This window comes from Cyanobium sp. Candia 9D4, assembly GCF_024346155.1.
GTDB lineage: Bacteria > Cyanobacteriota > Cyanobacteriia > PCC-6307 > Cyanobiaceae > Cyanobium > Cyanobium minutissimum.
The window spans coordinates 108,926-162,455 of record NZ_JAGQCK010000004.1; the positions used below are offsets into that span (position 1 = coordinate 108,926).

The 53,530-nt window shown below is 70.7% G+C and carries 59 protein-coding genes and 1 tRNA gene (2 of these 60 cut by a window edge); 29 read left to right on the plus strand and 31 right to left on the minus strand.

The window, feature by feature from the left end:
• The 4 genes from pyrF to KBZ08_RS10765 all read right to left on the minus strand — a co-directional run.
• Window positions 1–362, minus strand: partial view of an orotidine-5'-phosphate decarboxylase gene (gene pyrF, locus KBZ08_RS10750; protein WP_254972884.1) — the 5' portion only. Its footprint begins 391 nt before the window's first position; 362 of the gene's 753 nt are visible here — the first part of the coding sequence; its start codon is at window positions 360–362; its stop codon lies off the left edge, out of view.
• Window positions 362–1,582: a tyrosine--tRNA ligase gene (gene tyrS / locus KBZ08_RS10755; protein ID WP_254972996.1), complete on the minus strand. Its 1,221-nt coding sequence runs from the start codon at window positions 1,580–1,582 to the stop codon at window positions 362–364. The genes pyrF and tyrS overlap by 1 nt, the downstream gene beginning before the upstream one ends.
• 154 nt (window positions 1,583–1,736) lie before the next feature.
• Window positions 1,737–3,146, minus strand: coding sequence for a flavin monoamine oxidase family protein (locus KBZ08_RS10760; protein ID WP_254972886.1), 1,410 nt, complete (start codon window positions 3,144–3,146; stop codon window positions 1,737–1,739).
• Window positions 3,147–3,152: 6 nt separating this feature from the next.
• On the minus strand, window positions 3,153–3,476 hold the full coding sequence (locus KBZ08_RS10765; protein WP_106220321.1) for a DUF1825 family protein: 324 nt from the start codon (window positions 3,474–3,476) through the stop codon (window positions 3,153–3,155).
• Between the two features lie 177 nt (window positions 3,477–3,653).
• On the opposite strand from KBZ08_RS10765, the gene KBZ08_RS10770 reads away from it, so the two are divergent.
• The 5 genes from KBZ08_RS10770 (at window position 3,654) to KBZ08_RS10790 (ending at window position 7,594) form a co-directional block, all read left to right on the plus strand.
• Window positions 3,654–4,361: a response regulator transcription factor gene (locus KBZ08_RS10770; protein ID WP_106220322.1), complete on the plus strand. Its 708-nt coding sequence runs from the start codon at window positions 3,654–3,656 to the stop codon at window positions 4,359–4,361.
• Window positions 4,362–4,394: 33 nt separating this feature from the next.
• On the plus strand, window positions 4,395–5,081 hold the full coding sequence (locus KBZ08_RS10775) for a hypothetical protein (RefSeq protein WP_254972888.1): 687 nt from the start codon (window positions 4,395–4,397) through the stop codon (window positions 5,079–5,081).
• Window positions 5,078–5,683 carry a GIY-YIG nuclease family protein gene (locus KBZ08_RS10780; RefSeq protein ID WP_254972890.1) on the plus strand — a complete coding sequence of 202 codons (606 nt, stop codon included), beginning with the start codon at window positions 5,078–5,080 and terminating at the stop codon, window positions 5,681–5,683. The genes KBZ08_RS10775 and KBZ08_RS10780 overlap by 4 nt, the downstream gene beginning before the upstream one ends.
• Before the next feature lie 48 nt (window positions 5,684–5,731).
• Window positions 5,732–7,234 (plus strand): leucyl aminopeptidase, encoded by a 1,503-nt coding sequence (locus tag KBZ08_RS10785; protein WP_254972892.1) that lies wholly within the window; start codon window positions 5,732–5,734, stop codon window positions 7,232–7,234.
• Window positions 7,235–7,318: 84 nt separating this feature from the next.
• On the plus strand, window positions 7,319–7,594 hold the full coding sequence (locus tag KBZ08_RS10790; RefSeq protein ID WP_106220326.1) for a hypothetical protein: 276 nt from the start codon (window positions 7,319–7,321) through the stop codon (window positions 7,592–7,594).
• 8 nt (window positions 7,595–7,602) lie between these two features.
• Here KBZ08_RS10790 and KBZ08_RS10795 read toward each other — a convergent pair whose 3' ends face one another.
• The 9 genes from KBZ08_RS10795 to KBZ08_RS10835 all read right to left on the minus strand — a co-directional run bounded on the left by KBZ08_RS10795 (window position 7,603) and on the right by KBZ08_RS10835 (window position 16,336).
• Window positions 7,603–7,806 carry a hypothetical protein gene (locus tag KBZ08_RS10795; RefSeq protein ID WP_015110624.1) on the minus strand — a complete coding sequence of 68 codons (204 nt, stop codon included), beginning with the start codon at window positions 7,804–7,806 and terminating at the stop codon, window positions 7,603–7,605.
• 151 nt (window positions 7,807–7,957) lie between these two features.
• The gene (gene msrA / locus KBZ08_RS10800) at window positions 7,958–8,584 is read right to left on the minus strand and encodes a peptide-methionine (S)-S-oxide reductase MsrA (protein WP_254972893.1); all 627 of its coding nucleotides are present in this window, start codon (window positions 8,582–8,584) and stop codon (window positions 7,958–7,960) included.
• A complete protein-coding gene (gene lpxB, locus KBZ08_RS10805) occupies window positions 8,575–9,774 on the minus strand; it encodes a lipid-A-disaccharide synthase (protein WP_254972894.1) in 1,200 nt (399 codons plus the stop codon). The genes msrA and lpxB overlap by 10 nt, the downstream gene beginning before the upstream one ends.
• Window positions 9,774–10,580, minus strand: a complete 807-nt coding sequence (gene lpxA, locus KBZ08_RS10810) for an acyl-ACP--UDP-N-acetylglucosamine O-acyltransferase (protein ID WP_254972895.1) — start codon at window positions 10,578–10,580, stop codon at window positions 9,774–9,776. Before lpxA ends, lpxB begins: the two co-directional genes overlap by 1 nt.
• A gap of 19 nt (window positions 10,581–10,599) precedes the next feature.
• Entirely contained in the window at window positions 10,600–11,028 is a 429-nt protein-coding gene (gene fabZ / locus KBZ08_RS10815; protein ID WP_043327381.1) for a 3-hydroxyacyl-ACP dehydratase FabZ, read from the minus strand.
• A gap of 97 nt (window positions 11,029–11,125) precedes the next feature.
• On the minus strand, window positions 11,126–11,998 hold the full coding sequence (lpxC, locus tag KBZ08_RS10820; RefSeq protein ID WP_254972896.1) for a UDP-3-O-acyl-N-acetylglucosamine deacetylase: 873 nt from the start codon (window positions 11,996–11,998) through the stop codon (window positions 11,126–11,128).
• Entirely contained in the window at window positions 11,998–14,436 is a 2,439-nt protein-coding gene (locus KBZ08_RS10825) for a BamA/TamA family outer membrane protein (RefSeq protein ID WP_254972898.1), read from the minus strand. Before KBZ08_RS10825 ends, lpxC begins: the two co-directional genes overlap by 1 nt.
• Before the next feature lie 44 nt (window positions 14,437–14,480).
• Complete coding sequence (gene purC / locus KBZ08_RS10830) at window positions 14,481–15,239, minus strand: phosphoribosylaminoimidazolesuccinocarboxamide synthase (RefSeq protein WP_254972900.1); 759 nt, start codon at window positions 15,237–15,239, stop codon at window positions 14,481–14,483.
• Window positions 15,236–16,336: a hypothetical protein gene (locus KBZ08_RS10835; protein WP_254972902.1), complete on the minus strand. Its 1,101-nt coding sequence runs from the start codon at window positions 16,334–16,336 to the stop codon at window positions 15,236–15,238. Before KBZ08_RS10835 ends, purC begins: the two co-directional genes overlap by 4 nt.
• 214 nt (window positions 16,337–16,550) lie before the next feature.
• On the opposite strand from KBZ08_RS10835, the gene purD reads away from it, so the two are divergent.
• From purD to KBZ08_RS10855, 4 genes are read left to right on the plus strand one after another with little or no spacing between them, the layout of a single operon-like run.
• Window positions 16,551–17,897: a phosphoribosylamine--glycine ligase gene (gene purD / locus KBZ08_RS10840; RefSeq protein ID WP_254972903.1), complete on the plus strand. Its 1,347-nt coding sequence runs from the start codon at window positions 16,551–16,553 to the stop codon at window positions 17,895–17,897.
• Window positions 17,894–19,945 carry an ATP-binding protein gene (locus tag KBZ08_RS10845; RefSeq protein WP_106220335.1) on the plus strand — a complete coding sequence of 684 codons (2,052 nt, stop codon included), beginning with the start codon at window positions 17,894–17,896 and terminating at the stop codon, window positions 19,943–19,945. The genes purD and KBZ08_RS10845 overlap by 4 nt, the downstream gene beginning before the upstream one ends.
• A gap of 35 nt (window positions 19,946–19,980) precedes the next feature.
• Window positions 19,981–20,772, plus strand: coding sequence for a hypothetical protein (locus KBZ08_RS10850; RefSeq protein ID WP_254972904.1), 792 nt, complete (start codon window positions 19,981–19,983; stop codon window positions 20,770–20,772).
• 52 nt (window positions 20,773–20,824) lie between these two features.
• Window positions 20,825–21,577 carry a hypothetical protein gene (locus KBZ08_RS10855; RefSeq protein ID WP_254972906.1) on the plus strand — a complete coding sequence of 251 codons (753 nt, stop codon included), beginning with the start codon at window positions 20,825–20,827 and terminating at the stop codon, window positions 21,575–21,577.
• A 24-nt stretch (window positions 21,578–21,601) separates the two neighbouring features.
• Here the strand turns inward: KBZ08_RS10855 and kaiC are convergent, their stop codons facing one another.
• The 3 genes from kaiC to KBZ08_RS10870 all read right to left on the minus strand — a co-directional run bounded on the left by kaiC (window position 21,602) and on the right by KBZ08_RS10870 (window position 24,466).
• Window positions 21,602–23,146 carry a circadian clock protein KaiC gene (gene kaiC, locus KBZ08_RS10860; protein ID WP_106220338.1) on the minus strand — a complete coding sequence of 515 codons (1,545 nt, stop codon included), beginning with the start codon at window positions 23,144–23,146 and terminating at the stop codon, window positions 21,602–21,604.
• Window positions 23,147–23,251: 105 nt separating this feature from the next.
• Window positions 23,252–23,611 (minus strand): circadian clock protein KaiB, encoded by a 360-nt coding sequence (kaiB, locus tag KBZ08_RS10865; RefSeq protein WP_106220339.1) that lies wholly within the window; start codon window positions 23,609–23,611, stop codon window positions 23,252–23,254.
• Window positions 23,612–23,620: 9 nt separating this feature from the next.
• A complete protein-coding gene (locus KBZ08_RS10870) occupies window positions 23,621–24,466 on the minus strand; it encodes a circadian clock protein KaiA (RefSeq protein ID WP_106220340.1) in 846 nt (281 codons plus the stop codon).
• A gap of 149 nt (window positions 24,467–24,615) precedes the next feature.
• Here KBZ08_RS10870 and rplU point away from each other — a divergent pair, with 149 nt between their 5' ends.
• The gene (gene rplU, locus KBZ08_RS10875) at window positions 24,616–25,014 is read left to right on the plus strand and encodes a 50S ribosomal protein L21 (RefSeq protein ID WP_254972910.1); all 399 of its coding nucleotides are present in this window, start codon (window positions 24,616–24,618) and stop codon (window positions 25,012–25,014) included.
• Window positions 25,015–25,066: 52 nt separating this feature from the next.
• Window positions 25,067–25,333 (plus strand): 50S ribosomal protein L27, encoded by a 267-nt coding sequence (gene rpmA, locus KBZ08_RS10880; RefSeq protein ID WP_106220342.1) that lies wholly within the window; start codon window positions 25,067–25,069, stop codon window positions 25,331–25,333.
• On the opposite strand, the gene KBZ08_RS10885 is transcribed toward rpmA, so the two are convergent.
• Window positions 25,330–26,091, minus strand: coding sequence for a queuosine precursor transporter (locus KBZ08_RS10885; protein ID WP_106220343.1), 762 nt, complete (start codon window positions 26,089–26,091; stop codon window positions 25,330–25,332). The two genes, rpmA and KBZ08_RS10885, sit on opposite strands and share 4 nt — an antisense overlap.
• A gap of 12 nt (window positions 26,092–26,103) precedes the next feature.
• On the opposite strand from KBZ08_RS10885, the gene truB reads away from it, so the two are divergent.
• Together truB and KBZ08_RS10895 are read left to right on the plus strand one after the other, a co-directional pair.
• Complete coding sequence (truB, locus tag KBZ08_RS10890) at window positions 26,104–27,027, plus strand: tRNA pseudouridine(55) synthase TruB (RefSeq protein ID WP_254972913.1); 924 nt, start codon at window positions 26,104–26,106, stop codon at window positions 27,025–27,027.
• A gap of 18 nt (window positions 27,028–27,045) precedes the next feature.
• Window positions 27,046–27,822 (plus strand): YebC/PmpR family DNA-binding transcriptional regulator, encoded by a 777-nt coding sequence (locus KBZ08_RS10895; RefSeq protein ID WP_254972914.1) that lies wholly within the window; start codon window positions 27,046–27,048, stop codon window positions 27,820–27,822.
• 33 nt (window positions 27,823–27,855) lie between these two features.
• Here KBZ08_RS10895 and KBZ08_RS10900 read toward each other — a convergent pair whose 3' ends face one another.
• The gene (locus KBZ08_RS10900) at window positions 27,856–28,629 is read right to left on the minus strand and encodes a glucosamine-6-phosphate deaminase (protein WP_261359294.1); all 774 of its coding nucleotides are present in this window, start codon (window positions 28,627–28,629) and stop codon (window positions 27,856–27,858) included.
• The gene (locus KBZ08_RS10905; protein ID WP_254972916.1) at window positions 28,626–29,951 is read right to left on the minus strand and encodes a SpoIID/LytB domain-containing protein; all 1,326 of its coding nucleotides are present in this window, start codon (window positions 29,949–29,951) and stop codon (window positions 28,626–28,628) included. The genes KBZ08_RS10900 and KBZ08_RS10905 overlap by 4 nt, the downstream gene beginning before the upstream one ends.
• 87 nt (window positions 29,952–30,038) lie before the next feature.
• Between KBZ08_RS10905 and rnz the strand changes: the two genes are divergently transcribed.
• Both rnz and psbV read left to right on the plus strand, forming a co-directional pair.
• Complete coding sequence (gene rnz / locus KBZ08_RS10910) at window positions 30,039–30,986, plus strand: ribonuclease Z (RefSeq protein WP_254972918.1); 948 nt, start codon at window positions 30,039–30,041, stop codon at window positions 30,984–30,986.
• Between the two features lie 96 nt (window positions 30,987–31,082).
• The gene (psbV, locus tag KBZ08_RS10915) at window positions 31,083–31,640 is read left to right on the plus strand and encodes a photosystem II cytochrome c-550 (protein ID WP_106220348.1); all 558 of its coding nucleotides are present in this window, start codon (window positions 31,083–31,085) and stop codon (window positions 31,638–31,640) included.
• Between the two features lie 67 nt (window positions 31,641–31,707).
• On the opposite strand, the gene KBZ08_RS10920 is transcribed toward psbV, so the two are convergent.
• The 4 genes from KBZ08_RS10920 to serA form a co-directional block, all read right to left on the minus strand.
• Window positions 31,708–32,103, minus strand: a complete 396-nt coding sequence (locus KBZ08_RS10920) for a hypothetical protein (RefSeq protein WP_106220501.1) — start codon at window positions 32,101–32,103, stop codon at window positions 31,708–31,710.
• Between the two features lie 78 nt (window positions 32,104–32,181).
• On the minus strand, window positions 32,182–32,481 hold the full coding sequence (locus KBZ08_RS10925) for a ferredoxin (protein ID WP_015110648.1): 300 nt from the start codon (window positions 32,479–32,481) through the stop codon (window positions 32,182–32,184).
• A 142-nt stretch (window positions 32,482–32,623) separates the two neighbouring features.
• Entirely contained in the window at window positions 32,624–33,568 is a 945-nt protein-coding gene (locus KBZ08_RS10930) for a 50S ribosomal protein L11 methyltransferase (protein WP_254972920.1), read from the minus strand.
• Window positions 33,568–35,154, minus strand: coding sequence for a phosphoglycerate dehydrogenase (serA, locus tag KBZ08_RS10935; RefSeq protein WP_106220350.1), 1,587 nt, complete (start codon window positions 35,152–35,154; stop codon window positions 33,568–33,570). Before serA ends, KBZ08_RS10930 begins: the two co-directional genes overlap by 1 nt.
• An 87-nt stretch (window positions 35,155–35,241) precedes the next feature.
• Between serA and KBZ08_RS10940 the strand changes: the two genes are divergently transcribed.
• The 5 genes from KBZ08_RS10940 to KBZ08_RS10960 all read left to right on the plus strand — a co-directional run bounded on the left by KBZ08_RS10940 (window position 35,242) and on the right by KBZ08_RS10960 (window position 38,843).
• Window positions 35,242–35,745, plus strand: coding sequence for a hypothetical protein (locus KBZ08_RS10940; protein WP_254972922.1), 504 nt, complete (start codon window positions 35,242–35,244; stop codon window positions 35,743–35,745).
• A gap of 13 nt (window positions 35,746–35,758) precedes the next feature.
• Window positions 35,759–36,532 (plus strand): photosystem II S4 domain protein, encoded by a 774-nt coding sequence (locus KBZ08_RS10945; RefSeq protein ID WP_106220352.1) that lies wholly within the window; start codon window positions 35,759–35,761, stop codon window positions 36,530–36,532.
• Window positions 36,533–36,765: 233 nt separating this feature from the next.
• A tRNA-Val gene (locus tag KBZ08_RS10950) sits at window positions 36,766–36,837 on the plus strand.
• 107 nt (window positions 36,838–36,944) lie between these two features.
• Window positions 36,945–38,363 (plus strand): UDP-N-acetylmuramoyl-L-alanine--D-glutamate ligase, encoded by a 1,419-nt coding sequence (murD, locus tag KBZ08_RS10955; protein ID WP_254972923.1) that lies wholly within the window; start codon window positions 36,945–36,947, stop codon window positions 38,361–38,363.
• Between the two features lie 12 nt (window positions 38,364–38,375).
• Window positions 38,376–38,843: an EVE domain-containing protein gene (locus tag KBZ08_RS10960; protein WP_106220354.1), complete on the plus strand. Its 468-nt coding sequence runs from the start codon at window positions 38,376–38,378 to the stop codon at window positions 38,841–38,843.
• 29 nt (window positions 38,844–38,872) lie between these two features.
• On the opposite strand, the gene KBZ08_RS10965 is transcribed toward KBZ08_RS10960, so the two are convergent.
• The 3 genes from KBZ08_RS10965 to KBZ08_RS10975 form a co-directional block, all read right to left on the minus strand.
• Window positions 38,873–39,127: a DUF2811 domain-containing protein gene (locus KBZ08_RS10965; RefSeq protein WP_015110655.1), complete on the minus strand. Its 255-nt coding sequence runs from the start codon at window positions 39,125–39,127 to the stop codon at window positions 38,873–38,875.
• Between the two features lie 294 nt (window positions 39,128–39,421).
• A complete protein-coding gene (locus KBZ08_RS10970) occupies window positions 39,422–39,841 on the minus strand; it encodes a DUF1818 family protein (RefSeq protein WP_254972926.1) in 420 nt (139 codons plus the stop codon).
• A gap of 19 nt (window positions 39,842–39,860) precedes the next feature.
• Window positions 39,861–40,088, minus strand: a complete 228-nt coding sequence (locus KBZ08_RS10975; protein ID WP_015110657.1) for a DNA-directed RNA polymerase subunit omega — start codon at window positions 40,086–40,088, stop codon at window positions 39,861–39,863.
• Between the two features lie 113 nt (window positions 40,089–40,201).
• On the opposite strand from KBZ08_RS10975, the gene KBZ08_RS10980 reads away from it, so the two are divergent.
• From KBZ08_RS10980 to KBZ08_RS10990, 3 genes are all read left to right on the plus strand, one after another.
• Complete coding sequence (locus KBZ08_RS10980) at window positions 40,202–41,755, plus strand: Hsp70 family protein (RefSeq protein WP_106220502.1); 1,554 nt, start codon at window positions 40,202–40,204, stop codon at window positions 41,753–41,755.
• Between the two features lie 123 nt (window positions 41,756–41,878).
• Window positions 41,879–42,706, plus strand: coding sequence for a hypothetical protein (locus KBZ08_RS10985; RefSeq protein ID WP_106220356.1), 828 nt, complete (start codon window positions 41,879–41,881; stop codon window positions 42,704–42,706).
• Between the two features lie 40 nt (window positions 42,707–42,746).
• On the plus strand, window positions 42,747–42,965 hold the full coding sequence (locus tag KBZ08_RS10990; RefSeq protein WP_106220503.1) for a ferredoxin-thioredoxin reductase variable chain: 219 nt from the start codon (window positions 42,747–42,749) through the stop codon (window positions 42,963–42,965).
• A 7-nt stretch (window positions 42,966–42,972) separates the two neighbouring features.
• Here the strand turns inward: KBZ08_RS10990 and pyrR are convergent, their stop codons facing one another.
• Complete coding sequence (pyrR, locus tag KBZ08_RS10995) at window positions 42,973–43,536, minus strand: bifunctional pyr operon transcriptional regulator/uracil phosphoribosyltransferase PyrR (RefSeq protein WP_106220357.1); 564 nt, start codon at window positions 43,534–43,536, stop codon at window positions 42,973–42,975.
• A gap of 193 nt (window positions 43,537–43,729) precedes the next feature.
• On the opposite strand from pyrR, the gene gpmI reads away from it, so the two are divergent.
• Genes gpmI through msrB form a run of 3 tightly spaced genes read left to right on the plus strand, consistent with a single transcriptional unit; the run spans window position 43,730 to window position 46,070 of the window.
• The gene (gene gpmI / locus KBZ08_RS11000; RefSeq protein ID WP_254972928.1) at window positions 43,730–45,298 is read left to right on the plus strand and encodes a 2,3-bisphosphoglycerate-independent phosphoglycerate mutase; all 1,569 of its coding nucleotides are present in this window, start codon (window positions 43,730–43,732) and stop codon (window positions 45,296–45,298) included.
• Between the two features lie 32 nt (window positions 45,299–45,330).
• Entirely contained in the window at window positions 45,331–45,561 is a 231-nt protein-coding gene (gene secG, locus KBZ08_RS11005) for a preprotein translocase subunit SecG (protein ID WP_254972929.1), read from the plus strand.
• Window positions 45,562–45,566: 5 nt separating this feature from the next.
• On the plus strand, window positions 45,567–46,070 hold the full coding sequence (msrB, locus tag KBZ08_RS11010) for a peptide-methionine (R)-S-oxide reductase MsrB (protein WP_254972930.1): 504 nt from the start codon (window positions 45,567–45,569) through the stop codon (window positions 46,068–46,070).
• On the opposite strand, the gene KBZ08_RS11015 is transcribed toward msrB, so the two are convergent.
• The 3 genes from KBZ08_RS11015 to groES all read right to left on the minus strand — a co-directional run bounded on the left by KBZ08_RS11015 (window position 46,025) and on the right by groES (window position 49,975).
• Complete coding sequence (locus KBZ08_RS11015) at window positions 46,025–47,644, minus strand: B12-binding domain-containing radical SAM protein (protein WP_254972931.1); 1,620 nt, start codon at window positions 47,642–47,644, stop codon at window positions 46,025–46,027. The genes msrB and KBZ08_RS11015 overlap by 46 nt on opposite strands.
• A gap of 328 nt (window positions 47,645–47,972) precedes the next feature.
• Window positions 47,973–49,610: a chaperonin GroEL gene (gene groL / locus KBZ08_RS11020; RefSeq protein ID WP_015110666.1), complete on the minus strand. Its 1,638-nt coding sequence runs from the start codon at window positions 49,608–49,610 to the stop codon at window positions 47,973–47,975.
• Between the two features lie 53 nt (window positions 49,611–49,663).
• On the minus strand, window positions 49,664–49,975 hold the full coding sequence (gene groES, locus KBZ08_RS11025) for a co-chaperone GroES (RefSeq protein ID WP_015110667.1): 312 nt from the start codon (window positions 49,973–49,975) through the stop codon (window positions 49,664–49,666).
• A 248-nt stretch (window positions 49,976–50,223) separates the two neighbouring features.
• Between groES and atpD the strand changes: the two genes are divergently transcribed.
• The 3 genes from atpD to KBZ08_RS11040 are packed head-to-tail and all read left to right on the plus strand — an operon-like array spanning window position 50,224 to window position 53,246.
• A complete protein-coding gene (gene atpD, locus KBZ08_RS11030; protein ID WP_106220361.1) occupies window positions 50,224–51,690 on the plus strand; it encodes a F0F1 ATP synthase subunit beta in 1,467 nt (488 codons plus the stop codon).
• 13 nt (window positions 51,691–51,703) lie between these two features.
• A complete protein-coding gene (gene atpC / locus KBZ08_RS11035) occupies window positions 51,704–52,111 on the plus strand; it encodes an ATP synthase F1 subunit epsilon (RefSeq protein ID WP_106220362.1) in 408 nt (135 codons plus the stop codon).
• Window positions 52,112–52,142: 31 nt separating this feature from the next.
• Entirely contained in the window at window positions 52,143–53,246 is a 1,104-nt protein-coding gene (locus KBZ08_RS11040) for a rhomboid family intramembrane serine protease (protein ID WP_106220363.1), read from the plus strand.
• 18 nt (window positions 53,247–53,264) lie between these two features.
• Here KBZ08_RS11040 and KBZ08_RS11045 read toward each other — a convergent pair whose 3' ends face one another.
• On the minus strand, window positions 53,265–53,530 hold the final stretch of the coding sequence (locus tag KBZ08_RS11045; protein ID WP_254972933.1) for a transglycosylase domain-containing protein. It continues 2,077 nt past the right edge of the window; 266 of the gene's 2,343 nt are visible here — the last part of the coding sequence; its start codon lies beyond the right edge, outside the window; it ends in the stop codon at window positions 53,265–53,267.

Genomic DNA, 53,530 nt, shown 5'->3' on the forward strand with positions numbered 1-53,530 from the left:
GCCCCTTCCTCGGCCGCGGCCTGGGCGGCGGCGAGGGCCTCGCTGCCGGCGCAGGCATGCACGGTGATCAGTTCGGCCCCCAGCCGGGCGGCGCTGCGGCAGGCGCCGGCCATGGTGGCGGGGATGTCGTGGAACTTGAGATCCAGGAACACCCGCAGGCGCCGCTGCCGCAGCTCCCGCACCACGGCGGGTCCGGCGGCGGTGAACAGCTCCAGGCCCACCTTCACCCAGCGGAGCTCCGGAACCGCCGCCGCCAGGGCCAGGGCCGCGTCGGCGTCGGGGCGATCGAGGGCCAGGATGATTCGCTCGGCCGGGGCCAGGGTGGGCTCCGCGGTCGTGACGGTGTGTTCGGCGTCCGCCATCAGGCCACCAGCCGCCGGAAGGTCTTCTTACCGAGCTGCAGCACCTTGCCGGCCAGTTCCGCGGCGCTGGCGAACTCCTGGTTGGGGTCGCTGAGCTTCTCGCCGTCGAGCTTGACGCCGCCCCCCTGGATCTGCCGCCGCCCCTCGCTGCTGCTGGCGCAGACCTTCAGGGCACTGAGCAGATAGAACGCCTTGAGGGGGAAGGCCAGCCCGGCCAGGGAGGCCTCGGGGACGCTGTCCGCCTGGGGTCCGTCCCCCGTCCCCCCGGCGCCGGCGGTCACCAGAGCGGCCGCATCGGCCTGGGCCTGCAGCGCCGCCTCGCGCCCGTGGCGGCTGGCGGTGACCTCCAGGGCCATGGCCTTCTGGCGCTCCCGGGGGTTGGCGGGCAGGGCGGCGGTGTCGAGATCGGTGAGCAGGGTGAGGTAGTCCTCCACCACCGCGTCCGGCACCTTCTCGAGCTTGGAGTACATCGAGAGGGGGTCCTCCATCAGCCCTACCGTGTTGCCCAGGCTCTTGCTCATCTTCTGCACCCCGTCGAGGCCGGGCAGGATCGGCAGCAGCAGCCCGAACTGGGGTCGCTGGCCGAAATGGCGCTGCATGTCGCGCCCCATGGCCACGTTGAACTTCTGGTCGGTGCCGCCCAGTTCCAGGTCGGCCGCGACGGCCACCGAGTCGTAGCCCTGCAGCAGGGGATAGAGGAATTCGTGCAGGCTGATGGGGGTGCCCGAGCCGTAGCGGTTGGCGAAGTCCTCCTTGGCCAGCATCTGGCCCACGGTGCTGATGCCCAGCAGCTCGATCACCTGGGGCAGCGCCAGGCCGGCGAGCCACTCGGAGTTGCGCCGCACCTCCAGCCGGCCGGGGGTTTCGAAGTCGAGCAGGGAGCGCTCGGGGGGCTGGCCCTGGCCCAGCTGGGCCAGGTAGGTGGCGGCATTGGCCTCCACCGCCGCCGCGTTGAGCTGCACGCGGGTGCTGCTCTTGCCGGTCGGATCGCCGATGCGGGCCGTGAAGTCGCCGATGATCAGCACCGCCGTGTGGCCGGCGTTCTGGAAGGCCCGCAGCTTGCGGAACAGCAGGCTGTGGCCCAGGTGGATGTCGCTGCCGGTGGGATCGATGCCCAGCTTCACCCGCAGGGGCCGGCCCTGGCGTTCCGCCTCCGCCAGCCGGGCCTCGAGCCGCTGATCCGGGTCGGGCTCCCGGCCGGCGGGGAACAGGTCGGCCATGCCCCGGGCCAGGGCGTCCGCCAGGGGCGGCACCGGCAGCGGCGCTCCAGGCGGTTCCGCCTGATGTGCCGCCTGATCCCCGTGCTCCGCTTCCCCCATCGACGCCAGCCGCCTGCCTGGGGGGGATGGTAGGCAGCCGTGGTGCTCCGCTCGCTCAGCCCAGCAGGGCCACCACATCGGCGGCGGCCCGCTCGCCGCTGGTCACCGCACCCTCGAAGAAGCCCGGCCAGCGTTCCGCCACCTCCGTGCCGGCCCAGAACACCCGGCCGTGGGGCCGCAGCAGGGCATCGCCGCTGCGGGTCCACAGCCCGGGGGGCATCCAGCCGGCAAAGGCCCCGCCCACGTAGGGCTCCCGCGGCCAGTCCTTCTCCACGTAGTCCAGCGGTTCCAGCGCCACCGGGCCGAAGTAGGCGGCCAGATCCTCCAGCACTGCCGCCCGGCGCTGCTCCGCGTCCAGGGCTGACCAGCGCTCCTGCCGGCGGCCCGCCACGAAGGCGGCGATCACCCCCAGCCCGGTTTCAGGATCGGAGCTGTCGGCGCAGAGCTCCACCCAGGGGCGATCGCCGATGCCGATGCCCGCCAGTCCGGCCTGCCGCCACCAGGGGCTCCCGTAGGCGACCAGCACCTTGGTGCAGCGGCCCATGGCCATGCCCTCCTGGAGGGCGAGCCGATCGGCCGGCAGCCCGGGGGTGAAGCGGATCGCGGCGGCCATCGCCGGCGGCATGGCCACGATCACCGCCCGGGCCTGGTGGCTGGCCCTGTCGGTGGTCACCGTGATGGCGCCCTCCGCACCGGGGCCGGAGGGGTCCTCGGACTGATGGATCTCACGCACGGGTTCGCCGAGCAGCACCGCGTCCCCCAGGCCTTCGGCCAGCAAGGCCGGCAGCTGGCCGGCACCGCCGTGGATCAGCTCCTCCTCGGGGTGGTCGCCCTGGGGCGCCGTGCGCTGGCCCCAGGCCACATGCAGCAGCGACACCTGGTCCGGCTCCGCCGGCCCGAGAAAACCGACGGCCCGGCAGAAGTAGGCGAAGTACCAGGCGGCGAAGGGGGTGTGGGTGTGGGCCTCGATCCAGTCCTGGAAGCTCAGCCGGTCGAGGGCGGCGGCATCGGGATGGTGATGGGGATGGCCCTCCGGCAGGGACGCCACCAGCTCCTGGAAGCGCCCGAGGGCCTGCATCGCATCGTCCCAGTCGTGGGTGGGCACCGAGGGCGGCTGCCCCTCCGGAAACCCCTGGAAGAAGCCGCTGAAGGTGCAGCGATGGGACCCGAAGCAGAGGACGGTCTCACCGTCGTGGGGGGAAGGGAACCGGCGCAGGCCCTGCTCCTCGAGCAGGGAGCGGAAGCGGCCGTGGGTGGCGCCCAGCCACTGGCCGCCCAGGTCGATCCAGGCGGGAGGTCGGGCCCCGGAGGGCCCGTTGCCGGCCAGCGTCAGGGGCGCCCGCACCATGCGGCCTCCCACGGCCGGCGCCGCCTCGATCACCCGCACCGACAGGCCGGACCTGCGCAGATCCCTGGCGGCCACCAGCCCGGCCAACCCCGCTCCGACGACGATGACGTCCCGCACGCCGGATCAGCCCGCCGCGTCGAGCTGGCTCTTCATGCGCTCGAGGGTGAGGGTCATCTGGTCGAACATCTTCTCGGGAGTAAGGCCGAACTGGCCGAGCTGGGTGCGCAGCTGTTCAACGGTCAGCTTGGCCTGGAAATCCTCGGACAGTTCGAAGCGCTTCATGAACACCTGATAGCGCTCCATCATCTCCTCCATCCGCTCGATGTAGAGCTTCTTGCCCTCGCGGTCGAACTTGCCGTACTCACTGCCCAGCTGCATCAGCTGCTGGTAATCGCTGAACAGCCGCTTCGCCTCGTCCTGGACGATCTCGGAGTCGAAGAAAGCCATGGGGAGGGTGCTCCGGACGGCGGGAAAGGTCGATTCTGCAGAGCCCGGGCAGGCCTGGGGAGTGCGGATCCACGTATCGCTTCCCCCGGCCCGCCACGCCGGATACCGAATTCCGGCCCATCCCCTGGTGAAGATGACCAACCCCCCGTCTCTGGGGGTGTCCCCGCACCTGCGCCCGTGGACCTCACCCCCCTGCTGCCCCAGGTGCGTGACGACCTCAGCCGGGGACTGGCGCTGCTGAACGGGGTCCGGCTGGTGCTGTGCCTGGGCAGCCGGGCCCAGATCACCCTGCTCATGGGCACGCCCGCCCGGATTCTGGGGGCCGCCACCACGGCGTCCGAAGGGCTGGCCCAGGTGCGCCGCCATCGGCCCGCGCTGGTGTTGGTCAGCGACCGGCTGGAGGAGGGATGCGGCGTGGACCTGGTGGTGCAGATCAAGGAGCGCCACCCCGAGATCCGCACCCTGCTGGTGGTGTCCCAGGAGCACCGCCTCGCCCGGATCCGCAGGGCCCTGCAGGCGGGCTGCGACGGCATCGTGGCGGAGTCGCGCCTGCTCCATGGTTCCGGCCTGCAGGCCCTGCACACCGTGCTCGGCGGTGGCCTCTACCTCGACCGTTGCCTGGTGGGGGCGGCACTGGCGGACCAGGAGCCCGGCGGCGATGCCGCCGAGCCGCTCAGCCCCCGGGAGCGGCAGGTGCTCGAGCGGGTGGTGCGCGGTCTGACGAACCATGAGATCGCCGGGGAACTGATGGTCTCGGTCGACACCGTCAAGACCCACGTGCGCAACGTGCTGCTCAAGCTGCGGGTCCGGGGGCGCATCCAGGCGGTGGTCATCGGCCTGCAGCTGGGCCTGGTCGACTGGCCCCGACCCGGAGGCACCCGCTAGCTTCAGGCCCGACCTGCGAGCGCTCGGGCCTCCATGGCAGGACGCCACTGGCTGGATCCCCTGGCCCGCCACCTACTCGAGGCCACCGGCCAGCTGCCGCCGCTCCCGCCACGGCCCGAGGCCCCCCCGGTGGGGACCGGTGATGCCGGGTTGGGGGCCGAGGAGGCCGTCGAACGGGAGCTGCTCGCCCTCAAGCTGGCCCTTAACCCGGCCCTGCGGTTCCGGGATGGGGCCGAGGTGCGCCAGGCGGCCGCCCTGGGCTGGAGTCTCGAGGTCAATCTCGCCGAGGCCGGCGACTGGCTGCGGCTGCCCGGCTGCCCCCCTGGACTGGTGGACCGGCTGGTCCGCCTCCAGGGCGAGGGTCAGCAGTGGTCCGGCCCCGGGGATCTGGCGGCGGCCCTGCAGGTTCCCCCCGCCCTCGTGAGCACCTGGCTGCCGGTGCTGCGCTTCCGTCGCCGTCGCCATCCCCGGCCTGTGCCGCCGCCGCCGCTGGCGATCAACCAGGCGTCCGTGCGGCTGCTGGAGGAGCGGCTCGGCCTGGGGCCGGAGCGCTGCCGCTGGCTGCTGCAGGAGCGGGCCCGGGAGCCCTTCCGGGATCTGGCCGATCTCCAGCACCGCCTGGAGCTCTCCCCCGGGCAGGTGGAGGGCTGGATCGGCCGGTTCCGCTATGACGCCGCCCCGGGCCCGGTGCTGCCCCCGGCCCGGAGGCGGGCCCGATGAGCCGCCAGGGGGAACTGTTTCCGGCGGCCGCGGTGGCCGGCGCGTCGCCGCCCCCGTCCCTGCCGCTGTGGCGGGAGCAGCTGCTGGCCTGGCAGGCCCGTCTCGCCGACCACCAGGCGCCGCTGTTCGCCGCCGCCGCTGACGCCGCCCCCCCCCAGCAGGGCCAGCTGTTCCCCGGTACCGCCGACCCCGGCGATCCCCTCGAGCAGGCGCGGCGCTTCGATCCCCTCAGCCTCAGCCCCCAGAGCCTGTCCTTCTGGCGCTGGCCCCGGCTTCCCCAGCGGGGGGCGGCCCTCTACCTGGTGATGGATCGCCCGCCGCAGCTGGCGCTGCCCCTGCTGCTCTACGTCGGTGAGACGGGCCGGGCCGACCAGCGCTGGAAGGGCGACCACGACTGCAAGGACTACCTGGCGGCCTACGGCGAGGCCCTGGCCCGGGCGGACCTGGAGGCGCGGCCGAGCATCCGCTTCTGGTCGGACGTGCCGGCGGCGGTCGCCCCCCGCCGGGCCCTGGAGCAGGCCCTGATCCGCCGCTGGCTGCCCCCCTTCAACAAGGAGACCCGGGACCGCTGGGCCACCCCGTTCACGGCCGACCCCGCCTGAACGCCAGGGCGGTGCTGGCTACGATCACGGGCCGCCTGCGCTGGGTCCATGGAGTTTCGCTGTCTTGCCGTCGACCGGAACGCCCCCCGGCCCCTCACGGAGATCTGGACGGGGGACACCCTGGTGGTGGGACTGTTCGCCGGCGGCGCCGGCGCTGGTCGCGGCCCCGCTGAGGATCTGGTGGGGGAAGCCCTTGAGGGTTGGCTGCAGCGTCGCCGCTTCGAGGCCAAGACGGGCCAGACCCTCACCCTGGAGCGGCCCGGCGGCAGCCCGGCCACGCTGATCCTGGTGGGTCTGGGGGAACCGGCCGAGTTCGGGCTCGAGGCCCTGCGCCAGGCCGCAGCCGGTGCGGCCCGCACGGCCGCCGGCGCCGGCGCCGAAGAGCTCGGCCTCTGGTTCCCCCTGGAGGGGCTTGAGCCGGCGGCGGCGGCGGCGGCCATGGCGGAAGCGGTGCGGCTCGGCCTCTATGACGACCAGCGCTTCAAGAGCGAAACCGAGCCCCGCTCCCTGCCCCACCAGGTGACCCTGCTGGGGTTGGCGGAGAGTGCTGCGGCGGGCCTGGCCCATGTGGCGGCCACCTGCAGCGGTGTGGAACTGGCCCGGCGGCTGGTGGCGGCCCCGCCCAACAAGGCCACCCCCCAGTCGCTGGCCGATGAGGCCGCCGCCATCGCCGACGCCTTCGGTCTCGAGCTCAAGGTGCTGGAGCGGGCCGACTGCGAAGCCCTCGGCATGGGCGCCTTCCTGGGGGTGGCCCAGGGCTCCGACCTGCCCCCCAAATTCATCCATCTCACCTACCGGTCCGCCGAGCCGGTGACCCGGCGGGTGGTGCTGGTGGGCAAGGGGCTCACCTTCGATTCCGGCGGCTACAACCTCAAGACCGCCGGCTCCCAGATCGAGATGATGAAGTACGACATGGGCGGCAGCGCCGCCGTGCTGGGGGCGGCCCGCGCCATCGCTGAGATCCGCCCCGCCGGCCTGGAGGTGCACGTGATCGTGGCCAGCTGCGAAAACATGATCAGCGGCGGCGCCATCCACCCGGGCGACGTGCTCACCGCCTCCAACGGCAAGACGATCGAGATCAACAACACCGACGCGGAGGGGCGTCTCACCCTGGCCGATGCCCTCGTCTACGCCTGCGGCCTGGAGCCCGATGCCATCGTCGATCTCGCCACCCTCACCGGCGCCTGCGTGATCGCCCTGGGCGAGGAGATCGCCGGACTCTGGTCCCCCAGTGACGGCCTGGCCGAGGCCCTGATCACCGCCGGCACGGCCGGTGGCGAGGCCCTCTGGCGCATGCCCCTGCGCGGCTCCTACAGGAAGGGGCTCAAGAGCCACGTCGCCGACATGAAGAACACCGGGCCGCGGCCCGGGGGCTCGATCACCGCCGCCCTCTTCCTGCAGGACTTCGTCACCCGGGGGCTGCCCTGGGCCCACCTCGACATCGCCGGCACCGTCTGGAGCGACAAGGCGAGGGGGCTGGATCCGTCGGGGGCCACCGGCTTCGGGGTGCGCACCCTGGTGGCCTGGCTGGTGGCCGGCGCCGCGGCCTGAACGGCGAGGCCGCCGTCCCCGGCGGCTCTGGCGGCCGGAGTCTGCGGCCTAGGTTTGCTTCCAGACCAGACAACGCATCGCCCCATGGCCGTTCACAAGATCCGCTGGTACGTGAAGGCCCAGCTGGGTGTGCTCCTCCTTCCCGCCGGACTCTGTCTGTTCGGGGAGGGGGTGATCCGCAAGGGCATCCAGACCTGGTCGGCCCTGGCGGCGGCGGCCGACCAGGGCCAGTCCCTGCCGGAGGCCGGCCCCTGGGTCTGGTACGGGGCCCTCGGCCTGATCCTGATCAACGCCGGTGTGGGGCTGATGGTCGAGAGCGGCCTGCTGCGCGGCTATCCCCGCACCCCGCCCCGGGCCTGAGCCATCTCTCAGACCGCCACCGGTTCGGTGTCACCCCTGCCGGGGATGTGGGCGTGCAGTTCGGCGGGGGATTCGAGACGGTGGATCTGCCAGGTGGCCTTGTCGCCGCAGGTGGCCTGCAGCTTGTCGAGGTCGTCGGACGCCTGCCTGGGGCTCGCGTAGGGCCCGATGTGGCGCGTCTGCAGACCGTCCCGGATGGTCAGCAGATACATACAGAGGCCCTTCGGTGATGGGTCAAACGCTAAGGCATTTTCTCGGCCGGAACAGGGGGGAGGCGCCGTGCGGTTTCCCCGGCGTGTGATCGGCAGCACAACCGATGCAGCCCCGCCTGAGGAGCCAGGCGGAGGGGCAGCGGCGATGGGCTCAGCCGCCCTTCCAGCGCTGGCTGGTGCGGGCCCGCCGGCCCCAGACGGCGTCCAGGCGCCGGTCGCGGCCGCAGGACCAGCGGTAGTAGTTGTACCGGACGCCATTGCGCTTGGCGTAGTTCTGGTGGTAGCCCTCCGCCGGCCAGAACTTCGCCAGGGGCCGGATCGCCACCTTGATCGCCGCCGCCGGCTTGCCCAGTTCCCGGGCGGCCGCCACCAGGCTGTTGCGGGCCTCCACGGCCTGGTTGGCGCTGGTGGTGAAGATCACGGGCCGGTAGGAATCACCGCGGTCGCAGAACTGGCCGCCGCCGTCGAGGGGATCGATGTTGCGCCAGTAGGCCCGCAGCAGGGTGTCGTAGCGGATCTCGGTGTTGTCGAAGCGCACCCGGACCGCCTCCTGGTGGCCGGTTCCCCCGGCGGAGACCTGCCGGTAGGTGGGGTTGGCCCCCTTGCCGCCGCTGTAGCCGCTCTCCACGTCGAGGACCCCGGGGAGCACCTCCAGATCATGTTCCAGGCACCAGAAACAGCCGCCGGCCAGCACGGCCTCCTCGGTGGCCGCCAGGGCCGGGGCCACCGGCCCGCCGAGGGCCAGCAGCAGGCCAAGCAGCAGGGCGATCAGTCGCATGGGGGGTGTCCCGGGAAGGGTTCCAGAATCGCCGTCGCGGCCCGGCGGGTGACGCCCGGCTCACCGAGCTTCTGCCTGAGACGAACGTAGCCCTCCAGCACCCGTTCCCGCGCCCCGGAGGCCGGATCGAACAGGGGCAGCAGGGCCGCGACGATGGCCTCCGGTGTGAAGGCGTCCTGCAGCAGCTCCGGTACGAGCCGTTCGCCGAGCACCAGGTTCACCGGCGAGATGTGCTCCACGTTGAAGTGGATCACATGCTTGGCCAGGAAGGCCGTGGGCCGGCTGACCCGGTAGCCGGCCACCTGGGGCACGCCCCGCAGGGCCAGCTCCAGGTTGGCGGTGCCGGATTTGGTCAGGGCGGCATCGGCGGCGGCACACAGGAGCGGCCGCAGCCCGTCGGCCTCACCGGCGGGGATCACCCGCACGGCGGTGGCCCCGGCGGCCTCCATGGCGTGCTGCAAGGACGCCTCGAACCCCGGCAGGCCGGCGGGGAGCAGCACCTGCAGATCTGGATGGCGCCGCTGCAGCAGGGCGACCGCGGCGGCCATGGGCGGCAGGACGTAGCGCAGCTCCTGCCGCCGCGAGGCGGGCAGCAGCAGCAGCACCGGCGCCTCCGCCGGCAGGCCCAGCTGTTGGCGGGCCTCCTGGCGCGACGGCCGCTGCTGCAGGGTGTCGATCAGGGGGTGGCCCACCCAGGTGACCTGGGCGCCCCGATCGGCGTAGAAGCTGGCCTCCTCCGGGAAGATCGCCAGGATGCGGTCGGTGAAGCCGATCAGCCGGGTGGTGCCACCGTCGCCGAGGCGGAAGGCCCACTCCTGGGGGGCGATGTAATAGGTGATGGGCACATCGGGGTACAGCCGCCGCAGGCGCAGGCCCAGGTTCACGTTCGCCCCCATGTAGTCGATCAGCACCACGGCGTCGGGGGGGTGCTGCTTCAGCCAGCGCCGCACCCTTGCCTGCAGCTTGAGGGTGGGAATGACCAGGGGGATCGGTTCCCACAGGCCGATGGCCCCGAGCTTGGTGGTGTCCGCCAGCAGCCGTGCCCCGGCCCGTTCCATGCGGCTGCCGCCGAGGGCCACCACGTCCAGGGGCAGCGACCGGCGGGCGGCCTCCTCGTGCAGGGCCTGGACCAGCAGGGATCCCTGCAGATCACCGGAGACTTCCCCGGTGCTGACCAGCAGTCGCACCATCAGCGCTGGGCCGGCAGCGGTCCGCGCCGGCCCGGCCCCACCGAGGCCTCCAGGAAGGCGCACAGCTCGTCGGCCGCGGCCAGCAGTGGCCGCTCCCGGGCCTTGCGCAGGGCGGCGGCCAGCACCAGATCGCTGCGGTAGATGAGGGTCCAGAGATCCTGGAGCTGGCGGAACTGGGCGCCGTCGTCGAGCTGGGCCATGCCGCTGCGGCGCAGCCCGACCCGGTTCAGTCCCCGGATGCGGCCGGGGTGGCCCTCCACCGTCATGAACGGGGGGACGTCGCGGTCGATGCGGCTCATGCCGCCCACCATCGCCAGGCTGCCGATGTGGACGAACTGGTGGATGCCGAGCACGCCGCCGATCACGGCCCGCTCACCGATCACCACGTGGCCCGCCACCGCCACCCCGTTGGCGATGACGATGCGGTCGGAGAGCTGGCAGTTGTGGCCGATGTGGCTGTAGGCCATCAGCAGGTTGCCGTTGCCCAGCACGGTCCGCTCCCCTTCAGCCGTGGCGCGGTTGATGGTGACGCACTCCCGGATCGTGTTCTCATCGCCCATCACCACTTCGGTGGGGGCACCGCCGTACTTGAGGTCCTGGGGTTCGAGGCCGATGCAGGCCCCCGGGAAGATCCGGTTGCCCTTGCCCATCCGCACCCGCCCGTCGATCACCACATGGGGACCGATGCGGCTGCCCTCGCCGATCTCCACCTCCGGACCGATCACCGCATAGGGGCCGATCTCCACCCCGGGGGCCAGCAGGGCCCTCGGATCGACCAGGGCCGTGGGGTGGACGGATGTCGTCATGGCTGTGCTCGACATCGCGTCAGTCCACGAGCGAGAACATCAGCTCGCCGGAGCAGACGCGCTCGCCATCGACCGTGGCGGTGGCGTGCACCTTGCCGAAGCGCTTGCGCTTGAGGCTGAGCAGCTCGCAGGTGATCAGCAGCTGGTCGCCGGGCACGACGGGTCGGCGGAAGCGGACGCCGTCGATGCCGGCGAAGACGAACAGGCCCTTGGGCAGATCGGGCATCTGGGTGACGATCAGGCCCCCCACCTGGGCCATGGCCTCGACGATCAGCACGCCCGGCATCAGGGGGCGGCCGGGGAAATGGCCCTGGAACTGGGGCTCGTTGAAGGTGACGTTCTTCAGGGCCACCGCCCGCTGGCCGGGGACGTACTCCACCACCCGATCCACCAGGGCGAAGGGGTAGCGGTGGGGGAGCAGGTTGAGGATCTGTTCGCTGCTGAGCACCACGGCCCGGGTCGTGTCCGCAGCGGGGCCAGCGGGCGTGGCGGGGGATGGGGCCGGGGCGGCCTCGGGAGCGGCGGAGGGAAGAACGGTCAAGGATTCAGTGGGTCGGTACGGGTACGGGCAGGCGGGGCGCCTGGGACGCAAGGGCCGCGGCCATGGCGGTGTGCAGGCCATGGGAACCGCGGTAGGCAAAGACGTGGGCCCTCGGCAGGCCCACCAACGCCAGATCTCCCAGCAGGTCCAGCAGCTTATGGCGCACCGGTTCGTCGGCGAAGCGCAGGGGCGGGTTCACCCAGTCGTCCCCATCACAGACCAGGGCATTGTCGAGGGCACCACCCCGGATCAGGCCCGCGGCCAGCAGCTGCTCCACCTGCTCCCGGAAGCCGAAGGTGCGGGCCGGGGCAATCTCGGCCACAAAACTCTCCGGCGTGAGATCGAGGGCATAGAGCTGGCGGCCGATGGCCGCCTGGGGAAACTCGATCGCCGCCGCCAGACGCAGCCGGTCGTTGGGCAGGGCCGCCACGAACCCCAGCCCCTGGCCGAGGGTGAGGGGCAGCGGCGGCAACGGGGGCTCGAGGCGCTCGCCCCGGTCGCGGAGGCCCGCCTCGGCGATCGCCTCCACCCAGGGCAGGCCGGAGCCGTCGAGCAGGGGGATCTCCTCCCCTTCCACCCACAGTTCCGCCTGGCTCACCCCGGTGCCGGCCAGGGCCGCCAGCAGGTGCTCCACCGTCGCCAGGTGGCGCTCACCCACCTGCAGGCAGGTGCACAGGCGGGTGTCGCTGACCTGGGCGGGGCCGAGGCGCTGCATCGGGAGTTCCGGGGCGTCCAGCCAGCCCAGCCAGTAGCCGGGCCGCTCCGACGGGCCGAGCCGGACCCGGGAGACGGCGCCGCTGTGCAGCCCGACCCCGGAGCGCTCCACGCTGGAGCGCAGGGTCCAGGCCTGGCGATAGTCGCTGGGCCAGCTGGTCACTAGAACTTCCAGCCCACGCCGAGGTTGAAGCGCCACTCGCCGGTGAAGTCCTGGCTGGCCACCTCCAGGCGCAGCGGGCCGACGGGGGTGGTGACGATCAGGCCGGTGCCGATCGAGAAGCCGGAGCCCGGCTTGTTGAGCAGGCCGCCGAGGTTGCCCGGCACCTTCGCCTGGCTGCCGAAGGTGGTGCCGCCGTCGATGAACAGCTCGCCGCTGACGATGCTGAACAGGGGGAAGCGATATTCGATCGTGGCTTCGCCGAAGCTGCGGCCGACGCCCAGATCGCAGTCGAAGTAGCCCCGCACCGAGTTGCCGCCACCCAGGCAGAAGGCCTCATAGGGCGGCAGGTCGCCGATCACCGTGCCGGCGGACACCTGGAAGGCCAGGGCCTGCTTGCAGTCCTCGGTCTCGCCGGCCTTGGGCCGGCAGCCCTTGTAGAACTTCAGCCAGCGCACCGGGATGTAGTGGGTGAAGCTGCCCCGGATCCGGTTGAAGGTGGGGGAATCGGGGCCCACCGAGAAGAACTGTTCGGTGCCGATGCTGAGGAAGTTGCCCTGGGTGGGGTTGCGGGGATCGTTGAGGGTGCTCATCGTCGCCGCCAGCCGCAGGCCCACCAGCTGGTTGCGGGCGGCGCAGTTGTAGGCCACGCAGATGATCGAGCTGGTGGGTGCGGCCAGCAGCGAGGTGGCCTCGTTCGGGGTGGCCAGAGCGAAGCGCCGGGAGGTGCCCGAGAAGTCCATCGGCGTCGCCACCTGGCCGGTCAGCCCCAGCAGCACGGTCCACGGTGCCCGCTTGAAGGGGTTGCCGCCGTTGAGGGGACGCACGAACTGGACGTTGGCGCCGACGCGCTGGATCAGCACGCTGTTGCCGTCGAACTGGAACCAGCTGAGGTTCTGGCCGCTGGTCTCGGCGGCGATCCGGGCCGCCGTCACCGACGGGAAGGCCTCGAGGAGGGGGTTGAAGGGCGAGAAGATGTTGTAGGCGACCTCGGTGCCCGGGGCCTGGTAGAAGTCGGAGACGGTGAAGAAGTTGCCGTTGTTCTGGCTCTGGAACACCTGGGGGGCGTCCCGGCTCACGAAGGCCTTGAAGCGGAAGGCGGTCCGGTACTTGTCCCCCTTGATCCAGGGGTCGCTGAAGGAGATGTCGGCCAGGCCGCCGAACTGGCCGTACGTGAAGCTGGTGGAGAGGTCCCAGGCCCGGCCGAACAGGTTGCTGTCCTGCACCTGGATCTGGCCGAAGACCCCCTGGCTCTGGCTGTAGCCCAGACCCCCCGACAGAGACCCGGTCGACTGCTCCACCACCCCCAGCACGATCACCACCGAGCCGGGATCCTCCGGTTCGGGGCGCAGGGTCACCTTGACGTCGCTGAACAGGCCGGTGCCGTAGAGGCGCTTGAGGTCGTCCTCCAGATTGCGGCGGTTGAAGATCTCACCGGTCTTGATGGAGATCTCCCGGGTGATCACCCACTCCTTGGTCTTGCCCTTGATGGGCTGGCCCTTGTCGTTGGTGGCCGAGCCCTCCTTGTTGAGGAACTGGACCTCCACGCCCTTCACCGTGCCCTGGCGGACCAGCAGCTGCACGTCGCCGTCGGGGCCGATCCGGGAGGGGCCGGTGACGCGGGCCAGGGAGAAGCCCTGATCGGCGTACCACTTCTGCAGCTCCTGCATGCGGCCCTGCAGGGTCACCAGGTTGAGGGTCTTGCCGTAATCACCGGCGAAGGTCTCCTGCACCACGGTCTCCGGCACCTTGGCGTCGGCCGGATCCAGGCTCACCTTGGTGAGCACCGGGTTGGGCACCACCGAGACCACCAGCCGCACCCCCAGGGGGCCGTCCTGGGGCTGGATCCGCACGTCGGAGAACCAGCCGGTGGCGTAGATGGCCTGCAGGTCCCTTTCCAGCTCGCTGCGGGTGATGCTGTTGCCGGGGGTCACCACCATGGCGCCATAGGCCGCCAGCTCCAGCCGCTCAGCCTCGGGATGGTCGGCCAGGCCCTCGATCACCACCTCACTGATCAGCACCCGGGGTTCGGCCGAGGCGGAGGGGGCGGGGGCCGGCGCCAGGGAAGGCCTGCCGGGCCGATCGTCGCTGGCGGCGGGCGGGCCGGGGGTCGCCCCGGGGGTGGCGGTGGGTGCAGGTGCCGGAGCGGGGGCCGGGCTGGCGGGGGTGGCGCCGGGGGCGGGCGTCACCGGGGTCGCCCCGGCCGGCGGGGTGGCCTCCGGCGGGTCAGCGAAGGGATCGGCGCCGGCCTGGGCCACGGTGCCGGTGGGGGGCTGGGCCTGGGAGCCGACGGGGGTCTGGCCCTGGCCGGGGGGACTTTCGGCGGCCCGGGCCTGGCCTCCGGCCAGCAGCAGGGCCACCAGGAGAGGAAGGGAGGCGGTCGCCGCCCTGGGCGTGACGCTTCGAAGGATGTGGGGCCTGCCGAGGCGAACGCCAATCATGGATGTCGTCTGCAGTGCGGCCAGGCCGCAAAATCCCGCTGACCTTACCCGTAGACCCGTGGTTCGGGACAGACCCCTTGGACCCGTTTGAGGACCTCCCCGTAGGCCTCGACAACGCCGCCGAGGTCCTGTCGGAATCGATCCTTGTCCAGGATCCGCTCCTGCGCATCGCTCACCGCCCGTTTCCAGAGGCGGCAGGTGTCGGGGCTGATCTCGTCTGCCACCACCAGGGTGTCGTCGGCGGTGAACCCCAGTTCGATCTTGAAATCCACCAGTTCGAGCTCCACCCGGGCAAAGAGATCGCGCAGGGCATCGTTGACCCGGAAGGCCAGTTTCCGGACTGCCTCCAGTTGGTCGGGTGTGAGCAGCTGCAGGCGCTCCAGCCGCGCTTCGCTGAGCAGCGGATCCCCCAGGGCGTCGTCCTTGTAGTACAGGTCCAGGAGGGGCGGCTCCAGGGGAGTGCCCTCCGCCATCGGCATCTGGCGGCAGAGGGAACCGGCGGCGATGTTCCGCACCACCACTTCCACCGGCACCACCCGCACCGGACGCACCATCATCCAGTGCTCACCGTGCAGTCCCAGGTAGTGGGTGGGCACCCCCAGCCCGTCCAGATGTTCGAACAGCAGGGCCGAGATGCGGCAGTTCAGGGCCCCCTTGCCCAGCAGCTGGGCCTTCTTGAGGGCATTGAAGGCCGTGGCGTCGTCCTTGTACTCGACCGCCACCACGTCGTCCCGGTCGGTGGCGTACACCCGCTTCGCCTTGCCTTCGTAAAGGAGGGGGCCGGTGGCAGGGGAGAGGGTCATGTGGCAGGGGTCGGCGTCTGGGTCTGGGCTGGGGCAGGAGTCGGGCCCGGTTCCGTCGCCGGCACCGGCAGATCGGCGGCGTGGCCGCCCGGATCCCGGGGGGAGCGCAGCCGGATCTCCAGCTGGCGGGTGCGCGGCGCCGCCGCGGGATCTTCGCGCCGCCAGCGCCATTCGCCGTAGGCGTCGTCGATGCGGCCGCTGAGCCGCAGGCGGCGGGCCACGGCCCGATCCGACGGCAGGGCGGCCTGGGTGTCCAGCAGCTCCGCCACCAGCCCCCAGGCGCCCGCCGCCGCCGCCTGCTCCAGGGCCGCCTCCAGCAGGGCCTCCCGCTGGGCCGCCGGCAGCTCCGCCAGCATCCCCACCGCCTGCTGCAGGCGCAGGGCCCCCGCCAGGCCGCCCTGGCGGGCCCGCACCAGCAGTTCGCCGCCGACCCGGGGGAAGCCCCGCGATTCCAGGTGCAGGGCCAGCAGCTCCAGGGCCGGACGGCTGATGACGGTGCCATCCTCCCGGCGCTGCAGCGGCAGGGCGATGGCCTCGAGGGAGGTGCCGCTTTCCTTCCTCAGGCGCTCCAGGGCCAGGGCCGCCCGGCGGTGGTCCAGCCCGGCGGCGGCGGCCCGCCACTGCAGCTGCAGCCACTGCACCCGCTCCGCTCCGGCGGCCGGTCCGAAGCGGTTGAGCACGTCCATGGCCTCGCTGGGCGCCCGGCAGCTGAGCAGCACATCGGCGTTCGCCAGCACCACCTCCAGGGGCTGGGGGGCCGGATGGAGCGTCAGCAGGCGCTGCTGCAGCTGCCGCAGGCGCTCGAGCTGGTCGGCCTCGGCGCTCTGCCGGCAGGCCGCGTCGAGCTGCTCGAGATCCCCATCGCGGAGCAGGTCGGCGAAGGCGGCGTCGGAGAGCAGCGGCGGCGGCTCCGTGGCTTCGGCTGCGGCCTCCCCCGGCCCGCCGGGGCTGCCCTCGAGAGCGGCCGGTGGCGAAGCAGCCGGGCCGGGGGCCGCCGCCTCCGCCGGGGCGGTGGCCTCAGCAAGGGCGGCAGCCGGCCGGAGTCCCGTCGCCGCCCCCAGCAGGGCCAGGGCACCGAGGACACCCAGAACGGACACGCCGCGGATCGGCCGGCGCGCCGGCGGGACGGGGCTGGGTCCGGATCCGCTGGGCGGGACGGCGGTCGAGGCGGCGGTCGGGGAGAATGGCAAAGGGGAGTGGCAGCAAGGCTGGTGAGGGCGACCGGTGCAGCACCCGCGCCGGCGCACAACCTAGGGGAGCTCTCCTCCCCGATCCACCCCCCTTCCGCGTCCCCTCCGCCCCGTGGCCCCGTTGACCGTGACCGACCCTTCCCCCCCGTCCCCGGTGCCGGCCCGGATCCTGGTGGTGGGTGGCGGTGGCCGCGAGAACGCCCTGGGCTGGGCCCTGGCGCGCTGCCCCGGGGTGGAGCAGGTGCTGGTGGCCCCCGGCAACGGCGGCACCACCGCCCTGGCGGGCTGCGGCCAGCTGCCCATCGCCGAGAGCGACCATGGCGCCCTGGCGGCGGCCTGCCGCGCCCACGCCATCGACCTGGTGGTGGTGGGCCCGGAAGCGCCCCTGGCCGCCGGCCTGGCGGACCGGCTGCGGTCGGAGGGGCTGGCGGTCTTCGGCCCCGGTGCCGACGGGGCCCTGCTGGAGGCCAGCAAGCGCTGGGCCAAGGATCTGATGCAGGAAGCGGGCGTGCCCACGGCCGGCTACTGGGCGGCGACGGATCGCCAGCAGGCCCTGGAGGCCCTCGAACGCCATGGCCGTCCCCTGGTGGTGAAGGCCGATGGCCTGGCCGCCGGCAAGGGCGTGACGGTGGCCGACAGCCTTGAGCAGTGCCGGGAGGCCATCGAGGAGGTGTTCGCCGGCCGCTTCCAGAGCGCCGCCCCCGGGGAAGCCGCCGCCCCCTCCCTGGTGCTGGAGGAGCGCCTGCACGGGCCGGAGGTGTCGGTGTTCGCCCTCACCGACGGCCGCTCCATGGTGCTGCTGCCACCGGCCCAGGACCACAAGCGCATCGGCGAGGGGGACACCGGTCCCAACACCGGCGGCATGGGGGCCTACGCCCCCGCCCGACTGCTGGATGCGGCGGGCATGGAGCAGGTGCGCCAGCGGGTGCTGGAGCCGATCCTGGCGGCCCTGCGGGCCCGGGGCATCGACTACCGCGGCGTGATCTTCGCCGGCCTGATGCTCACCGAGGAGGGCCTGCGGGTGATCGAGTTCAACTGCCGCTTCGGGGATCCGGAGTGCGAGACCCTGATGCCCCTGCTCGGTCCGGAACTGGCCCAGGTGTTGCTGGCCTGCGCCACCGGCCGCCTCGAGCAGGCCCCCCCGCTGACGATCGAACCGCGCTGCAGCGCCTGCGTGATCGCCGCCGCCGCGGGCTATCCCGGCGAAGTGCGTCGCGGTGATCCGATCGACGGCGACCTGGGGGACGCCCCTGACCTGCAGCTGTTCCATGCCGGCAGCCGCCGCAGCGAGGCGGGCCCCGTGGTCACGGCGGGCGGCCGGGTGCTGGCGGTGGTGGCCCAGGCCGACGACTTCGACACCGCCTTCGAGCGGGCCTACGACGGTCTGGGACGGGTGGGATTCGAGGGCATGGTCTACCGCCGCGACATCGGCCACCAGGTGCGGACGCGACGCCCGGCCCTGCCATGACCCCCTCCGCTTCCGGCCCCACCCTGGGCGGCACCGAGGCCGCCGGCTCCTTCAGCCTCTGGCGGGCGCGCCTGCAGCGCTGGTGGGCCGAGTTCAGCCTCCAGACCAAGCTGCTGGCGGTCGCCACCCTCGTGGTGAGCCTGCTGATGACGGGCATCACCTTCCTGGCCCTGAATGGCATCCAGCGCGATGCCCGGATGAGCGACACCCGCTTCGCCCGGGATCTCGGTCTGCTGCTGTCGGCCAACGTCACCCCCCTGGTGGCGGAGGGCAACGACCGCGAACTGGCTTCGGTGGCCGAACGCTTCTGGCAGTCCAGCCGCAGCCTCCGCTACATCTTCTTCGCCGATTCCGACGGGGTGATCTACCTCGGCATCCCGATGGGCGGCAGCACCGGCATGGGGGAGCGGGTGCTCAGCCGCCGCCTGGAGCTGCCGGCCGACATCCAGCGCCGCCCCGACAACCCCCTGATCCGCCAGCACCTCACCCCGGACGGCCAGGTCACCGACGTGTTCGTGCCGATGGTGAGCGACGGCCGCTATCTCGGGGTGGTGGCCCTGGGCATCAACCCCAACGAGACACTCCTGGCCAGCGCCGCCCTCACCCGGGAGGTGACGGTGGCGGTGTTCATCTCCATCTGGGTGCTGGTGATCCTGGGTTCGGTGTTCAACGCCCTCACCATCACCCAGCCGGTGAAGGAGCTGCTGCGGGGGGTGCGATCGATCGCCGGGGGCAACTTCGAGACCCGCATCGCCCTGCCGGTGGGGGGTGAGCTGGGGGAGCTGCTCAACGGGTTCAACACGATGGCCTCCCAGCTCGAGGTCTACAAGGCCGCCAACATCGAGGAGCTCACCGCCGCCCAGGTGAAGCAGCAGTCCCTGATCGCCACCATGGCCGACGGCGCCGTGCTGCTCGATGCCGAGGGCCGGATCGTGCTGGCCAACCCCACCGCCCGCCGGCTGTTCCGCTGGGAGGGCCGCAACCTGGAGGGCAGCGACCTGGAAGCCGAGCTGCCGGACCGGCTGGCGATGGAGCTGCACGTTCCCCTCGCCAGCCTGATCAGCAGCGAGCGGGACACCACCGAGGTGCGCTGCAGCTTCGGGGACCCCCCCCGCACCCTGCGCATCGTGCTCCAGTCGGTGCGGGATGCCAGCGGCGAAACCCTCAAGGGCATCGCCATGACGATTCAGGACCTCACCCGGGAGGTGGAGCTGAACGCCGCCCAGAGCCGCTTCATCAGCAACGTGTCCCACGAGCTGCGCACCCCCCTGTGCAACATCAAGAGCTATGTGGAGACGCTCCATGACATGGGCGACCTGCTCAGCGCCGAGCAGCAGAAGGAGTTCCTGAGCATCGCCAATGCCGAGACCGACCGGCTCTCCCGCCTGGTCACCGACGTGCTCGACCTGTCCCGGCTGGAGTCCGACCGGGTCTGGCAGCTGGAGCCCATGGACCTGGCGCCGGCGATCGAGCAGACCCTGCGCACCTACCGGCTCAACGCCGAGGAGAAGGGGGTGATGCTGCTCTTCAGCGGGGATCAGCACCTGCCCCGGGTGCGGGGCAACTGGGATCTGCTGCTGCAGGTGTTCGACAACCTGGTGGGCAACGCCCTCAAGTTCACCCGCAGCGGCGGCCAGCTGCTGCTGCGCGCCTATCCCTGGCCCGACCACTGCCCGCTGGATCCCGCCGGCGGACCGGAGGCCCATCCCTCCTGCACCCTCACCTCGCGGCTGCCGCGGTTGCGGGTGGAGATCGCCGACACCGGCTGCGGCATCTCCGAGGCCGACCAGGCGCGGATCTTCGAGCGCTTCTTCCGGGTCGAGAACGCCGTGCATACCGAGGCCGGCACCGGGCTGGGACTCTCGATCGTGCGGGGCATCCTCGAGAAGCACGGCAGCCAGGCCCGGATGGCCAGCGAGCCCGGCGTGGGCACCACCTTCTGGTTCGACCTGCCCCTGGAGGAGGCCGACGGTGATGAACTCCGGGTCCAGGCGGAGCGCTCGGCCTCCCTGGCCGACATCGAAGCGGACCGAAGAATCCCCGCGTAGGCTCGCGCTGGCCATTCCGGCCTCTCCCACAGAGAATGCATGTCTTCGTCCATATCGGAACCCACAAGACAGGAACCACATCCCTGCAGGCCTGTCTGAGGACCTGGGCCCGTGAGCTCGCCGACTCCGGCCTCCTGGTTCCCTCGGCCGGCACCCTCTGTGACAGCTCCGGCCATCACAATCTGGCCTTCCAGCTGGCCGGTGACAGTCGCTACGATCCCACCCTCGGAGGCTTGCAGGAACTCGTCGACGAGTTGCGTCTGGCCGACAGCTCTCCGACCCTGAGGAAAGCTGTCATCAGCAGCGAAGATTTCTGCTGTCTTGTGGAGAAGCCGGACGCGCTGCGTCGTCTGGAATCGACCCTCCGGCGGGAGGGACATACGTTGACCTGGGTGGTGTTCCTGCGCCGCGTCGACGACTATTCGGAATCCCTCTACACCACCCTCTGGGGCTGTGGGGTGCGCCCCCGCTTCGGCTACCCGGGCTTCGTTCTCTCCATCCTGGCCTGGGGAAAATATCGACAGACGCAGCGATTCGGCGGTTCCGTCCACTACTTCGATTTTGTGGCCTTTGCCCGCCGCTGGCGCCAGCTGTCGGCCTCCCGGCTGCTGCTGCGCGACTACGACCAGGCCCTGGCCAGGCAGGGTGTTCTGCCCTGTTTCCTGACCATCCTCGGTGCTCCTGAGGCCCTCATCGCCACCGCAGTCTCCGAACAGTCCCGACTCAACAGCCGGATGGAGCACGTCACACGCCGCTACCGGAGGTTCCTGAGGCCGCTGTTGATGGCCCGCTTCCAGCGCGGCAATCGGCGTGTCATCAATGGCTGAGCGACCCTCGGCATGACGCGTAGGATCGGGCCCCCGGCGCCATCTCCCGTCGATGCATCTGTTCCTCCATATTGGTGACCACAAGACGGGGAGCACATCCATCCAGGCCTTCCTCAGGCGGCGGGCGGCAGATCTTGAGGCCGTGGGCATCTACGTCCCGACAGCGGGAACCTATTCCCCGGAGTCCGGTCACCATCAGCTTGCTTTCGAGCTGCTCGAAGACAAGCGCTGGAATCCGGCCCACGGCGGACTGGACGAGCTCGTGCAGGAGCTGCGGCGCTGTCCGCTGCCCCGGGCGGTCATCAGTTGCGAGGATCTCAGTCTGCTGGTCGTGCGGCCCGATCGATTGAGACGGCTGGAGGCAAGCCTCCTTGCGGAGGGACATACCGTGAGTTGGCTGATGTTTCTGCGTCGTGTGGACGATTATCTGGAGTCGTTGTACTGCGAGCTGAAGCGATCCGGGCTGCGGGCCCGCCTGGGCTATCCCGGTTTCGCCCTCCCTTTTCTTCTGTGGGGAAGGAGTTATTCCAAGTTCTGCGATCAACGTGCCTTTGTTCGCAGGTGGCGAGGCCTTTCGGATTCGCCGCTGCAGCTCCTCGACTATGACCGGGCAGTGGGAGCGGAAGGGTTGCTGCCCCGCTTCCTGCAGGCGATCGGAGCCCCGCCGTCCCTGGTCGAGGCCAACCATGCCGCACCGGTCCTGAACCAGCGCCGTGAACAGATCACGCGCCATTTCAGAAGCGTGCTGGGGCCCCTGCTGATGGCCCGCTTCCACCGCTCCAACCAGCGGGCGCTGCACAGCTGAAGATGGGGGGGCTGATGCGGCGGCTCAGCTCTCCCCGTCCATGCTGCGCATGATCCGGCCCAGATCGGCCCGTTCGTCGGTGGTGATGCGATGGGGCACCCCACTGATGATGCGCTCGAAGTTGGCGAAGGAATCCTTGATTTCCGGCCCGTTGCCGGTGATCACGAATTCCCGGATGCCCTTGTCGTGCCAGGAACCGCGCATCTTGAACACGTTCAGAGCCCGGGCCATTTCGCCGCGGATTTCCACATACTGCAGCAGCAGAATGGTGTCGGTGATGGTGGAGATGTGGGAATCGGTGATCGAATGGCTTCCCATGAATTCTTCGGACGTATTGGTGAAGAATCCAGCGATCTCCTCCTGTTTGGCATAGCCCGTCACCCCGATCACAAATTGCCGGAAGGCGTTGTGGCTGACACCCCGAGCCAGGGCGGAGAGGGAATCGATCGCCATCCGGGACGGCTTGAACTGGCTGATCTCGGTCTTGATGATCTGCAGGTGATCCTCGAGGCCCGTGGATTCCGGATAGGCGCAGATGATCTTGAGCAGGCCGTCCTGCTCCATCTGCTCGAAATCAATGCCCCAGCTGGTGGCGTTGCGCAGCAGCTGGGAGCGGGATTCCTCGTAGGCGAACAGGATCGCCCGCTCCTTGCTGCGGCAGGCATCCTCCACGAACTTGCTGACCAGCAGGGTCTTGCCGGTGCCGGTGGCGCCGGTCGCCAGGATGATGGAGTCCTTGAAGAAGCCACCCCCGCACATCTCATCGAGCCGGGGCACGCCGGAGCTGAGGCGCACGTTGGAAGAACGCTGGGTGAGGCGCATCGCCCCCAGCGGGAAGACACTGATGCCGTGGCTGCCCATGGTGAAGGGGAATTCCCCCTTCATGTGGGTGGTGCCGCGCAGCTTGAGCACCTCCACCGTGCGCCGCCGCCGCTCACCCTCCAGCACGTTGCGCAGGATCACCACGTTGTCGGAGACGAATTCCTCGACGCCGTAGCGGGCGATGGCCCCATACTCATCGACCCGTTCGGTGGTCATCACCGTGGTGACACCGATCTCCTTGAGCCTGGCGATCAACCGGAAGATCTCGCGCCGCACCACGGAGATGGCGTCGTACTGCTGGAAGACGGCGGTGATGGAGTCGATCGCCACGCGCCGCGCCTTGTATTTGCGGATCGCATAGTGAATCCGCTCGATCAGGCCGGAGAGATCGAAGCTGCCGGACACCTCCTGGCCATCGGGATCCGGGGAGGCATCGAGAACGAACAGCTTGTTCTGCTCGACCATCTCCTGCAGATTCCAGCCGAAGCTGGAGGCGTTGCGCAGGATGTCGAGGGGGGATTCCTCAAAGGTGACGAAAATGCCGTGTTCGTTGAACTGACGGATGCCGTTGCAGAGAAAATTCAGGGAGAAGACGGTCTTGCCGGTTCCTGATGTCCCGCTGATCAGGGTCGATCGGCCGATCGGCAGCCCGCCATGGCAGATGTCATCGAAACCTTCGATCCCCGTCGGAAGTTTCTGCATCTGCATCCGATTGGCAGCGGCGGCGTGGTCGTTGGGATCCTGCATCGAAGAGATGGAAGAGGGGCGTGGGGTCGGAAGGGAATCGGGGTCGAGCCTGGGAGCGCAGGCGGGGAGGGTGGCAGCGGGCCTGAGTCGGGCCTTGATCGGGGCTCAGGAGGATTCCGGTGTGGAGGGCACACCGCCGGCTTCGAGATCGTCGACGTCGAGCTGGAAATCCTCGGTGAGCTCTTCGTAGAGGAGATCGAGGCCGATCAGCACCCGCTCCCGGTCGGAGAGATCGCCGATGATCCGGCGCACCGGTGGGGGAAGAATCTTGGCCAGGGTCGGGGTGGCCAGGATCTTGTCCTCTTCCGCCAGCTGGGGATTCTTGAGCACGTCGATCACCTTCAGGGCATAGACGCCTCGGAACTCCGACTCGAGGATGTCGCGCAGTGTCTTGAGGGCCCGCATCGAATTGGGCGTGTTGCCGGCCACGTAGAGCTTGAGGATGTAAGTCTTGCGGAAGGTCATGGCTGGGGCTCAGGTGGTGGGGCTGGAGGATTCGGCGGCGGCGGGCACGATCGGCAGGTCGGGAGGGATGGAGCGTCGATACATTTCGCAGAGGTGCGCCATGACATCGAGCAGGGCCAGACGGTAGTCCTGGAGGAAATCGTTCTTCTGTCCCTTGAGCATCAGCAGTTTGCGAAACTCCTCAATCAGATTCACGTGGATCTCGACCATCTTGGTGATCGGCAGATCGGCGAAGAAGGCCGTGTTCACGAAGCTTTCAATCGCCTGATTGGCTGCGGCGGGGTTCTTGAAGTAGCTGATCAGCAGGTCCCGGTAGGTGCGCCGCAGGGAGTCCAGCAGCTCGTTCCGTTCCCCGTCCTCCAGGTTGCGCAGGAAGCGGGAGGGATCCCGCTTGTAATAGACCCCCAGGTACCCGAGCCGTCCGTTGAGCCGGTTCGGCAGTTTCCAGCCGTCGTGCGTCGCCGCCTTGACTTCGCTGTCGGCCGGCAGGGTGTTGCTGCGCAGGAACCGGGAGACGGCCGCGTCCAGGCTGTAGCTCAGTTGCTCCAGCTGGTCGGGGGGCAGGCGGACCTCCGCCTCGTGGAACTTCACCTCGCCGTCCACCGGGCCGATCAGCACGGCCGGCAGCTCCAGGCCCTGGTCGTGCAGGCTGCCGAAGAAGCTGCCATCGACGGCGCCCTCCTCCAGCAGGATGCCGTCGAAGTCCTCGCGGCGCTGCTCCAGCTGCTCCAGGGGTCCGGCGGCGGGATCCAACGGCACCAGCTGGTAGCGACCGCCCCTGAGCCACTGGCCGCAGGCCTCGGCCAGGGCCGGGGTCTGGATGAGAGAGAGGATGTTGAGAACCGGCTGGGGCATCGACCGCTGCGGCGGGGAGCTCCCCTGACCGGGCTGATTCTTGACGGAAGGGAGGCCCGGACGGGAGGATCTTAGTTCTGTCTTTCGATTCCGTGCGCCCAGGCCCAATGGTGGCTTCCAGCCGCCAGCCTGGCCACGCCCCCTGAGCGATGACCCAAGCCTCCCAGAAGGAACCCCTGAGCGCGCCCGCTGCCGGTGCCCAGGGCGACGCCACCGGCGCCTACGCCATCGTCGAGGCGTCCGGCCAGCAGTTCTGGCTCCAGCCGGATCGCTACGTCGATCTCGACCGCCTCAACGCCGAAGTCGACAGCACCGTGACCCTGGAGAACGTGCTCCTGGTCAAGGACGCCTCCGGCACCACCCTCGGCCAGCCCTACGTGGCTGGAGCCACGGTGGAGCTCAAGGTGATGGCCCATCGCCGCGGCCAGAAGATCATCGTCTACAAGATGCGTCCCAAGAAGAAGACCCGCCGCAAGAACGGCCACCGCCAGGAACTCACCCGGGTGATGGTCCAGTCGATCAAGGTCGGCGGCAAGTCGATCGTCTGATCGGGCCCCAGCCTCTTCCTCCCCCCTCCCGTTCACCCGTCTCCCCGTTCCCATGGCCCACAAGAAAGGCACAGGCTCCACCCGCAACGGCCGCGACTCCAACTCGAAGCGCCTCGGCGTCAAGCGCTATGGCGGTGAGACCGTCAGCGCCGGCTCGATCCTGATCCGCCAGCGCGGCACCTCGGTGATCCCGGGCGTCAATGTGGGCCGCGGTTCCGACGACACCCTGTTCGCACTGGTGGACGGCGTCGTCAGCTTCGAATCCATCAAGCGCGGCCTGCGCAACCGCAAGCGCATCAACATCGCCGTCGGCGCCTAGGCCCCCGGCAGGGGGGCGTCCGCCAGTTCAGCGCCGTCCCCCGGCACCTCCAGATAGCGCCGGAGCCAGCCCACCAGCAGGTAGAAGGGCAGGGTGTCGGCCAGGGCCGCCACCAGCTTGAACACGTAGCCGCTGGCGATGAACACGCCCAGCTGGGGGAGCACCGGCTCGTCCGGCCGGATCGGCAGCACGTGGGCGGCGTAGTGGCTGATCAGCACCACCGCCGAGGTGTCCACCACCTGGCTGATCAGGGTCGAGCCGTTGTTCCGCAGCCACAGGGCCTTGCCGTTGCTGAAGCGCTTCCAGAAATGGAACAGGCGCACGTCGGTGAACTGGGCGGCCATGTAGGCGGCCATCGAGGCCCCCACGGCGCCGAAGGCCAGCCGGCGCACCTCGAAGAACACCGGCACCCCCTCGGCGTGGGTGTCGGCCGGCAGGCCCACCACCCCACCGAATCCGTCCAGGCCCGGCAGGATGCCACCGAGCCAGAGCACCAGGACGATCCAGCCGTTGAGCATCAGACCCACCCACACCACCTGGGAGGCGCGCCGTTCGCCCCAGATCTCGCTGATCAGGTCGGTGCACAGGAACGTGACGGGGTACGGCAGGGCCCCCACCGCCACGATGATCGGGAACGACCCGATGCTGCCCAGGTGGAGGAACCGGGTCAGCCCCAGGATGTTGAGCATGCCCATGGTCCCCAGGAAGATGCCGGCCAGCACCAGAAAGGTGACCTCGCGCCGGTCCTGCAGCGTCATCGGCGCCTGAGCATGGGAGAAGGTCCTTCCAGGCTGCCGCCATCCCCGCCGTCGCGCCACGGCTGCGGCTTCCTGGTGCTCGACAAGCCCGCCGGCCTGACCTCCCACGACGGCGTCGCCCGGGTGCGGCGGGCCTACGGCCTGCGGCGGGTGGGCCATGGCGGCACCCTCGATCCGGCGGTCACCGGGGTGCTGCCGATCGCCCTCGGCCCCGCCACCCGGTTGCTGCCCTACCTGCCCGGCGACAAGACCTACCGCGGCACCGTCCAGCTGGGCGTGCGCACCGGCACCGACGACCTCGAGGGGGAGGTGCTGGAACGCACGGCCGTGCCGCCCCTCGGCCCCGAGGACCTGGAGCGGGCCCTGGAGCGCTTCCGGGGCGAGATCCTCCAGGTGCCTCCCCAGGTCTCCGCGGTGCATGTGGAGGGCCAGCGGGCCTACGCCCGGGTCCGGGCGGGGGAGCAAGTGGCGCTGGCGGCGCGGCCGGTGCGGATCCACGGCCTCGACCTGCTGGGCTGGGACGCCGAGCGCGGCCGCCTGGAGCTGGAGGTGCGCTGTTCCGCCGGCACCTACGTGCGGGCCCTGGCGCGGGACCTGGGGGACGCCCTCGGCTGCGGCGGCGCCCTGGCCAGCCTGCGCCGCACCGCCGCCCTCGGCTTCGGTCTGCACCAGGCCATCACCATGGAGCGGCTGGCGAGCGGCCCCCTGCCGCCGCTGCTGGACCCCCTGGATGTGCTGGTGGACCTGCCGCGCCAGCGCCTCGATCCGGCCCAGCTGTCGCCGTGGCGCTGCGGCCGGTCCCTGCCCCGTACGGTGGAGCAGTTGCCTGAGGGGCCCGTCGCCGTGCTCACCCCGGATGGCAATCTTGCGGGCATCGCCCGGGCCGATGGCAAGGGCCTGCTCCTGCCCCGGCTGGTGTTCGACGCCGCCGGTTGACCCCCCTGCGACTTCGCGATGGCCGGCCACAGCAAATGGGCCCAGATCAAGCGCACCAAGGCGGTGGTGGACGCCCGGCGGGGGGCGCTGTTCACGCGACTGGGGCGGGAGATCACCGTGGCGGCCCGCGGCGGTGCGGATCCGGCCGGCAACTTCCAGCTGCGTACCGCCATCGAGAAGGCCAAGGTGGCCGGGCTCCCCAACGCCAACATCGAGCGGGCCGTGGCCAAGGGCAGCGGCCAGGGGGGTGGCGGCGCCGACCTGTTCGAGGCGGTGCGCTACGAGGGCTACGGACCGGGGGGCGTGGCCGTGCTGATCGAGGCCCTCACCGACAACCGCAACCGCACCGCCGCCGACCTGCGGCTGGCCTTCGGCAAGCACGGCGGCAACCTCGGCGAGACCGGCTGCGTCAGCTACCTGTTCGAGCAGCGGTCCGTGGTGCGGCTGGCCCTGCCCGGCGCCGATGAGGAGCGCCTGCTGGAGGACCTGCTGGCCCTTGAGGAGCGGGGAGGGCCGGCGGCGGCGGGCTACGAGATCGATGCCGAGGGCGTGGAAGTGTTCGGCGCCTTTGCCGACCTCGAAGCCCTTCAGGACGGGCTCCGGGACCTGCAGCTGCCGCTGGCCGGCTGGGAGCACCGCTGGATCGCCTCCCTGCCCTGCCGCCTCGAGGACGGCACGCTGCTGGCCGCCTGCCTGCGCATGCTGGATGTGCTCGAAGATCTGGATGACGTGCGCAGCGTCACCAGCAACCTGGAAGCGGATGAGGCCCTGATGGAGGCGGCCCTGCCCGGCTGAGGCGGCCGTCCCGGCCTTTGCCCCGGCAGACGTTCAGCCCATGGCCCCGGAGTCGGCGATCACCGTGAGGGCGGGATGGTGCTGCAGCCAGCTGGCGGGCAGTTCCGGCGTGGGGGGCTCCCCCAGGGCGCGGCGCAGGATCGCCGCCTTCGCCCCGCCGGTCACCACCAGCAGCACCCGGCGGGCCGCGAGGATCTCGGCCATCCCCAGGGTGATGGCCCGCTGCGGGACGGCGTTCGGATCGCCGCCGAAGGCGCCGGCGTTCTGGCGGCGGGTGGGGTCGCTGAGCGTCACGCAGCGGCAGGCCACCGCCGCGTCCGCGGGGGGTTCGTTGAAGCCCACGTGGCCGTTGAGGCCCAGGCCCAGCAGCTGCAGGCCGATGCCGCCGGCGCCGCTCACCGCCGCGCCGTAGCGACGGGCCTCGGCCTCGGGATCGCCGGCCCGCCCATCGGGGAGCCGCACCCGCTCCGGGTCCAGGCCGAGGGGCTCCACCAGCTGGCGGGCCATGGTGGCGGCGAAGGAGGGGGGATCCTGGGGCCCCAGCCCCACGTACTCATCCAGGTTGAAGCTGCTCCAGTCCGCGCGCACCCTGGTGGCCAGGGCGGGCTCCAGGCACCCCAGCCGCTGGGCCAGGGCGGCATAGACGGGCTCCATGGTGCGGCCGGTGGCCAGACCCAGGGGCAGGGTCGGCCGCAGCCGATCGGCCAGCAGCAGCGCCGCCACCCGCTCCGCCACCGCCGCCGCATCGGCCAGCACGACCGGCGCGATGGAGGCGGCGGCCGGGGCGCCGATGGCGTTGGGCCTCAAAGGGAGGAATAGGGCTGGATCCGGGCCCCCTGGTAGTAGTGCTGGAGGATCTGCCGGTAGTCCTCGCCGCGCAGGGCCAGGGCGTAGGCGCCCCACTGGCTCATGCCCACCCCGTGGCCGTAGCCCCGGCCGCTCACCAGCAGGGTCGGCGCCGCCGGCGGCCGGGGGGTCTGCCAGGGGGCCTGCACCAGGCCGGAGGCCAGGGAGCGGATCCCCTCGGCGGTGAAGACGCCCTGCAGGGACGGGAGCGGCGGCGGGAAGGGGGCGGCCCGGGGCGCCTCGAAGTCGAACCGGGCCAGGGTGCTCCGCAGGCCCAGCCGCTGGCGCAGCTCGGCGCCGGAGAGAAGCAGCGAGCCACCGGGGCCCGTCACCCGGGCCTGGCGGATGCGGCCGGAGCTGGTGGTGGAGAGCACCTCGATGCGGAAGGCTCCGTCGATCTCCCGGAAGGCCCGGGTCAGCTTGTCGGGCTCGACGCGCAGTTGCCAGACATGCACCGGGCTGGACTGGTCGTAATCGGGCACGCTCACCAGGTAGGGCAGCTGCTGGCGCCAGATCTCGCCGCTGTTCTCCGTGAGGCCGCCACTGCTGCTGTGGAAGACGGCGTTGATCAGGGAGGAGCCGTGCACCAGCACCTGGGAGCGGGTGCTGCGCACCGCTTCGCGGGTGGAGTCGGTTTCCGCCTCCACCCCCTTGTAGACCTGGCTGGCCACGGTGGCCTTGAGGTCGAAGGGCTCCGCCGGACGGCGCTGGCGCAGGGCATAGGTGCGGGCCGCCACCGCCTGGGCCCGCAGGGCCGCCAGCGGCCAGCTGGCCGGCATCTCACTGCCGACCACGCTGGGCAGGTAACTCTCGACATCGATCAGGTTGATGGCCTGCAGGCGATCGCCCTCGGCGCGCACCAGCAGCCGGCCGCGGTAGCGGCGCTGCTGCAGGGTCAGCAGGGCCTCTCCGCTGCTCCCCCGCCCCGGCGCCGGATCGATCCAGGCCTGGCCTGAGGGCAGCGCCACCCGCCGGGGCGGGCCGGTGGGCCCCTCCAGCCTGGCCTCCAGGGCCGGGCCGCTGCGCACCAGCTGCAGCCGCGCCCCCGGGGCCAGCTCCGCCAGGGTGCGCCCGGTGGCGTCGCCGAGGCGCAGCACGGTGCTGCCGGCCTCCAGCTCCAGGGTGGGGGCCTCCCGCAGCAGCACCCGCACCACGGGGGCCGGCGCCCGCGCCTCCGTGGGGACCGCTGCTGCGACGGCGGCGGGAAGCAGGGCCAGCGAGAGGCCGGCGCGCCATCCGAAACGGAGGAGGGTCACGAGGGTGCGCGAGCGACAACGGCTCATTCTGGACGGGTCATCCTGTCGATGCCACGGCGCCAGACAGCGCACCGGCCGGCGGCGTGGCAGCATGCGCTCTGAGGCAGCCAGGGTGTGCAGGTCACCTTCCTGGGAACCAGCTCCGGAGTTCCCACCCGCGCCCGCAACGTCTCCGCCGTGGCCCTGCGGCTGCCGCAGCGGGCCGAGCTGTGGCTGTTCGACTGCGGCGAGGGCACCCAGCACCAGTTCCTGCGCAGCGACCTGCGGGTGTCCCAGTTGCGCCGGATCTTCGTCACCCACATGCACGGCGACCACGTCTTCGGTCTGCCGGGGCTGCTGGCCAGCCTGGGGCTGGCGGGCAGCTGCGGGGGCATCGACCTCTACGGACCGGACCCGCTGCGCGATTACCTGGAGGGCGTGATGCGCACCTCCTCGACCCGCATCGGCTATCCCCTGCGCACCCACCGGGTGAAGGAGGCCGCCGCCCGCGGCACCCTGGTGCTCGACGACGACGACATCACGGTGCGCTGCACGGCCCTCACCCACCGGGTGCCGGCCTACGCCTACCGGGTGGACCAGAAGCCGCGGCCCGGCCGCTTCGACGTGGAGCGGGCCCGGGCCCTGGGCATTCCCCCCGGTCCGGTCTACGCCGAGCTCAAGGCCGGCCGCAGCGTCACCCTCGACGACGGCCGGGTGATCCGCGGCGAGGCCCTGTGCGGGCCGCCCCGGCCCGGCTGCAGCGTCGTTTACTGCACCGACACCGTGTTCAGCGAGGCGGCGGTGGCCCTGGCCCGCGGCGCCGACCTGCTGATCCACGAAGCCACCTTCTCCCACGGCGAGGCGGAGCTGGCCATCGCCCGCCAGCACTCCACCAGCACGATGGCCGCCCAGACCGCCCTGGAGGCGGGGGTCAAGCAGCTGGTCCTCACCCACCTCAGCCCCCGCTACGTGGCGGGCAATCCCATGACCCCCGATGATCTGGTGGCCGAGGCCCGGGCGATCTTCCCCGAGACGCTGGTGGCGAAGGACTTCCTCAGCCTCTCGGTGGGGACGGCGGGCTGAGCCTGCAACAGTTCGCGTGATTCCGTTCCGGGGGACCCGTCGCCCGTGATACAAGGTCTCAGTTGCGGTCCGACCGCCATTCCGCCGGCTTCTCCCATGGCCCCCCTCCTTCGCTCAGCCGCCCCGCTGTCAGCCGCCCTTCGCACCGCCCGCCTTCGCAGCGCCGTCGGTGCCGTGGTCCGGACGCTGCTGATCCTTCCCCTGGCCCTGCTGGTCTGTTTCGCGGGCCCCGCGGCCGCGGCCCAGTGGAGCGCCGAGGACCTCACCGTGCCGGTCTCCCCCGACGGCACCCTGGTGACCTTCAGCGAGAAGGAGGTCAAGACCGGCCGCAAGCTCTTCAACGAAAGCTGCGGCACCTGCCATGCCGGTGGCATCACCAAGACCAACCAGAACGTGGGGCTCGATCCCGAGACCCTCGCCCTGGCCACGCCGGCCCGGGATTCGGTGGAGGCCCTGGTCGACTACATGAAGGACCCCACCTCCTACGACGGGGAGTACAGCATCGCGGACGTGCACCCCAGCCTGCGCAGCAGCGACGTGTTCGTGAAGATGCGCGATCTGGACGACGAGGACCTGCGTCTGATCGCCGGCTACATCCTGGTGGCCCCGAAGGTCCAGGGCGTCCAGTGGGGCGGCGGCAAGATCTACTTCTGATCGACCGGCCCACCGTTGCCGGCCGGCCCTGGGCCGGCCGGTTTTTTTGTGGCTGGACGCGGGCGGCTCAGGGGGCCGGGGCCGGGAGAGGTGGCGGTGGGGGTGGGGCCAGGTTGCCCGCCTCCAGCGACGCGGGCAGCTTGCTGTACCACCACTCCTGCAGGGCGGGGGCCAGGCGCTGGGGGAACAGGGTGATCACGGTGCGCGTGGGGCGGGCCCCCGGCTGCAGCAGTTCCACGGCGTAGGAGGGGCAGCGGCGGGCGGCCAGGTCGGGCACGAAGCGGCGGCCGACGCGACGCCAGCTGGGTTCCTTGCTGCGCCAGGCCAGGCGGCAGCAGGGCCAGGGCAGCTCCTCCCGATCGAACAGGCGGCAGCAGGGTCCCAGGACCCGGTAGCTGTACTGGCCGCCGGGGCTGGGATGTTCGCTGCCGGAGGCCAGCACGGTGTCCACCTGAAGTGCCATGAAAAAGCCACCCCTGAGGGTGGCGGAGAAGAACGCGGGGTTCAAGGGGCAATCCAACCGGACCGCCCGGCGAGGAGCTCAGTAGAGCTCTTCTTCGGTGTGGGTCTTGATGGTGCAGTCGGAGGTGGGGTAGGCGACGCAGGTGAGGACGAAGCCGGCCTCGATCTGGTCGTCGTCGAGGAAGCTCTGATCCGACTGGTCGACGGTGCCGGAGGTGAGCTTGCCGGCGCAGGTGGAGCAGGCGCCGGCGCGGCAGGAGTAGGGCAGGTCGATGCCCTGCTCTTCGGCGGCGTCGAGGATGTACTGGTCGTCAGGAACCTCGATGGTCTTGTTCAGGCCCTCGCTCTCATTGACGAGGGTGACCTTGTAGGAAGCCATGGAAGAGATTGGAGCTCACAGACACCCGGCAGCCAGGGCCTGTAGGACCCGCCCTTCCTACATCCGACAGGGGGCTTTCCCGGCGATCTTGGGCTCGCAGGCCGGGAAGCCCAATCAAAGCCAGGACACAGATCAGCGTGCCTTATGCAACATCCGATGCCGAACGGATCCGCAGCAGGCCCCAGCGGTCCTGTTCCACCCGCCCTTCCACACGCCAGCCCGCCGCCGCCAGATCCCGCTCCAGGCCTGGGGCCTGATCCACCAGCAGGCCGCTGAGCAGGCCCACGCCGCCGGGACTCAGCAGGTGCTCGAACCAGGGAATCAGGGCTTCGATCACCGGCGCCAGGATGTTGCACAGCAGCAGATCCGCCCGACGGCCGTCCAGCAGCGCCACCAGGGCCTCGGCCGACCCGGTGGTCACCGTGAGGCCGCGGGTGCCGTCCAGGCCGTTCAGGGCCGCGTTCTGTCGGGTCGCCCGCTCCGCCAGGGGGTCGGTGTCGGCGGCGGCCACGCTCGCCGCCCCCAGCCGCAGGGCGGCCAGGCCCAGGATGCCGCTGCCGCAGCCCAGATCGGCCACCCGCAGCCCCTCCAGGCCCGCCCCCAGCCCCGCCTGCTCCCGCTCACCGGCGAGGCCCTCCAGGCCCTCCAGGCAGAGGCGGGTGGTGGGGTGGCTGCCGGTGCCGAAGGCGCTGCCCGGATCGATGCGGATCACCAGCCGCCCGGCCTGCTCGGGCGGCACCTCCAGCCAGGCCGGCAGCACCAGCAGCCGCTCCCCCACCGGATCGGGCCGCCAGTGGCTCTTCCAGCTCAGGCTCCAGTCCTCATCGGCCTGGCGCTTCCATTGGATCGGCGGCAGCGGCAGGTCAAAGGGTTCCCCCAGCGGGGCCAGGGCCCTCTCCAGCTCCTGGCGCTGGTCGGCGGGCCAGTCGCTCTCCGGCAGCCAGGCCAGCAGCTGACGCTGCTGCGGCGCCTCTGGGGGGTGCTGGAGCGCCACCCGCGCCACCCCCAGGAGCGGCAGCTTCCAGAGCAGGGACTCCTCCAGTTCGGCCGGGGCGGCCATCTCCAGCCGCCACCAGACCAGGCCCATCAGAGGGTGACCGGGTGGGCGGCCTGGATGCCGTTGATGCCGTGGATCACCGCCAGCAGGCTGGGGGGGATCGGATCGTCGAGGCTCAGCACCATCACGGCGTCGCCCCGGACGATGCGGCGGCCCACCTGCATCGAGGCGATGTTGACGTTGTGCTCGCCAAGCAGGGAGCCCAGCTGGCCGATGATGCCGGGCATGTCCCGGTGGCGGGTGAAGAGCATGTGACGGCTGGGGGTCACGTTCACTGGGAATTCGTCGATGGTGGTGATGCGCAGTTCGCCGTCGGTGAACACCGCCCCGGTGACGCTGTGGTTGCCCCGCGGGCTGCGGGAGCTGAGCTGCAGCGACCCGCCGGCGAAGTCGCGGCTGGCGTCGTCCTTCACCTCAAGCACGTGGATGCCGCGCTCCTTGGCCTCCAGGGTGGCGTTGACGTAGTTGATGCTGTCGCCCAGGGCGGCCGAGAGGATGCCCTTGAGGGCCGCCACCACCAGGGGCTGGGCGGGGTGGGAGGCGAATTCACCCTGCAGCCGCACCTCCAGCTCGCTGATCTGGCCGCCGGCCAGCTGGCTGAGCAGCAGGCCCAGGGTTTCCGCCAGCTGCAGATGGGGCTTGAGCAGCTCCATCACCTCGGGGGTCAGGCCGGGGATGTTGACGGCGCTGCGGGCCGGAAGACCCAGGAGCACATCCCGGATCTGCTCGGCCACGTCGATGGCCACGTTCTCCTGGGCCTCCTCGGTGGAGGCGCCCAGGTGAGGGGTGAGGATCAGCCGTTCCTTGACCAGCCGCAGGGGGGAATCGGCCGCCAGCGGCTCCTTGGCGTAGACGTCGAGGGCGGCGCCGGCGATGACGCGGTTCTCGACCGCATCGGCCAGGGCCTGCTCGTCGATGATGCCGCCGCGGGCGCAGTTCACCAGGCGGGCGGTGGGCTTCATCGTGGCCAGCAGCGCCGCGTTGACCAGGTTCTCGGTGTCCGGGGTGCGGGGCAGGTGCAGGCTGACGTAGTCGGCTTCGGCGAACAGCTGGGGCAGGGGCAGCAGCCGCACCTGCAGCAGCTGGGCGCGCTCGGCGGAGATGAACGGGTCGTAGGCGGCCACGTCCATGCCCAGGGCCCGGGCGACGCGGGCCACATGGGAGCCGATCTTGCCGAGGCCCACCACGCCGAGGGTCTTCTTGTAGAGCTCGTTGCCCACGTAGGTCTTGCGGTCCCAGCCGCCGGCGATGGTGCTGGCGTGGGCGTGGGGCACGTGCCGCGACAGGGAGAGCATCAGCGCCAGGGCGTGCTCGGCGGCGGCGATCGTGTTGCCCTCCGGGGAATTGACGACGATCACGCCGCGGCGGGTGGCGGCGGGCACATCGACGTTGTCGACGCCCACACCGGCCCGGCCGATGATGCGCAGACGGCTTGCCGCCTCGATCACCTCGGCGGTCACCTGGGTGCCGGAGCGGATCATCAGCCCCTCGTAGTCACCGATGCACCCCACCAGCTGCTCCGGGCTCAGACCCGTGCGCACGTCCACCTGGGCGACCTGGGAGAGGATGTCGATCCCCGCCTGGTCGATGGGATCGGAGACCAGAACCTTCGTCATGTCCGGCAGCGGTGGGGAGGGCGGGGGGTGCGCCCCCAGGGGGGCAGGCCGGAGGTGCAGTGTAGAGAGCGGTGCGGAGAGGAGCCCATGTCCCTGAGTGTGGTGGTCGTGCTGGACGACCGTGACCGCCTGCATGCGTTGCGGGATCGCTTGCTGGCGCTGCAACCGGCCCCGACCCGCGTGCTGGCGATCGGCAGCGGTGAGGCGACCATGTCGGAGGTTGAGCGGCTGGATCCGGCCACGGCCCGGCGGCGGCGGCAACAGTCGATGGTCCGCTGGCTGCTGCCCTTCGGGTTCCTGGCCGGGCTCACCTTCACCCAGATCACGGATCTGCACACCTTCAGCTTCGCCGGCGCCTACGGCGAGCCCCTGATCGGCGGCCTGCTGGGCATGGGCTCCGGCTGGATGGGCAGCTTCGCCGCCGCCGCCAGCGTCAGTTCGGAGGAGGACGACCGCATCCGCATCCTGCGCAACCGGCTCGATGAGGGCTGCTGGCTGCTGCTGCTGGAGGCCCCCGTCGGCCGGGAGATCCCCTGGACCACCATCCAGCTGGCGCGACCGACGGCGGTCGTGCGGCTGGACGACACCTGAGGCCGGAGGGCCCATGCTTCCACGACGGGACCTGCTGGAGGGGAGTCGCCACCCGGAGACGCTCGGGGCGCTCTTCACCCTGGCGGAGACGGCCCTGCGCACCTGGGAGCCCCAGGTCAGCGGTTTTCTCGAGGCGGCGGTGCGGGAGGAGGCCGAGGACCGGCTCGGCACCCTCAGCGAGCTGAGCCTCGCCAGTGAGGGTGGCCACCCCGGCGCCGAGCGCCGCTGCCTGCTGCTGGCACGAACCGGACAGGAGCCGGCGGCCCCCGCCCTGCTGGGGCTGGAGATCAGCGGCAACTTCCTGTTCGATCCCGCCTCGGCGGCCGACATGGCCGAGGGGCTGGCCCGCTCCGGGGCCATGCCCCAGGAGCGGGGGGACCTGTGGCTGCGGGGCGATCGGGGCGCCCAGGCGATCGTCAGCGAGTCCCTGGCCCGGCGACTGGACGGCACCGAGGGCCTGGTGCGCACGGTGCCGGTGCGGTTCGAGGCCCGGCCCATCGAGGCGCTGCAGCTGCCGGCCCGCCGGTTGCCCCGCCAGCTCACGACGGTGGAGGCCTCCCTGCGGCTGGATGCCCTGGCGTCGGCCGGTTTCGGGCTGTCCCGCAACCGCATGGCCACCCTGATCCGGCAGGGGGCCGTCCGCCTCGACTGGAAGCTGGTCAGCAGCCCCAGCCAGCCCCTGGCGGTGGGGGCGCGGGTCCAGCTGGAGGGGCGGGGGGAGCTGGAGGTGCTGGCGATCGAACCCACCAAGCGGGAGCGCTTCCGGATCCGGCTGGAGCGCCATTGAGGGCCGGCCGGCGCAAGTTGACAGGAGGGAAGGCCGGCGAGTAGGAAAACCCTGGGTGAAAACCGGATCCTGATCGTCCTCCCGTTACAGTTCGCCTGTGACAGTCCGGCATCAGGTGAAGTTTTTGTCCCGGGGATGACCAGCCTTCTCGATCACCTGGGATGGTCAGGGTCATGAACCGGAATTGATTCGAAAGGATCTGAATTCGGTGCCACTTCGGTGATTCCGAGCTCGGGCGATTAGCTCAGAGGTAGAGCACTACCTTGACACGGTAGGAGTCACTGGTTCGATTCCAGTATCGCCCATAGATTGCGTCCATTGAAGATTGCTGAGGTCCTGCATCTGAATCCGGTTGGGTGCAGTGATCTCTTCACTGCTACCCTCACCCGATCCCGAACATGAGCCTGCCAGCGTGAGTCCCGCCGAGGCCGTTGCCCCTCCCTCCTGCACGGTGGTGGTGGGTCTGGGCCGGTCCGGTCTGGGGGCCGCCCGTCTGCTGCAGGCCCGTGGCGAGACGGTTGTGGTGATCGAAAGCGCTGACACGCCGGAGCACCGGGCCCTGGCGGATCAGCTGGAGAGCGAGGCCCTCGCGGTGCGGCTCGGCGTGCCCCTGAGCCTCGAGGCGTTCCAGGACCTGCCGCTGCCGCCGGCGGCCGTGGTGGTCAGCCCGGGCATCCCCTGGAACCACCCGGTGCTGGAAGCGCTCCGCACCCGGGGGGTGCAGGTGCAGGGGGAAATCGTGCCCGCCTGGCAGGCCAGCCGCGACGTGCCCTGGATCGGCATCACCGGCACCAACGGCAAGACCACCGTCACCTGCCTGGTGCAGCACCTGCTGCAGCAGGCCGGCCGGGACGCGCCCCTCTGCGGCAACGTCGGCATCTCCGCCGCCGAGGTGGTGCTGCAGCGGCGTCTGGAGCAGGGGCCCCGCCCGGACTGGCTGGTGGTGGAGCTGAGCAGTTACCAGATCGAGGCCGCCCCCGCCGTGGCGCCGGCGATCGGCGTCTGGACCACCCTCACCCCCGACCACCTGGAGCGCCACGGCACCCTGGCCGCCTACCGGGCCATCAAGCGGAGTCTGCTGGAGCGCTCCCGCGTCCGCATCCTCAACGCCGACGATCCCGACCTGCGCCACCACGCCGACAGCTGGGACCAGGCCGAGTGGATCACCGCCGGCCCCCGGGAGGCGCTGCCGGCGGGGCTTGATCCGGTGCTCTGGATCGACGGGGACGATCAGGTGCGGGGCCGCCAGGGCCCCCTGTTCCCGGCCTCCGCCCTGGCCATGCCCGGTGCCCACAACCGCCAGAACCTGCTGCTGGCCGTGGCGGTCGGGCTCCACGCCGGCCTGGAGCCGGCGGTGATGGAGGCCGCCTGCCGCTGTTTCCCCGGTGTCCCCCACCGGCTCGAACGCCTCCGCAGCCTCAAGGGCATCACCTGGTTCAACGACAGCAAGGCCACCAACTACGACGCCGCCGAGGTGGCCCTGCGGGCCCTGGAGGGTCCTTTGGTGGTGCTGGCCGGTGGCCAGTCGAAGCAGGGGGAGGCCGGGGCCTGGCTGGAGCAGCTGCGGCAGCGGGCCGCGGCGGTGGTGCTCTACGGCGCGGCACGGCAGGAGTTCGCCGGCCTGCTGGAGTCCAGTGGCTACGGCGGCGTGGTGAAGCAGGAGCAGGACCTGGAGGGTGCGGTGGCCCTTGCCGCGACGCTGGCCCCCGCCCTCGGCTGCCGGGGGGTGCTGCTCTCCCCGGCCTGTGCCAGCTTCGACCAGTACACCAGTTTCGAGGCCCGCGGCGACCACTTCCGCCGGCTGGTGCTGGCCCTCGACACCGACAGCTGAGGCGGACGCTCCATGGCCTGGTGGTTGATGAAGAGCGAGCCGGATGTCTACGGCATCCACCACCTGCAGGCGGAGGGCAGCACCCTCTGGGACGGCATCCGCAACTACCAGGCCCGCAACTTCATGCGCGCCATGCAGATCGGTGACCGCGCCTTCTTCTACCACTCCAACACCAGCCCCCCCGGCATCGTCGGCCTGATGGAGGTGATCGAGACGGGGCTGGTGGATCCCAGCCAGTTCGATGCCGCCTCCAAGTACTTCGACCCGGCCTCGAAGCCGGAGGCTCCGCGCTGGGACTGCGTCCGCCTCGCCTACCGCGCCACCTTTCCGGCGATGCTGAGCCTGGACGCCCTGCGGGAGCAGTTCAGTGTCGAGGACCTGGCGGTGGTGCGCCGGGGCAATCGCCTCTCGATCCTGCCGGTGAGCGACGCCAGTGCCGCCCGACTGTTCCGCCTGCTGGGGGTGGAGCCGGACGCCTGAGACCTGGACCTCCTGACGCGGGCCCGGCCTCAGGCCGCCGGCGCCGAGAAGGCCTGGTGGCCGGGAAACAGGTTGGCCAGGTAGCAGCGGGTCACCCCGCGGTTGCGGATCCCGTTCTGCACGAGAAACCCCGCCAGGGCAGCCTGGAACAGCCGGTACTGGTCCCAGTTGGGGTGCTGCTCGATGAACTCCCGCATGGCCTCCAGCAGCGGCGCGGGCACCTCCGCCCGCAGGCTCACCAGAGACTCGGCCCCATCCAGTGGCAGTGTTCTCGGGCGGGGCATCGCGGATGGCGGGCAGGGCGTGAGCCAGTTCTCCACACCCGAGGGGCCACGTCAAACGCCGCCGGCGGCGGCCCGGCGCCCCCCGTCCCAGCCTGAGACACCAGCCACCGCAGGGGCTTCGGGGCGTCCCCGGGGCCACTCCGGCCGCTCAGGAATGGTTGCCTTCCCCTGTCAAGCGGCGGCGGCGCCGCCAGCCGCTTCTCCCCATCCGGGGCCGCTGGCCAGCGGCGACCGCCGCCGGCCTGGGGAGAAACGGTGCAAAACCGGGGGGGCGGCTGGGGAATCCGCCAACGATCAACAATCCTGATCCCCGCCCCCTGGCTCAGCGGGTCTCAGGCGCTCCAGCGCGGTGATGAACGCCTCGCTGGCGGCGGCCCCCCAGCCCCCTTCGATGCCCCGGCCTCCCGGGCCGGGCGTGAGCACCAGCTGCAGCGTCCACCGGTGCCGGTCGCCGTCCAGGCCCAGCCACAGGCATCCGGCGTCACCGGCATCCCCGATCGGCAGCTCCACCTCCATGGCCACGGCCTCTTCGGCCATCAGGACATCGGCCATGGCCCGGTGCTGGGCGGTGAGCTGGGCGGCGGCCAGCTGCAGGGCGCGCAGTTCGGCGGCGGTCAGTTCACTGGCCCAGCCGTCGCCCCCGATCAGGGCGATGAAGGGAGCGCGGGCAGGATCCACGACCAGCCGCCAGCCCTGGCCCTCGCAGATTTCCACGGCGGCGTGGCGCGGACCCTCAGCCGGGCAGCAGGTCGGGTTGGTCCTGCTCGTCGCTGAGTTCGATGATGGCCCGCTGGACCGGCTTGATCATCGAGTCGTCGAGCAGGCCGTCGAAATCATCGAAGCGACGCTGCTTGGCCCGGAAAGCGATGCGAACGGTGGTCAGGTAACGGTTGGAGGAGTGACGGATAAGGCTCTCCCCCCGCTGGGCCAGTTCCTTGGCGTTGAGTTCGCTGCTCGGCATGCGGGCCTGATCATCAGTCTCAACACCCTAGATCAGCCCATCGGCCCGCCCCTTCCTGCCGGCACCGGCCTAGAAGGGGAGCCACCCATTGAGCCATGAGCGGAACCCTCACCATGAGCGGAACCCTCGCCATCGACCTGGGCAGCAGCACCACCGTGGTGGCCTGGCAGGACCGCCAGGGCCCCCCCGGCCTGCTGCCCCTGCCGCCCTACAGCTGTGGTGACCCCTGTGTGGTGCCCAGCCTGCTGTGGCTGGAGGCTCCCGACGCCGAACGGCCCCTGATCGGCCGGCAGGTGCTCGAGGCGGCCCTGGCCGATGGCGACCACCCCGGCCTGTGCCGGGACTTCAAGCGCCGGATCGGCGGGCCGGCGTCCGCCCCGCAGCCGGGCTGGCTCAGTGCCGAGCGGGCCGGTTCCCTGCTGCTCGAGGGCCTGTGGCGGGCCCTGCCGGCGGGGCTGGTGCCGGAGCGGCTGGTGCTCACCGCCCCGATCGAGACCTACCGCGGCTACCGGGCCTGGCTGGAGCGGGCCAGCCGCGGCCTGGCGGTGCCCGAGCTGGCGCTGGTGGACGAGCCCACCGCCGCCGCCATCGGCGCCGGCCTGCCCCCCGGCAGCCGGGTGCTGGTGGTGGACATGGGCGGCGGCACGATCGATCTCTCCCTGGTGGCCCTGGAGGGCGGTGAGGGGCGGGCGGCGCCGATCGCCCAGCTGCTGCGCTTCGCCGGCCGGGACCTGACCCGCAGCGGCCAGAGCCTGCGCTGCGCCCGGGTGATCGGCAAGGCGGGGGTGGCCCTGGGCGGGCGGGACATCGATCGCTGGATCGCGGCCCACCTCTGCCCGGAGGGGCCCGTCGACGGCGCCCTGCTCCAGCTCGCCGAACGGATCAAGTGCCAGCTCAGCGAGGCCCCCGAAGCCCGGCAGATCCAGCCGGCAACCGGTTCCTTCCGCGAGCTCACCCTGACCCGGCCCGTCTTCGAGCGGCTGCTGGAGGAACGCGGGCTGCCGCAGCTCCTGGACGGTCTGCTGGAGGCGGTCCTGGCGGCGGCCCGCCGGGAGGGGCTGGGGCTGGGGGACATCGACGCCGTGCTGCCGGTGGGGGGCAGCAGCAGGATTCCTTTGATCCGTCGTTGGCTCGAGCTCCGCTGCCCCGGCGTGCCCCTGCGGGGCGAGCGGCCGGTGGAGGCCGTGGCGCTGGGGGCCCTGGCCCTCACCCCCGGGGTCCGTGTCCGCGACGTGCTGGCCCGTGGCGTCTCCCTGCGCTGCTGGGACCGGCGCAGCGGGGCCCACCGCTGGCATCCCCTGTTCGTGGCCGGCCAGAGCTGGCCCACGGAGCAGCCCCTGGAGCTGGTGCTGGCCTGCAGCCAGGACGGCCAGGAGGAGCTGGAGCTGGTGCTGGGGGAGCCCCTGCCGGAGGAGCGGGCCGAAGTGGTCTTCGAGGCGGGGCTGCCGGTGCTGCGTGAGCGGCCGGCGGGGGCGGCCCCGGTGCGGCCCTGGTCAGCGCCGCCACTCACCATCCCCCTGCCCTCCCCGGGTCAGCGCGGCGTCGACCGGCTGCGGCTGCGCTTCTCCATCGATGCCCAGGCCCGGCTCCTGGTGGCGTGGGACGACCTGGAGGCCGCCGCCGACGGCGGCCGGAGCGAGCCGTGCCCCCTGGGTCCGGTGCGCTGAGTGCCCCGGGGACAGGGCCGTTGGCCGCCGACGGGGGTGGACGCCGACCAGGCTGCCCCCGCGACCGGGCGCCGGTCGCCGCCGTTGCATACAACGGTGGAGAACCGCGCTGTTTCTCCCCCCTTGGCCCTCCGCCGGCACAGACTCCCGCGCTTCTGGCTGGCCATCACCCTGGGTTCGGTCGCCGCCGCCATCGGCCTGGGCTACTGGTGGGAGCGCCAGTTGCCCGTGCGTCTGGAGCAGGCGTCCACCAGCGGCCGCCTCGATGACTGCCTCCGCTACAGCGAGCAGCTGGCGGCCCTCAGCTGGCTGCCCGGCCGCACCCCCTTCGATCGGGGCCGCTGCCTGCGGGCCAAGGCCGACCAGCTCTGGGGGCAGGAGGAGTGGGGCGAGGCCCTGCGGCTGCAGCGCCAGGTGATCAATTCCCGGGCCGGCACCCCCTCCGACCGCGAGCGGCTGGCGCGCTGGCAGCGCCAGCTGCGGACCCTGGCCCGCACCCGCTTCCAGGCCGGGGATCTGCAGGGTGCTCTGGCGGCCCTTGCCCCCCTGGGGGAGGAGCGCAAGGACGACGGCAGCGCCATGGGCGACGACCTGCAGGCGATCTGGAACCGCAACCGCTCCCAGCTGGAGCGGGCGACGCTGCTGGTGAAGCAGAAGCGCTGGTGGGAGGCCCTCGACAGCCTCAACCGCATCGACCATCCCTGGTGGCGACAGCAGAGTGAGCCCCTGCGGCAGGAGGTCAAGAAGGGCCTCGACCAGCTCCAGGGCAAGGACCGGGAGCACGACAGCCACGGTTCCCTGCCCCACACGGTGTCCGGGGAGAAGCTGGATGGCCTGGTGCAGCGCCGCATCGCCGCCGGCATGGACGAGTGGCAGGCCTTCCAGGAGGCCTGCAAGGAGCTGGGCGGACGGGTGGTGGAGGCCGGGCCGGAGAGCGCCTGCCAGCGCTGAGCCCCATGACAGGATGGCCGCGCAGAGCGTCCCGGTGGACATGCAGCCAGGTGATCAGGTCAGGGTGTGCCGCAGTGTGGTCGTCTACAACCACCCCCAGCATCGGGGTGAAGCCTTTGATATGGAAGGGCAGCAGGGCGAGGTGTTCAACGTGCTGAACGACTGGAAGGGTCGCCCCATCAGCCCGACCCTGCCTGTGGTGGTGGCCTTCGGCAAGTTCCGGGCCCATTTCCGCGAGGACGAGCTCGCCACCGTCTGAGAACGCCTCAGTCGCGCAGCAGGTAGACCCCCTCCTCGCCATCGATGGCCTGGAGGCACAGCTGGATCGTCTCGTGGCGGGCGGTGGGCACCACCCGGCCGCAGAAGTCCGGTTGAATCGGCAGTTCCCGGTGCCCCCGGTCGACCATCACCAGCAGCCCCACGCGGCGGGGACGGCCCCAGCCCTGCAGGGCCTCCAGGGCGGCCCGCACCGTGCGGCCGGTGAAGATGACGTCATCGACGAGCACCACCTGGCGCCCGTCCACCGGCACCGGCAGCTGGGTGGCCTCCACCAGGCGGGTGCCCACCCGCTCCAGGTCGTCGCGGTGGAAGGTGGGGTCGAGGCTGCCGTGGGCGATGGGATGGCCGCAGATCGCCTCCAGCCGCCCGGCCAGCACCCGGGCCAGGGCCACACCGCGGGTGGGGATGCCCAGCAGCACGAGGTCCTGGCTGTCGGCCACCGCCTCCAGCACCTGGGAGGCGAGCCTGTCGAGGGTGCGTCCCAGGTCCTGGGCGGAGAGCAGTTCCAGCCGGTCGGAGGAACCCGATGATGCGACCTGAGGTCTGGCCACAAAGCGTATGGCGTGTAACCAAAGCCTGACGCATCCACGCCGGAAGAAGGTGATCTTGAAGGGGGGCTGTAGGTTGGCGTGGCGTTGAAACGTGCACATTTTCTCGCTGGTGAAAGCAGCTCCCTCCCAGAAGCAGTCCGCTGGCGGCACCGGCGAACGCGTCCCCTGCGAGACGGCTGCCCCCGTCGCCCCCATGGTTCTGGCCATCCTTGATGGCTGGGGATACAGCCCGGAGGCCGATCACAACGCCGTGACGAAAGCGGACACCCCGGTGATGGATGCCCTCTGGCATGCCTATCCCCACACCCTGATCGAAGCCAGCGGCGCCGCCGTGGGCCTGCCGGATCACCAGATGGGCAATTCGGAGGTGGGACACCTCACCATCGGCTCCGGTCGGATCATCCGCCAGGAGCTGGTGCGGATCGGCCAGGCGGTGCGCAGCGGCTCGATCGCCGGCAACCAGGCCCTCAACGATCTGGGTGACACCCTGCTGGCCAGCGGCCGCCCCCTGCACCTGATCGGCCTCTGCTCCGATGGCGGCGTCCACAGCCATGTCGACCACCTGGGCGGTCTGCTGCGCTGGGCCGCCGGCCGCGGCCTCACCGATGTGCTGATCCATGTGGTCACCGATGGCCGCGACTCGGCCCCCCACGGGGGCCCGGGTTACTTGGCCCGGATCCAGGCGATGATCGACGAGGCCGGTGTGGGCCGCATCGCCACCCTCTGCGGCCGTTACTGGGCCATGGACCGCGACCAGCGATGGGAGCGGACCCAGAAGGCCTATCGCCTGCTGACCGAGCCATCCGAGATCTGCCCCTTCACGCCGGAGGAGGTGCTGCAGGGCTCCTATGCGGCGGGCATCACCGATGAATTCCTCGAGCCGGTGCGCCTCAGTGAGGGGCTGCTGGAGAGCGGTGATGGCCTGGTCTGCTTCAACTTCCGCCCCGACCGGGTGCGCCAGATCATCCGTGCTCTGGTCCTGCCGGAGTTCGACGGCTTCCCGCGGGAGTGGCTTGGCCCCCTCCATGTGGTCACTTTCACCCAGTACGAGCAGGGCCTGCCCGTGCGGGTGGCCTTCCCGCCCGAATCCCTCGACGGCCTTCTCGGCCAGGTGGTCTCCGAGCACGGCCTGCGCCAGTTCCGCACCGCCGAGACCGAGAAGTACCCGCACGTCACGTACTTCATGAACGGCGGCATCGAGCAGGCCTTTCCCGGTGAAGACCGCCACCTGGTGCCCTCCCCCCGGGTCGCCACCTATGACCAGGCGCCGGCGATGTCGGCGGAGAAGCTCACCGACAGCTGCATCGCCGCCATCGGCAAGGGGATCTACTCCCTGGTGGTGATCAACTACGCCAACCCCGACATGGTGGGCCACACCGGCCAGATGGAGGCCGCCACCGAAGCCATCGCCACGGTCGACCGCTGCGTGGGCCGGCTGGTGGAGGCCACCACCCGCATGGGCGGCAGCCTGCTGATCACCGCCGACCATGGCAACGCCGAGGTAATGCAGGGCCCCGATGGCCTCCCCTGGACCGCCCACACCACCAACCCGGTGCCGGTGATCCTGGTGGAGGGGGAGAAGCGCAAGCTGCCGGGCCATGGCAACGACGTCACCCTGCGGGAGCATGGCGGCCTGGCCGACATTGCCCCGACCCTGCTGGAGATCCTGGGCCTGCCCAAGCCCGCCCGCATGACCGGCACCTCCCTGGTGGTGCCCGCCTCCGTGCCCGCCGCCCGCATCCCCCAGACCCTCGGCGCCTGAGGCTGCAGGCCCGCGGCGGCTAAGCTGGATCAATGGTCAAGAACATCGTTTCATCGCTCTGGATGCTCAGCGGCGCCCTGCTGATCGTCAGCGTGCTGCTCCACAGCCCCAAGGGGGATGGCATGGGGGGCCTGGCCTCCAGTGGCGGCTCGATGTTCAGCAGCGCCCGCAGCGCCGAGAACACCCTCAACCGCATCACCTGGATCCTGCTCTCCCTGTTTCTGGGGCTGGCCGTGGTGCTGAGCGCCGGCTGGCTGGGCTGAACCGGATGGACCGCCGCAACTTTCTCTCCAGCCTGCTGGCCCGGGTGGGGGCCCCCCTGGCGGGACTGCTGCCTTTCCTGCCCGCCGACCGGGCTCTGGCTGCCGCCAAGGCCACCGATCCGGCCTGGCAGCTGAGCCCGGCGCAATGGCGGAAACGCCTGAGTCCGGCGGCCTATGCGGTGCTCCGCGATGAGGGCACCGAGCGCCCCTTCAGCAGTCCGCTCAACAACGAAAAGCGCAGCGGCACCTACGTGTGTGCCGGCTGCCGCCTGCCCCTGTTCTCCTCCAAGGCCAAGTTCGACTCCGGCACCGGCTGGCCCAGCTTCTGGCAACCCCTGCCCAACGCGGTGGCCACGAAAACCGACTTCAAGCTGATCCTGCCGCGTACCGAATACCACTGCCGCCGCTGTGGCGGCCACCAAGGCCACGTGTTCAACGACGGCCCCAAACCCACCGGCAAGCGTTACTGCAACAACGGCGTGGCCCTGGCCTTTGTGCCAGGCGGCTGAACCGCCTGCGGCGGCGGGGGCGTTGTGGGCGGCATGGCGAGTGGATCGTGGCCCAGCTGGGCGCCGATGCGCTCCCGGGCCAGCTGGCGGTACTCGAAGACGTGTTCGCCGGCCGCGCAGAGGCCCAGATAAAGGGCCAGCAGGCGGGGCTGCCGCTGGGCCATCTGCCCCAGCTGCCTCCAGAACTGGCCCCGGAGTTCCGGGCGGCGCAGGCCCTGGTGCCAGACCAGCAGGGCCAGAAGCCTGACGGCCCGGGCCGGCGGCACGTGCATCTGCTGAGCGCAGTGGGGATTGGGAGTGATGGCGAGACAGTGGCGCAGGCAGCGCTCCAGATAGGTGGCGGGCTCGTACATCCGCCAGAGGGCCCGCACGTACTCGCGGCCGATGTCCTGGGCCGGGCGGGAGGGCACGAAGTTCATCAGGGTGTTCTGGTCGCCGCAGAGAACATCGGCCTCCGGCACGAGCCGTCCCTCCTGCTCCAGCCGGGTCCAGAGTGCCGTGTTGGGCAGGGCCTGGAGGATGCCCAGCATCGGCTGGGGAATGGCCGTCTCGGCGACGAACGCCTCGATACGCTCTCCAGCACCTGATCGCTCCCCGTCGAAGCCGAGGATGAACCCGGCGTAGATGACCAGTCCCGCCGCATTGATGGTCCGGCAGGCTTCGGCGAGGGGATGGCGGGTGTTCTGCCGCTTGCGGGTGAGCTCCAGACTGTCCTGGTCGGGGGTCTCGATGCCCAGGAAGACCCCGAAGAAGCCGGCCCGGGCCATCAGATCGAGCAGCTCGGGCTGCTCGGCCAGATTCACCGAGGCTTCGGTCAGGAAGTTGAAGGGGTAGCGATGCTCCCGCATCCAGGGAATCAGATCGTTCAGCAGACGCTTGACGTTGTGTTGATTGCCGATGAAGTTGTCATCCACCATGAAGATGGATCCCCGCCAGCCCAGGTCGTAGAGGATTTGCAGTTCCCCCAGGATCTGGTGGTTCTCCTTGGTCCGCGGCTTGCGGCCGTAGAGGTTGATGATGTCGCAGAACTCGCAGTTGAACGGACAGCCGCGGGAGAACTGCACGGCCATCATCAGATAGGCGTCGCGTTGCAGCAGGTCGTAGCGGGGCCTGGGGCTGAGGCTGACATCCGGCTTCTCGAGGGCACGGAACACCCCGCAGGGTTCACCGCGCTCGAAGGCCGCCAGGAAGGCGGGAACGGTGATTTCACCCTCATCCAGGATCAGATAGTGGGCTCCTGATTGCAGCGCATGCTCCGGCAGGGAGGTGGGATAGGGCCCGCCGACCGCCACTTTTTTACCCATCGCCACCGCCAGGCGGATCAGATGGTGAAAGTCCTCGCGCTGCACCAGCATCGCCGAGACGATCACGAGGTCGCACCAGTGCCAGTCGTCCTCCGTCTCCTCGGCCACGTTCCTGTCGTGGAAGCGCAGATGCCAGTGCGGCGGCAGCAGGGAGGCCACCGTGAGGATCCCCAGTGGCGGGATGAAGGCCTTCACGCCGGCCATCTCCAGGAACCGGTCGAACGACCAGAAGGTTTTCGGGAAGTGGGGATAGAGGAGAAGGGCGTTCATCACAGCAGCGGCGGGATGGCGATGGCCCGGCCGCAGGTGCCGGTCTGGTCCTTCCCTTCGAACGTAGGCAGCTGGAGAGGAATCACGCTGCCGCCACACATTTCTTGCTTCCATTCACCCGCCGGTCGCTGGAGTGGAAGCGGGCCTCACTGGCGGCTTTGGCTGATGCGAATCTGCGCCGTCATTGCTGCAAGTTCACGGCGATCTTTCGTCTCCTTGGAATTTTGATCAGCTCTGCGATGGACGCGAAGGCACAAAAAAGCGCCCCCGCAGGGGCGCTTGGAACTGAAAGCGAAGGAGTGGAGATCCGACGCTGACCGCAGGGCGATCAGTAGTCGAAGTCGCCGCCCATGCCGCCGCCGCCACCGGCGGGAGCTGCTTCCTTCTTCTCGGGCAGGTCGGCCACGATGCACTCGGTGGTGAGCACCATGCCGGCGATCGAGGCGGCGTTCTGCAGGCCGGAGCGGGTCACCTTGGCGGGATCGACGATGCCGGCGGCCAGCATGTCGACGTACTCGCCGGTGGCGGCGTTGTAGCCCTCGTTGAAGGGCTTGTTGCGCACGTGCTCGGCGACGACGGCGCCGTTGACACCGGCGTTCTCTGCGATCCGCTTGAGCGGGGCGGTGAGGGACGAGGCCACGATGGTGGCGCCGATCAGCTCCTCGCCGGAGAGGTTGGCGGCCGCCCACTCCTCGAGGGCCGGGGCCAGGTGGGCCAGGGTGGTGCCACCGCCGGGGACGATGCCTTCCTCAACGGCCGCCTTGGTGGCGTTGATGGCATCTTCCAGGCGCAGCTTCTTGTCCTTCATCTCGGTCTCGGTGGCAGCACCCACCTTGACCACGGCCACACCGCCGCTCAGCTTGGCCAGACGCTCCTGCAGCTTCTCCTTGTCGTAGGAGGAGTCGGTTTCGTCCATCTGCTTGCGGATCTGCTCGCAGCGGGCCTTGACCGCCGCCTCGTTGCCTTCGGCGACGATGGTGGTGGTGTCCTTGTTGATGGTGATGCGGCGGGCGGTGCCCAGCATCTCCAGCTTGGTGTTCTCCAGCTTGAGGCCGGCGTCCTCGGTGATCAGCTGACCGTTGGTGAGAACGGCGATGTCCTCGAGCATGGCCTTGCGGCGGTCACCGAAGCCGGGAGCCTTGACGGCGGCGACGTTCAGGACGCCACGCAGACGGTTCACCACCAGTGTGGCGAGGGCTTCCTTCTCGATGTCCTCGGCGATGATCAGCAGGGGCTTGCCGGTGCGGGCGATCTGCTCGAGCACGGGCACCAGGTCCTGGACGAGACCGATCTTCTTGTCGGTCAGCAGGATGTAGGGCTCGTCGAGCACCGCTTCCATCCGCTCGGTGTCGGTGGCGAAGTAGGGCGAGATGTAGCCCTTGTCGAAGCGCATGCCTTCGGTGACCTCCAGTTCGGTGGTCATCGACTTGCCTTCCTCGAGGGAGATCACACCCTCCTTGCCCACCTTGTCCATGGCGTCCGCGATCATGCGGCCGACTTCTTCGTCGTTGCCGGCGGAGATGGTGCCCACCTGGGCGATGGCGTTGGAGTCGGAGATCGGCTTGGCGTGCTCCTCGATCTTGCCGACGAGGAACTCGGTGGCCTTGTCGATGCCCTTCTTGAGGGTGATGGCGTTGGCGCCGGCGGCCACGTTGCGCAGACCCGCCTTGACCATGGCGTGGGCCAGGACGGTGGCGGTGGTGGTGCCGTCACCGGCGGCGTCGTTGGTCTTGCTGGCGGCCTGACGGATCAGGGCCACACCGGTGTTCTCGATGTGGTCCTCCAGTTCGATCTCCTTGGCGATCGTGACGCCGTCGTTGATGATCTGGGGAGCGCCGAATTTCTTCTCCAGCACCACGTTGCGGCCCTTGGGGCCGAGGGTGACGGCCACGGCTTCGGCAAGGATGTCGATGCCGCGTTCGAGCGCCCGGCGGGCTTGCTCGTTATAGATGATGCGCTTGGCCATGGAAGAAAAAAGATTGCTTGGTTGAAGGTGATGCCGACGGAAACGCCGTCAGATCAGTTGACGACGGCCAGGATGTCCTTCTCGGACAGAAGCACGTACTCGTCGGTGCCGAGCTTGATGTCGGTGCCGGCGTACTTGCTGTAGAGCACCTTGTCGCCGACGCCCACCTCAGGAGCCTGACGGGAGCCGTCGTCGTTGCGCTTGCCGGGGCCGATCTGGACCACTTCACCCACCTGGGGCTTTTCCTTGGCGGTGTCGGGCAGAAGGATGCCACCGGCGGTTTTCTCCTCCGATTCGGACACCTTGATGAAGACGCGATCTCCGAGGGGTTTGACCGTGGAGACGCTGAGGGAAACGGCAGCCATGAAATGACGCGAAGAATGGTTGCGAAGACAGCGACGAGGGATCGGCCGGGGCCGGAGCGTCGCTGGGGTGGGGCGAGTTGGCACTCGCGCCCTTCGACTGCCAACCTAGGCGGCACCCCGGCTCTGACGCCATCCCCGGGCTGTGCGGGTGACCGAACCGCAGACCGTCAGGCCCCCTGCGGTGGTAAGGTTGCGCCGCTTCAGACGGGTGCAGGATCCCGCTGGCACCCCTCCTTCCTTCCTTACCTATGGCTGCTGCCGCTCCCGCCGTCCCTGGTACCAAAGGCACCGTGCGCCAGGTGATCGGCCCGGTCCTCGACGTGGAATTTCCTGCGGGCAAGCTGCCCAAGATCTTCAACGCCCTCCGTATCGAGGGCACCAACTCCGCCGGCCAGCAGGTGGCCCTCACCGCCGAAGTGCAGCAGCTGCTGGGCGACCACCGGGTCCGCGCCGTGGCCATGAGCAGCACCGACGGCCTGGTGCGCGGCATGAGCGCCCTCGACACCGGCGCCCCCATCTCCGTCCCCGTGGGTGAGGCCACCCTGGGCCGCATCTTCAACGTCCTCGGTGAGCCCGTCGACGAGCAGGGTCCGGTCACCAGCACCATGACCGCTCCGATCCACCGCCAGGCTCCCAAGCTCACCGAGCTGGAGACCAAGCCCCGGGTCTTCGAGACCGGCATCAAGGTGATCGATCTGCTGGCCCCCTACCGCCAGGGCGGCAAGGTGGGCCTGTTCGGTGGCGCCGGCGTCGGCAAGACCGTGCTGATCCAGGAGCTGATCAACAACATCGCCAAGGAGCACGGCGGCGTCTCCGTGTTCGGTGGCGTGGGTGAGCGCACCCGTGAGGGCAACGACCTCTACGAGGAGTTCAAGGAGTCGGGCGTGATCAACGCCGACGACCTCTCCAAGTCGAAGGTGGCCCTCTGCTACGGCCAGATGAACGAGCCCCCCGGCGCCCGCATGCGGGTGGGCCTGTCGGCGCTCACGATGGCCGAGCACTTCCGCGACGTGAACAAGCAGGACGTGCTGCTGTTCATCGACAACATCTTCCGCTTCGTCCAGGCTGGCTCCGAGGTGAGCGCCCTGCTGGGCCGCATGCCGTCGGCCGTGGGCTACCAGCCCACCCTCGGCACCGACGTGGGTGAGCTGCAGGAGCGCATCACCTCCACCCTGGAGGGTTCGATCACTTCGATCCAGGCCGTCTACGTCCCCGCCGACGACCTCACCGACCCGGCGCCCGCCACCACCTTCGCCCACCTCGACGCCACCACCGTGCTGAGCCGCGGCCTGGCCTCCAAGGGCATCTACCCGGCGGTCGATCCCCTCGATTCCACCAGCACCATGCTCCAGCCCGCCGTCGTGGGCGACGAGCACTACCGCACCGCCCGGGCTGTGCAGTCCACCCTGCAGCGCTACAAGGAGCTGCAGGACATCATCGCGATCCTGGGTCTGGACGAACTCTCCGAGGACGACCGCCGCACGGTGGACCGGGCCCGCAAGATCGAGAAGTTCCTCTCCCAGCCGTTCTTCGTGGCCGAGATCTTCACCGGCCAGTCCGGTGAGTACGTGAAGCTCGAAGACACCATCAAGGGCTTCAACATGATCCTGGCCGGTGAACTCGACGACCTGCCGGAAGCCGCCTTCTACCTGGTGGGCAACATCGATCAGGTGAAGGCCAAGGCCGCCAAGATCCTCGCCGACGCCAAGTCCTGATCCGGGAAACCCCATGACCCTCACCCTGCGTGTCCTCGCCCCCGATCAGAGCGTCTTCGACGGCACCGCCGACGAAGTGATCCTCCCCGGCACCACCGGCCAGCTCGGCATCCTCACCGGCCACGTCTCCATGCTCACCGCCCTCGACAGCGGCGTGCTGCGGGTGCGGGAGGGTGCCAACTGGCAGTCGATCGCCCTGATGGGGGGCTTCGCCGAGGTGGTGGCCAATGAGGTCACCGTGCTCGTCAACGGCGCCGAGCTGGGCAGCAGCATCAATGCCGCCGCCGCCCAGACCGATTTCGAGGCGGCCCAGCAGGCCGCGGCGGCGCTGGAAGGCTCCGATCCCAGCCCCGAGAAGGTGAAGGCCCAGCAGGCCCTGGCCCGCGCCCGCGCCCGTCTCCAGGCCAGCAAGGGCGCCTGATCGCGCCCCTGCGGACCGGGACGCCGCGGCCATGGGCAAGGGTCGGGAGCTGGGTCTGCAGCTGCGGGAGTGGATCGCCACCGGTTCCGTCAGCCTGGACAACCCCCAGGCCCTGGCCAACCGACTGATCGACGCCCTCGGGGCGGAGGAGGCCTTGCGTGGTCCCGTGCGGGACCTGGCCACCCAGCCCCTGCTGCAGCGGGTGCTGCAGCTCCAGGGTGGACCCCAGCGCAGCGCCGTCGCCGCCCTCAGCAGCCATCTGGCCGGGATCTATGCGCCTGGTGTGCTGGCCGAACTGCTCGACCTGCTCGAAGCCTGCTCCGGCGTGGCCCCCTCCAGGCCCGGCTCCGCTGCGGCTGGCACCGGTTCCCCGGCCGCCGCCATTCCCCTCCCCCTGGGCCGGCTGGAGGCCCTGCGCCCCCTCGGCCCGGGGCTGGCCCTGGCCGCCGCCTCGGCCCCGGTGCTGTTCTGGGCCGGCGGCGAGCTGGAGACGTGGTTCTTCGATCCCTGGGGCTGGGGCAGCGGCCCGGTGCTGGTGGTGGCCCTGGCCCTGATCCAGGCCCTGGCCCTGGGCCCCCTCAAGGGACTGCGCCGCCGCTGGCCCCTGACCCTCGAGGCCACCGGGGACCCCCACCGCGCCTGGTGCTGGATCACGGCCCCCTGGATCCACGCCGCCAACGGCGAGGCCCTGCTCAACCTGGGGATGCTGGTGATCGTGCTGGGCGGCACGCCGCTGCCGCTCTCCTCCCTGCTGCTGCGCTTCGCGCTCACCGCCCTGGCCACCACGGCGCCGGCGGTGCTGGTGGCCCGCCGGGCCCGGGTGCTGCGGCAGTGGGACGGCGCCTCCGGGCCCATCGCCGCCCTCATCGCCCTGGCCTGCAGCCTCAGCCTGCTGCACTGGAAGGTGCATCCCTTCCCGGTCGGTGAGGTCGACTTTCCGGCCTGGGTGCTGCTGGTGGTGTACGGGGCCCTGCAGCTGGGCTGGCAGCTGCCCCGCCGCGATCCCCAGGACACCAGCACCCCCCTCGCCCGGCTCCTGAGCAGCCCCTGGTGCTGGGGGACCCTGGCCGGCATCGCCTGGGCGCTGGTCACCCGTGCCCAGGAACTGGGCCGGGGCCTGGGCTGGCTCGGCTGAGGGCCTGCTCGGCTTCCCTCAGCCCGCCAGGGCGCGCATGTACCGCCCCCAGAGCTCGGCCACCAGGGCGCCGGAGGCGGCCTCGGCGGGGCGGTTGTCGTCGTTGCCCATCCAGATGCCGGTGAGGATGCGGCTGGAGGGGGAGTAGCCCACGAACAGCACATCGACGCCGTTGTCGGTGGTGCCGGTCTTGCCGCGGGCATCGGCCACCACTCCGGCGGCGCGGCCGGTGCCGCCGCTCACCACCCCCCGCAGCAGGGCATCCATCTCGGCGGCCAGCGCCG

Bases quoted from the DNA above. Each gene is read 5' to 3' on its own strand.
- lpxA (WP_254972895.1), bottom strand. From the start codon at position 10,580: ATGACGACATCCGTCCACCCCACGGCCCTGGTCGATCCGAGGGCCCTG.
- secG (WP_254972929.1), top strand. From the start codon at position 45,331: ATGGTCAAGAACATCGTTTCATCGCTCTGGATGCTCAGCGGCGCCCTG.
- KBZ08_RS10930 (WP_254972920.1), bottom strand. From the start codon at position 33,568: ATGGGCCTGGTCTGGTGGCGGCTGGAGATGGCCGCCCCGGCCGAACTG.
- KBZ08_RS10940 (WP_254972922.1), top strand. From the start codon at position 35,242: ATGTCCCTGAGTGTGGTGGTCGTGCTGGACGACCGTGACCGCCTGCAT.
- groL (WP_015110666.1), bottom strand. From the start codon at position 49,610: ATGGCCAAGCGCATCATCTATAACGAGCAAGCCCGCCGGGCGCTCGAA.
- msrA (WP_254972893.1), bottom strand. From the start codon at position 8,584: ATGCGACTGATCGCCCTGCTGCTTGGCCTGCTGCTGGCCCTCGGCGGG.
- KBZ08_RS10855 (WP_254972906.1), top strand. From the start codon at position 20,825: ATGCATCTGTTCCTCCATATTGGTGACCACAAGACGGGGAGCACATCC.
- KBZ08_RS10850 (WP_254972904.1), top strand. From the start codon at position 19,981: ATGCATGTCTTCGTCCATATCGGAACCCACAAGACAGGAACCACATCC.
- groES (WP_015110667.1), bottom strand. From the start codon at position 49,975: ATGGCTGCCGTTTCCCTCAGCGTCTCCACGGTCAAACCCCTCGGAGAT.
- KBZ08_RS10775 (WP_254972888.1), top strand. From the start codon at position 4,395: ATGGCAGGACGCCACTGGCTGGATCCCCTGGCCCGCCACCTACTCGAG.
- purC (WP_254972900.1), bottom strand. From the start codon at position 15,239: ATGACCCTCTCCCCTGCCACCGGCCCCCTCCTTTACGAAGGCAAGGCG.
- KBZ08_RS10825 (WP_254972898.1), bottom strand. From the start codon at position 14,436: ATGATTGGCGTTCGCCTCGGCAGGCCCCACATCCTTCGAAGCGTCACG.
- KBZ08_RS10960 (WP_106220354.1), top strand. From the start codon at position 38,376: ATGGCCTGGTGGTTGATGAAGAGCGAGCCGGATGTCTACGGCATCCAC.
- KBZ08_RS10925 (WP_015110648.1), bottom strand. From the start codon at position 32,481: ATGGCTTCCTACAAGGTCACCCTCGTCAATGAGAGCGAGGGCCTGAAC.
- KBZ08_RS11015 (WP_254972931.1), bottom strand. From the start codon at position 47,644: ATGAACGCCCTTCTCCTCTATCCCCACTTCCCGAAAACCTTCTGGTCG.
- KBZ08_RS11040 (WP_106220363.1), top strand. From the start codon at position 52,143: ATGGGCAAGGGTCGGGAGCTGGGTCTGCAGCTGCGGGAGTGGATCGCC.
- KBZ08_RS10905 (WP_254972916.1), bottom strand. From the start codon at position 29,951: ATGAGCCGTTGTCGCTCGCGCACCCTCGTGACCCTCCTCCGTTTCGGA.
- KBZ08_RS10785 (WP_254972892.1), top strand. From the start codon at position 5,732: ATGGAGTTTCGCTGTCTTGCCGTCGACCGGAACGCCCCCCGGCCCCTC.
- KBZ08_RS10945 (WP_106220352.1), top strand. From the start codon at position 35,759: ATGCTTCCACGACGGGACCTGCTGGAGGGGAGTCGCCACCCGGAGACG.
- atpD (WP_106220361.1), top strand. From the start codon at position 50,224: ATGGCTGCTGCCGCTCCCGCCGTCCCTGGTACCAAAGGCACCGTGCGC.
- KBZ08_RS10845 (WP_106220335.1), top strand. From the start codon at position 17,894: ATGACCCCCTCCGCTTCCGGCCCCACCCTGGGCGGCACCGAGGCCGCC.
- msrB (WP_254972930.1), top strand. From the start codon at position 45,567: ATGGACCGCCGCAACTTTCTCTCCAGCCTGCTGGCCCGGGTGGGGGCC.
- KBZ08_RS10795 (WP_015110624.1), bottom strand. From the start codon at position 7,806: ATGTATCTGCTGACCATCCGGGACGGTCTGCAGACGCGCCACATCGGG.
- rpmA (WP_106220342.1), top strand. From the start codon at position 25,067: ATGGCCCACAAGAAAGGCACAGGCTCCACCCGCAACGGCCGCGACTCC.
- kaiB (WP_106220339.1), bottom strand. From the start codon at position 23,611: ATGACCTTCCGCAAGACTTACATCCTCAAGCTCTACGTGGCCGGCAAC.
- rplU (WP_254972910.1), top strand. From the start codon at position 24,616: ATGACCCAAGCCTCCCAGAAGGAACCCCTGAGCGCGCCCGCTGCCGGT.
- atpC (WP_106220362.1), top strand. From the start codon at position 51,704: ATGACCCTCACCCTGCGTGTCCTCGCCCCCGATCAGAGCGTCTTCGAC.
- KBZ08_RS10920 (WP_106220501.1), bottom strand. From the start codon at position 32,103: ATGGCACTTCAGGTGGACACCGTGCTGGCCTCCGGCAGCGAACATCCC.
- gpmI (WP_254972928.1), top strand. From the start codon at position 43,730: ATGGTTCTGGCCATCCTTGATGGCTGGGGATACAGCCCGGAGGCCGAT.
- psbV (WP_106220348.1), top strand. From the start codon at position 31,083: ATGGCCCCCCTCCTTCGCTCAGCCGCCCCGCTGTCAGCCGCCCTTCGC.
- KBZ08_RS10990 (WP_106220503.1), top strand. From the start codon at position 42,747: ATGCAGCCAGGTGATCAGGTCAGGGTGTGCCGCAGTGTGGTCGTCTAC.
- KBZ08_RS10780 (WP_254972890.1), top strand. From the start codon at position 5,078: ATGAGCCGCCAGGGGGAACTGTTTCCGGCGGCCGCGGTGGCCGGCGCG.
- KBZ08_RS10790 (WP_106220326.1), top strand. From the start codon at position 7,319: ATGGCCGTTCACAAGATCCGCTGGTACGTGAAGGCCCAGCTGGGTGTG.
- KBZ08_RS10885 (WP_106220343.1), bottom strand. From the start codon at position 26,091: ATGACGCTGCAGGACCGGCGCGAGGTCACCTTTCTGGTGCTGGCCGGC.
- KBZ08_RS10965 (WP_015110655.1), bottom strand. From the start codon at position 39,127: ATGCCCCGCCCGAGAACACTGCCACTGGATGGGGCCGAGTCTCTGGTG.
- kaiC (WP_106220338.1), bottom strand. From the start codon at position 23,146: ATGCAGGATCCCAACGACCACGCCGCCGCTGCCAATCGGATGCAGATG.
- truB (WP_254972913.1), top strand. From the start codon at position 26,104: ATGGGAGAAGGTCCTTCCAGGCTGCCGCCATCCCCGCCGTCGCGCCAC.
- lpxB (WP_254972894.1), bottom strand. From the start codon at position 9,774: ATGGTGCGACTGCTGGTCAGCACCGGGGAAGTCTCCGGTGATCTGCAG.
- KBZ08_RS10975 (WP_015110657.1), bottom strand. From the start codon at position 40,088: ATGCCGAGCAGCGAACTCAACGCCAAGGAACTGGCCCAGCGGGGGGAG.
- serA (WP_106220350.1), bottom strand. From the start codon at position 35,154: ATGACGAAGGTTCTGGTCTCCGATCCCATCGACCAGGCGGGGATCGAC.
- KBZ08_RS10980 (WP_106220502.1), top strand. From the start codon at position 40,202: ATGAGCGGAACCCTCGCCATCGACCTGGGCAGCAGCACCACCGTGGTG.
- KBZ08_RS10895 (WP_254972914.1), top strand. From the start codon at position 27,046: ATGGCCGGCCACAGCAAATGGGCCCAGATCAAGCGCACCAAGGCGGTG.
- KBZ08_RS10765 (WP_106220321.1), bottom strand. From the start codon at position 3,476: ATGGCTTTCTTCGACTCCGAGATCGTCCAGGACGAGGCGAAGCGGCTG.
- tyrS (WP_254972996.1), bottom strand. From the start codon at position 1,582: ATGGCCGACCTGTTCCCCGCCGGCCGGGAGCCCGACCCGGATCAGCGG.
- KBZ08_RS10870 (WP_106220340.1), bottom strand. From the start codon at position 24,466: ATGCCCCAGCCGGTTCTCAACATCCTCTCTCTCATCCAGACCCCGGCC.